The organism is Arthrobacter sp. Leaf69 (assembly GCF_001422645.1).
GTDB lineage: Bacteria > Actinomycetota > Actinomycetes > Actinomycetales > Micrococcaceae > Arthrobacter.
The window spans coordinates 229,607-287,277 of record NZ_LMLR01000013.1 but is presented as its reverse complement, the minus strand read 5'-3'; the positions used below and the strand labels follow the sequence as shown (position 1 = coordinate 287,277).

The 57,671-nt window shown below is 61.3% G+C and carries 49 protein-coding genes and 1 pseudogene (2 of these 50 running past the window's edge); 19 read left to right on the top strand and 31 right to left on the bottom strand.

Annotation, left to right across the window (positions count from 1 at the left end; genetic code table 11):
• Window positions 1-667, top strand: the 3' portion of a protein-coding gene (locus tag ASE96_RS14240) for a competence protein CoiA (protein ID WP_056431683.1). It extends 695 nt beyond the left edge of the window; only the last 667 of its 1,362 coding nucleotides appear in the window; its start codon lies beyond the left edge, outside the window; the stop codon is at window positions 665-667.
• Here ASE96_RS14240 and ASE96_RS14235 read toward each other — a convergent pair.
• The 3 genes from ASE96_RS14235 to ASE96_RS14225 form a co-directional block, all read right to left on the bottom strand.
• Entirely contained in the window at window positions 664-1,506 is an 843-nt protein-coding gene (locus ASE96_RS14235; RefSeq protein ID WP_056431680.1) for a GIY-YIG nuclease family protein, read from the bottom strand. The genes ASE96_RS14240 and ASE96_RS14235 overlap by 4 nt on opposite strands.
• A gap of 91 nt (window positions 1,507-1,597) precedes the next feature.
• Entirely contained in the window at window positions 1,598-1,867 is a 270-nt protein-coding gene (locus ASE96_RS19225) for a hypothetical protein (RefSeq protein ID WP_156367611.1), read from the bottom strand.
• A 368-nt stretch (window positions 1,868-2,235) separates the two neighbouring features.
• Window positions 2,236-6,534, bottom strand: coding sequence for a DEAD/DEAH box helicase (locus ASE96_RS14225; protein WP_162238831.1), 4,299 nt, complete (start codon window positions 6,532-6,534; stop codon window positions 2,236-2,238).
• 94 nt (window positions 6,535-6,628) lie between these two features.
• Here ASE96_RS14225 and ASE96_RS14220 point away from each other — a divergent pair, with 94 nt between their 5' ends.
• Window positions 6,629-10,066, top strand: coding sequence for a helicase-related protein (locus ASE96_RS14220; RefSeq protein ID WP_056431670.1), 3,438 nt, complete (start codon window positions 6,629-6,631; stop codon window positions 10,064-10,066).
• A gap of 214 nt (window positions 10,067-10,280) precedes the next feature.
• Here ASE96_RS14220 and ASE96_RS14215 read toward each other — a convergent pair whose 3' ends face one another.
• Complete coding sequence (locus tag ASE96_RS14215) at window positions 10,281-10,967, bottom strand: hypothetical protein (RefSeq protein ID WP_056431667.1); 687 nt, start codon at window positions 10,965-10,967, stop codon at window positions 10,281-10,283.
• A gap of 1,343 nt (window positions 10,968-12,310) precedes the next feature.
• On the opposite strand from ASE96_RS14215, the gene ASE96_RS14210 reads away from it, so the two are divergent.
• Window positions 12,311-13,039, top strand: a complete 729-nt coding sequence (locus ASE96_RS14210; RefSeq protein WP_200913061.1) for a hypothetical protein — start codon at window positions 12,311-12,313, stop codon at window positions 13,037-13,039.
• A 486-nt stretch (window positions 13,040-13,525) separates the two neighbouring features.
• Complete coding sequence (locus ASE96_RS19220; protein ID WP_056431663.1) at window positions 13,526-13,993, top strand: hypothetical protein; 468 nt, start codon at window positions 13,526-13,528, stop codon at window positions 13,991-13,993.
• Window positions 13,994-14,045: 52 nt separating this feature from the next.
• Here ASE96_RS19220 and ASE96_RS14200 read toward each other — a convergent pair whose 3' ends face one another.
• Both ASE96_RS14200 and ASE96_RS19720 read right to left on the bottom strand, forming a co-directional pair.
• Window positions 14,046-14,246 (bottom strand): hypothetical protein, encoded by a 201-nt coding sequence (locus ASE96_RS14200; protein WP_056431659.1) that lies wholly within the window; start codon window positions 14,244-14,246, stop codon window positions 14,046-14,048.
• A 164-nt stretch (window positions 14,247-14,410) separates the two neighbouring features.
• Window positions 14,411-14,536: a hypothetical protein gene (locus ASE96_RS19720; protein ID WP_268753761.1), complete on the bottom strand. Its 126-nt coding sequence runs from the start codon at window positions 14,534-14,536 to the stop codon at window positions 14,411-14,413.
• Window positions 14,537-14,943: 407 nt separating this feature from the next.
• Here ASE96_RS19720 and ASE96_RS14195 point away from each other — a divergent pair, with 407 nt between their 5' ends.
• Both ASE96_RS14195 and ASE96_RS14190 read left to right on the top strand, forming a co-directional pair.
• Entirely contained in the window at window positions 14,944-15,840 is an 897-nt protein-coding gene (locus tag ASE96_RS14195; protein WP_056431656.1) for a DNA/RNA non-specific endonuclease, read from the top strand.
• 508 nt (window positions 15,841-16,348) lie between these two features.
• Window positions 16,349-17,380, top strand: a complete 1,032-nt coding sequence (locus tag ASE96_RS14190; protein WP_056431653.1) for a DUF4192 domain-containing protein — start codon at window positions 16,349-16,351, stop codon at window positions 17,378-17,380.
• 38 nt (window positions 17,381-17,418) lie between these two features.
• Here ASE96_RS14190 and ASE96_RS14185 read toward each other — a convergent pair whose 3' ends face one another.
• Genes ASE96_RS14185 through ASE96_RS14170 form a run of 4 tightly spaced genes read right to left on the bottom strand, consistent with a single transcriptional unit; the run spans window position 17,419 to window position 20,561 of the window.
• The gene (locus ASE96_RS14185; RefSeq protein WP_082492747.1) at window positions 17,419-18,570 is read right to left on the bottom strand and encodes an alpha/beta hydrolase; all 1,152 of its coding nucleotides are present in this window, start codon (window positions 18,568-18,570) and stop codon (window positions 17,419-17,421) included.
• A gap of 31 nt (window positions 18,571-18,601) precedes the next feature.
• Entirely contained in the window at window positions 18,602-19,051 is a 450-nt protein-coding gene (locus ASE96_RS14180) for a hypothetical protein (RefSeq protein ID WP_056431647.1), read from the bottom strand.
• The gene (locus ASE96_RS14175) at window positions 19,048-20,076 is read right to left on the bottom strand and encodes a hypothetical protein (RefSeq protein ID WP_056431645.1); all 1,029 of its coding nucleotides are present in this window, start codon (window positions 20,074-20,076) and stop codon (window positions 19,048-19,050) included. Before ASE96_RS14175 ends, ASE96_RS14180 begins: the two co-directional genes overlap by 4 nt.
• Complete coding sequence (locus ASE96_RS14170; RefSeq protein WP_056431642.1) at window positions 20,073-20,561, bottom strand: hypothetical protein; 489 nt, start codon at window positions 20,559-20,561, stop codon at window positions 20,073-20,075. Before ASE96_RS14170 ends, ASE96_RS14175 begins: the two co-directional genes overlap by 4 nt.
• Window positions 20,562-20,981: 420 nt before the next feature.
• Between ASE96_RS14170 and ASE96_RS14165 the strand changes: the two genes are divergently transcribed.
• From ASE96_RS14165 to ASE96_RS14155, 4 genes are read left to right on the top strand one after another with little or no spacing between them, the layout of a single operon-like run.
• A complete protein-coding gene (locus ASE96_RS14165) occupies window positions 20,982-21,326 on the top strand; it encodes a hypothetical protein (protein ID WP_056431638.1) in 345 nt (114 codons plus the stop codon).
• A complete protein-coding gene (mobF, locus tag ASE96_RS14160) occupies window positions 21,323-24,892 on the top strand; it encodes a MobF family relaxase (protein WP_082492746.1) in 3,570 nt (1,189 codons plus the stop codon). The genes ASE96_RS14165 and mobF overlap by 4 nt, the downstream gene beginning before the upstream one ends.
• Window positions 24,893-24,913: 21 nt before the next feature.
• A complete protein-coding gene (locus ASE96_RS19215; RefSeq protein ID WP_156367609.1) occupies window positions 24,914-25,528 on the top strand; it encodes a hypothetical protein in 615 nt (204 codons plus the stop codon).
• A 57-nt stretch (window positions 25,529-25,585) separates the two neighbouring features.
• Window positions 25,586-26,008, top strand: a complete 423-nt coding sequence (locus ASE96_RS14155; RefSeq protein WP_056431633.1) for a hypothetical protein — start codon at window positions 25,586-25,588, stop codon at window positions 26,006-26,008.
• 98 nt (window positions 26,009-26,106) lie between these two features.
• On the opposite strand, the gene ASE96_RS14150 is transcribed toward ASE96_RS14155, so the two are convergent.
• From ASE96_RS14150 to ASE96_RS14080, 15 genes are all read right to left on the bottom strand, one after another.
• On the bottom strand, window positions 26,107-27,099 hold the full coding sequence (locus tag ASE96_RS14150) for an HNH endonuclease family protein (RefSeq protein WP_056431631.1): 993 nt from the start codon (window positions 27,097-27,099) through the stop codon (window positions 26,107-26,109).
• Between the two features lie 791 nt (window positions 27,100-27,890).
• Entirely contained in the window at window positions 27,891-28,634 is a 744-nt protein-coding gene (locus tag ASE96_RS14145; RefSeq protein ID WP_156367608.1) for a hypothetical protein, read from the bottom strand.
• Window positions 28,635-28,674: 40 nt separating this feature from the next.
• Entirely contained in the window at window positions 28,675-31,923 is a 3,249-nt protein-coding gene (locus tag ASE96_RS14140; RefSeq protein ID WP_442853900.1) for a DEAD/DEAH box helicase family protein, read from the bottom strand.
• Between the two features lie 296 nt (window positions 31,924-32,219).
• Entirely contained in the window at window positions 32,220-33,155 is a 936-nt protein-coding gene (locus ASE96_RS14135; protein WP_056431625.1) for a restriction endonuclease, read from the bottom strand.
• On the bottom strand, window positions 33,155-34,303 hold the full coding sequence (locus ASE96_RS14130) for a restriction endonuclease subunit S (protein ID WP_056431623.1): 1,149 nt from the start codon (window positions 34,301-34,303) through the stop codon (window positions 33,155-33,157). Before ASE96_RS14130 ends, ASE96_RS14135 begins: the two co-directional genes overlap by 1 nt.
• Window positions 34,296-35,795: a type I restriction-modification system subunit M gene (locus tag ASE96_RS14125; protein ID WP_056431620.1), complete on the bottom strand. Its 1,500-nt coding sequence runs from the start codon at window positions 35,793-35,795 to the stop codon at window positions 34,296-34,298. Before ASE96_RS14125 ends, ASE96_RS14130 begins: the two co-directional genes overlap by 8 nt.
• 167 nt (window positions 35,796-35,962) lie before the next feature.
• Window positions 35,963-37,609 carry a hypothetical protein gene (locus ASE96_RS14120; RefSeq protein WP_056431617.1) on the bottom strand — a complete coding sequence of 549 codons (1,647 nt, stop codon included), beginning with the start codon at window positions 37,607-37,609 and terminating at the stop codon, window positions 35,963-35,965.
• A gap of 819 nt (window positions 37,610-38,428) precedes the next feature.
• A complete protein-coding gene (locus tag ASE96_RS14115) occupies window positions 38,429-38,941 on the bottom strand; it encodes a single-stranded DNA-binding protein (RefSeq protein WP_056431614.1) in 513 nt (170 codons plus the stop codon).
• 62 nt (window positions 38,942-39,003) lie between these two features.
• On the bottom strand, window positions 39,004-40,086 hold the full coding sequence (locus tag ASE96_RS14110; protein WP_156367607.1) for an ArdC-like ssDNA-binding domain-containing protein: 1,083 nt from the start codon (window positions 40,084-40,086) through the stop codon (window positions 39,004-39,006).
• Window positions 40,087-40,256: 170 nt separating this feature from the next.
• Window positions 40,257-40,766 (bottom strand): hypothetical protein, encoded by a 510-nt coding sequence (locus tag ASE96_RS14105; protein WP_056431608.1) that lies wholly within the window; start codon window positions 40,764-40,766, stop codon window positions 40,257-40,259.
• A complete protein-coding gene (locus ASE96_RS14100; protein ID WP_056431606.1) occupies window positions 40,750-42,564 on the bottom strand; it encodes a type IV secretory system conjugative DNA transfer family protein in 1,815 nt (604 codons plus the stop codon). Before ASE96_RS14100 ends, ASE96_RS14105 begins: the two co-directional genes overlap by 17 nt.
• 8 nt (window positions 42,565-42,572) lie before the next feature.
• Complete coding sequence (locus tag ASE96_RS14095) at window positions 42,573-43,787, bottom strand: hypothetical protein (protein ID WP_056431601.1); 1,215 nt, start codon at window positions 43,785-43,787, stop codon at window positions 42,573-42,575.
• A gap of 242 nt (window positions 43,788-44,029) precedes the next feature.
• Window positions 44,030-45,550, bottom strand: a complete 1,521-nt coding sequence (locus tag ASE96_RS14090) for an SCO6880 family protein (protein ID WP_056431599.1) — start codon at window positions 45,548-45,550, stop codon at window positions 44,030-44,032.
• The gene (locus ASE96_RS18905; protein WP_082492744.1) at window positions 45,528-46,982 is read right to left on the bottom strand and encodes a type IV secretion system protein; all 1,455 of its coding nucleotides are present in this window, start codon (window positions 46,980-46,982) and stop codon (window positions 45,528-45,530) included. The genes ASE96_RS14090 and ASE96_RS18905 overlap by 23 nt, the downstream gene beginning before the upstream one ends.
• Window positions 46,983-46,994: 12 nt before the next feature.
• Window positions 46,995-47,282, bottom strand: a complete 288-nt coding sequence (locus tag ASE96_RS14080; RefSeq protein ID WP_056431595.1) for a hypothetical protein — start codon at window positions 47,280-47,282, stop codon at window positions 46,995-46,997.
• A 219-nt stretch (window positions 47,283-47,501) separates the two neighbouring features.
• Between ASE96_RS14080 and ASE96_RS14075 the strand changes: the two genes are divergently transcribed.
• The 5 genes from ASE96_RS14075 to ASE96_RS14055 all read left to right on the top strand — a co-directional run bounded on the left by ASE96_RS14075 (window position 47,502) and on the right by ASE96_RS14055 (window position 51,022).
• Window positions 47,502-47,933: a LexA family protein gene (locus ASE96_RS14075; RefSeq protein ID WP_056431592.1), complete on the top strand. Its 432-nt coding sequence runs from the start codon at window positions 47,502-47,504 to the stop codon at window positions 47,931-47,933.
• A gap of 47 nt (window positions 47,934-47,980) precedes the next feature.
• Entirely contained in the window at window positions 47,981-49,279 is a 1,299-nt protein-coding gene (locus tag ASE96_RS14070; RefSeq protein ID WP_200913060.1) for a Y-family DNA polymerase, read from the top strand.
• 38 nt (window positions 49,280-49,317) lie between these two features.
• Window positions 49,318-49,656, top strand: coding sequence for a hypothetical protein (locus ASE96_RS14065; RefSeq protein ID WP_056431589.1), 339 nt, complete (start codon window positions 49,318-49,320; stop codon window positions 49,654-49,656).
• Complete coding sequence (locus ASE96_RS14060; RefSeq protein WP_056431587.1) at window positions 49,653-50,027, top strand: hypothetical protein; 375 nt, start codon at window positions 49,653-49,655, stop codon at window positions 50,025-50,027. The genes ASE96_RS14065 and ASE96_RS14060 overlap by 4 nt, the downstream gene beginning before the upstream one ends.
• Window positions 50,028-50,413: 386 nt before the next feature.
• On the top strand, window positions 50,414-51,022 hold the full coding sequence (locus tag ASE96_RS14055; RefSeq protein ID WP_156367606.1) for a hypothetical protein: 609 nt from the start codon (window positions 50,414-50,416) through the stop codon (window positions 51,020-51,022).
• Window positions 51,023-51,176: 154 nt separating this feature from the next.
• Here the strand turns inward: ASE96_RS14055 and ASE96_RS19210 are convergent, their stop codons facing one another.
• Together ASE96_RS19210 and ASE96_RS14050 are read right to left on the bottom strand one after the other, a co-directional pair.
• On the bottom strand, window positions 51,177-51,779 hold the full coding sequence (locus ASE96_RS19210) for a hypothetical protein (protein WP_156367605.1): 603 nt from the start codon (window positions 51,777-51,779) through the stop codon (window positions 51,177-51,179).
• 179 nt (window positions 51,780-51,958) lie between these two features.
• A pseudogene (locus ASE96_RS14050) lies at window positions 51,959-52,774 on the bottom strand (ISL3 family transposase); the annotation flags it as partial.
• A gap of 160 nt (window positions 52,775-52,934) precedes the next feature.
• On the opposite strand from ASE96_RS14050, the gene ASE96_RS19835 reads away from it, so the two are divergent.
• Both ASE96_RS19835 and ASE96_RS19755 read left to right on the top strand, forming a co-directional pair.
• Window positions 52,935-53,066: a DUF7793 family protein gene (locus ASE96_RS19835; RefSeq protein WP_442853899.1), complete on the top strand. Its 132-nt coding sequence runs from the start codon at window positions 52,935-52,937 to the stop codon at window positions 53,064-53,066.
• Between the two features lie 152 nt (window positions 53,067-53,218).
• Window positions 53,219-53,686: a helix-turn-helix domain-containing protein gene (locus ASE96_RS19755; RefSeq protein ID WP_326952462.1), complete on the top strand. Its 468-nt coding sequence runs from the start codon at window positions 53,219-53,221 to the stop codon at window positions 53,684-53,686.
• Here the strand turns inward: ASE96_RS19755 and ASE96_RS19610 are convergent.
• The 3 genes from ASE96_RS19610 to ASE96_RS14035 form a co-directional block, all read right to left on the bottom strand.
• Complete coding sequence (locus ASE96_RS19610) at window positions 53,635-54,750, bottom strand: C40 family peptidase (RefSeq protein WP_056431580.1); 1,116 nt, start codon at window positions 54,748-54,750, stop codon at window positions 53,635-53,637. The genes ASE96_RS19755 and ASE96_RS19610 overlap by 52 nt on opposite strands.
• Window positions 54,750-55,259 (bottom strand): hypothetical protein, encoded by a 510-nt coding sequence (locus tag ASE96_RS19205; RefSeq protein ID WP_156367604.1) that lies wholly within the window; start codon window positions 55,257-55,259, stop codon window positions 54,750-54,752. The genes ASE96_RS19610 and ASE96_RS19205 overlap by 1 nt, the downstream gene beginning before the upstream one ends.
• Window positions 55,260-55,527: 268 nt before the next feature.
• Entirely contained in the window at window positions 55,528-56,442 is a 915-nt protein-coding gene (locus tag ASE96_RS14035) for a sigma factor (protein ID WP_056431574.1), read from the bottom strand.
• Window positions 56,443-56,624: 182 nt separating this feature from the next.
• Here ASE96_RS14035 and ASE96_RS19200 point away from each other — a divergent pair, with 182 nt between their 5' ends.
• Window positions 56,625-56,948, top strand: coding sequence for an ArsR/SmtB family transcription factor (locus tag ASE96_RS19200; protein WP_156367603.1), 324 nt, complete (start codon window positions 56,625-56,627; stop codon window positions 56,946-56,948).
• Here ASE96_RS19200 and ASE96_RS14030 read toward each other — a convergent pair.
• Window positions 56,902-57,375, bottom strand: coding sequence for a hypothetical protein (locus tag ASE96_RS14030; protein WP_200913059.1), 474 nt, complete (start codon window positions 57,373-57,375; stop codon window positions 56,902-56,904). The genes ASE96_RS19200 and ASE96_RS14030 overlap by 47 nt on opposite strands.
• Window positions 57,376-57,648: 273 nt before the next feature.
• Between ASE96_RS14030 and ASE96_RS14025 the strand changes: the two genes are divergently transcribed.
• Window positions 57,649-57,671, top strand: partial view of a helix-turn-helix domain-containing protein gene (locus ASE96_RS14025; protein ID WP_162238829.1) — the beginning only. 217 nt of this gene lie beyond the right edge of the window; 23 of the gene's 240 nt are visible here — the first part of the coding sequence; it begins with the start codon at window positions 57,649-57,651; its stop codon lies beyond the right edge, outside the window.

Below are 57,671 nucleotides of genomic sequence, written 5' to 3'. Positions count from 1 at the left end.
GGCGCGGGCTGAGGCCGAGCGTAAGAAACTTTTAGCAATCGAGCAGGCCATCGCGGAGATGAATGATCGCTCCGCCTCCCCTGAGGCGGCCTTCGGTCAGCATCTCATCAGGACGCCGACGGACACTTTCGTGTGGGGAAGCCTCACATCCTGCTGGAGTTGCGAACAGCCGATGCTGGTCTGGGATGCCCGCATCTGGGCCAGGGGTAAATACGCTGGGGCGCCCGGATTGCGGGTGAAGCCCGACGTAGGAGAGAAGCGGTGGGAGAACCACCCCGAGGTACACCGCGCCATCGACAAGTGGTTCCACGCTGCCAAGTCCGACATTCCCAAGGCAACTATCCAGAAGAGGCGCACCAAAGCCAGTGGCCGGCTCTACGGCGCATTTGTCTGCCCCGGCTGCGACAGCACCATGGGTCAGTTCTTCATCTCCTGCATTCGGCCCGAGAAATGGTCGCTCCTCAGCAGCCCCAACGCGGTGCCGTCGACGGAGCGATCAGCGGGCACGTCCTCGGCTGCGAGGATTGAAACAGAGGCAGGGGCCCATCCCGCAGTCCACACTGTCACTCCCCCACTCCCGGCCGCCGGGGCCGGCACGTCGTTACGGTGCCGCCTCCACTCGACGCCGAGGCAGGCATGCGACTATTGCCGGCGGGCGCAGGGCTAGTTCAGGTTCATGCCGAACTGCCGGGTCAGGAGTGCCCGTTTGAGATGGGCCTCGGCGGCATCGACCTGCGCCGCCGGCGCGCTCGGCGAAAAGACCTGCAGGATGCTGAACTGGAAGTGCTGCCGGTGCCGGGCGTCGGCGGCGGCCAGCTCCCGGAGCGCGACGTTGCCGCCGTGGCCGTTCTTGGCATACTCGCTCCAGCGGCCAAAGAAGCGCTCGGCTCCGTCGGCCTTCCCCACATACATCCTGCCGTTGCTGGTGTCGGCGATGAGGTAGATTCCCTGCACGGAGCTGAGGGCCGTCCGCCACTGCCCGTAGCGGTCATCGGTGATGACGGCCTGGAGCTCGTCGAAGCTGACAAGGAGCGAGTCAAATCCCGGGAACGGCACGCTGGACGGGTCGGAGATCTCGACAACCGTCATGGCGGTTGCCTGGTCACCCGTCTTGGCCCAGTTCACCGTGTCCTTCGTCCACTCGATCACCAGCCGGTCCGCCAGGGCTGCGAACACCGGGGCGGGCCGCAGGTCGAAGAAGCGGCGAATATCGGTACGCTCCGCCAGGACTTCGCCATGGTTTTCGTGCGCGGCGATGAACCGTGCCCGCCGGCCGGTCGTGGCGAGGAAGTTCAACCAGATCCTCGGAGGAGCCGCTGGCAGTTTGCTGTTGCGGATGCCCTGTTCGCGCACGTACGGCAGCAGGCCAGGCCCCATCGCGTCCGCCCGGGTTTTCAGCCCATCCGGCTTGAGCGTGTGCCGGATGACCTGCACATCCTCTGGTGCCAGTCCAGAAGCCTGAAAGAGATCTCCGAGGCTCAGTTCGCCTGAGTTGCCGTTATCCATGTCCTGCCTTCGCTTCGGTCATTTGCCCCCGGATCTCGGAACGCGTCTTCACAGTTCCGGAAACTCCGGAGAGCTTATCGCTCAGCGGATTCTAGCTTGCCCAGCCATGATGAGATTTCCTCCATGGCTTTCTGTGGCTGGGAGCAGCGGAGTACACGCGAATCTCAAGGTAACGGGTGCTGTTGATCTCCAGCGGCGGCAGGTCATCTTCTCTCAGCCGGACCACCAGGTAGCCGGCGGCCAGCAGGTCGGCAGTCTTCCGCACATCGGTCAGCACCTTGGCAGGCTCGCGGTGCCAATAGGCGCCGTCGTATTCCCCGATGAGTTGGCGGCCGCCGACTCTACTTCCCAGTAATGTCAAGGATCCCACTCATTGCGGGCGAGGAGCATGTGTCAGTCTTTCCTCGCGCCACCTCGGGCAGCGGGGAAGGGGGCCGTGAGCACCGCGACAACGGCCCCGAGGGTAGTCGCCCAGTATGGAGACGTATCCGGAAAATAGGTTTCCAGATGAACCAGGCGCCGGCGCCGACCGCAACGCCGCATACGAGGGCCGCGATGTACCTATCGATGAAGTACTGGTTCAATTTCCATTATTTGCGTGTGGTGACCGCGGGCTGGATGTGGGCCAGGAACCGCGAGACCAGCATCCCATGGTGGAAGAGTGTTCACGAACGCTTCCGAACCGAAAGATCCAGCGGCTCAGTGCCGGGACAGCTGTCATTCGAAATTTCACCTTGCCACAATAGATAGTCTTTCGCGCTCCGCTGCCACCACACGTCGTGCAAGCTCGACCTCAGATACATCAACCGCGTCGGGAGCCTGCTTCGCGATAAAACTGTCCCGAGCGAACTCGTCAAAGAGCTGCCTCTTGTCTTTCAGGATGTCGCGGATGCGCTCGTCGACGCTATCTTCCGTAAGCAGACGGTGCACTTGGACGGTGTCGGTCTGACCCATGCGGTGAGCTCTCGCGATCGCCTGTGACTCCATCGTGGGTTTGATCTGCGGCTCGCAGATCACAACGACCGATGCCGACTGGATGTTCAAGCCAACACCGCCCGCGGTTATCTGCGCAACGAGCACAGCGCCGTGCCCGGCCTGTGAGAAGCGGTCAACGAGCTTCTGTCGATCCGCTGCAGCGAGGGATCCAGTGAGGGGGCCGAAGACCTGTCCGGGTAGTAGTCGCGCGACCTGGTTCAGGACTTCTCGGAAGTATGAAAAGACGATAATCCGTCGTCCATTAGCTTCGGCTTCTCCTGCAATTTCTAGCAGTCGGCTGACCTTCATAGATTGTTCCGACATCATGGCGGCGCGTCGCATTAACATGAACTGGCCTTCCCTTACCGCTCGGCCGTAAGCCAGCTCATCAGAGTTTGACATCCCCATCCACTCGTCTATCTCGACCACTTCGGGAAGCTCTGTGAGCACATCCTCCTGGTTACGGCGTAGGTAGGCTGGCGCGACATGCTTGCGAAAAGCCTTGGCGAGATATTCAGGCGCTTCCTTCGCGAGGTCGGGGCGGATATAGCTGATCAGATTGCGGAACTCGGCGACACTGTTCTCCAATGGCGTGCCAGTCATCAAGATTGCGTACTTCGTGGAGTTGATGATCTCGGCCGCTGCGAGCGAGCGCTTCGCCCTGGGGTTCTTGATGTAGTGCGCCTCATCGAGAATGACGACCCCCAGATCGACTCCGCTCAGGTACTCCTTTGTCCATGGCAGGAGATCATATGTGGTGACGGCGACGCCGCCGTTCTTGGCCCACGCCTTTGCCGCGTGGTTTCGCTCCCATAGCGTGCCGTGGAGGCGTGAGGCCTTCAACTTGGTGTGCTTTGCTGTCTCGCGAGTCCAATTACTAACGACCGCGGCCGGACAGACAACGAGGAAATGCGATTGACCGCGCGCACGGAGGTGGGCGAGCACGGCAAGTGCTTCAACCGTCTTACCCAGCCCCATCTCGTCTCCGATGATCACCTTTTCTTGCACGAGGGCGAATCGTGCACCGAAGCTCTGATAGGCGCGAAGCGAGGCGGTGAGATAGTCCCGCTTCAGTTCCTTGGCACGCACTGCTTCAACAATCTCTTCCGGGAGATCGCCGTGCATGCTCTTCTCATCCTCGGTCATGAATCCGAGTTCACTGAGCATGCCGAAATAATCAGCCGGTCGGGAGAGGAAATCAGTCCAAATGCTTGCAGAACCGAGGGGAGAAACGATGCGGTTCAGCGCGTCATTCAACACATCTGAGGCGGCTGGGGGGCCTTCATGAACCTTGCCTTCCATGATCACCAGGACCCCGAGGGGCATAGTGCTGCTCTTCTTCTTGATGAGTCGAGATAGACCGCTTGCCAGCGCCACTTCGTCTTTGGTCGGGTTGAACTTCCGTGCGTTGTCCCAGCGCGCGAGCGACTCAAGTAGCGCGGTAGTTGCCTTTCCCTTCCGCTTTACGTCGATACGGACGGGGGTCTCCTCTCGTACAGCCTCGAAAAGACGCAGTGACGCCTGCGCGATAGGCCGCGCGGTCGCTTCGCCAAGACCGGGCAAGGACTCTAGTAAATAATCGTCTTGGAAGCGCAGAACGTCCCAAACGTTGTGCAGATCGTAGTCCTGCAACGGAGTTGTCCGAAGCTGCCCCTGTGGAGCTGCTTTGCGTAGGACTTCCAGATCCATCGCCTTCAGCGCATCGGCAACGTCTCCCGCTCGGACTTTATCGGCCGCTGCATGTGCCTCAGTCGCTGCCTCCTTCGCGGCGTTCTCTGCGTTGGTAATGAGCGGGAGCTTGGCCCACGCGTCCTTCAGTAATTTGATGGGGACGGTCTCGGCGATAGTGTAATTCGCGGGCAGGTAGGCTTTCAGCCCAAGGGAGGGAACGAGTAGCTGATTGGGGTCGGTCGGCATGTCCTGGAGGTTGAGAGTCAGTCGCTCCAGCTGCGCTTTGACGAAGTTGGCGGCCTCAAAGGCTTCCAGAATAACTTGGTGGGCACGCTCACATTTTCCTCCAGCCTCGCACTCCCAGTCGGAGTTGAAGCCGTCACCAACCACCGCGGCGACCCGGCTAGCCAGCGCTGCGGTTTCAGTCAGGAACTCGTTGTCTTTTTGAGTGAGCGCGGCGTCCCGAAGGACAGAGAGGCTGGCCACCAAGACGTCACTGCTCTCGCGCAGTGGGAGCAACCTCATGGCTGTGCGGCTGATCTTAATGGAGGCCGATTCGTCAGTCAGTTGCTGGACCGTGGCTTTTGCGTTGGCCAATGCATCCTCGCGAGTGGCGTGAATTTGTTGCACCAATTCCGGCCAACCTAGGACGTCCTGGTAGAGAACTGCGACCTTCTCTCGCTCGTCCTTAAGCAGATTCCCTACCCGATCACGGGCCGCTACGACTGCTTGCCCCTCGCCCGATGCCAACAGATCCGCATGAGCCTCACCTAGGAGAGACGCAGATTCATGGGCACCTTGGCAGCCGTCCGCATCGCATGAGCTCGGGTCGAGGAGGCGCCGAGCTTCAGGGCTATGCGCCTCGCTGAGGTTTTGGACCCTCGCCGCAGCAGTGCGCTCGATTTCTGAGAGAGCCCCGGTCCGTGTCAGAGGCAGATGTTCGGCCTCGATCAACGCGAGTGACGCTGCCATCCCCCACTCTTCAAGGTCATCTAAAGCGGTGCGCAGTCGCGCCCGCTCATCCTCCATCTGTTCTTGTATGCGGGCACCGGCCGCCACAACTGCCTGCCCGCCGCCCGATGTGAGCAAATCCAGATATGCCTCATTCAAGAGCGAGCCGGCTCGGTGAAGGCCACCACAATGCCCAGATTCACACGAGGCGGGGTCAAGTAGCTGCCGTACCTCAACGCTGTGTTCAGCTACGGTTTCTCGAATGGTGGCCGCCGCCGTTCGCTCTCCTTCGGTAAGTGCGTATGTCCTCGTTAGGGGCATATGTGCGGAGCAGCGCAAGACTAGTGAGGCTGACCGATCCCACTCCTCAAGGTCATCCAACGCCCCGCGAAGTCGCTCCCACCCCGCTGATCGCGCTGCCTGGAGCCGTTCGGCCACGCTAAGTATGGGGTGATTCGTTCCGTGCGCGGTGAGTGAGGCGTGCAAAGCTGCCAGTCGTGCTGTTGCTTCGTGGGTCTGCGAGCACAACTTGCTGCTGCAACTCATCTCCGCTGCAACAATGTTATATATACCAGCATCTGTATCGTAGGTTTGGATGAGAGTCTGAATGGCGTTCGATTCAGACTCCGACAGCACCCCTGCAGGATTGATTGGCATGTGCTCCGCGGCGAACTCGGCCCGCTGTGCGGCAGCTCTCCAGGTGGCCAAATCACTAAAGATCTGAGGCAGTCGGGAGCGCTCACGCGAAAGTTGAGCTGACACGCGGGTCGCGGCAGCACTTATTCGCTCTGCAGTCCCGACCTGGCGTCCGACAATCTGCGCTTCGTGCAGAATCCTGGTGGACCCGTGGGCCTTAGCGCAGGCGCCTGCCGCGCACCAGGACGGATCCAGAAGCTTCATCGACTCATCGTGGTGCTCATTAAGAAGGTCGATGAGTGCTAGGCCAGCACTACTTTCGTCATCTCCGAGAGCCCGGTCTCGGGTGATTGGCAGATGAGAGGCCTCATGGAGCATCTGTGACGCCTTGTTTCCCGTTGTGGTCAGGGAGCTCAGAACGTCGGCGAGGTCGTCGCGTTCAGCGACTCCGCGTGCGGCCAGTTCATTCTTGAGTTGCTCGAGACGTTGTGGGGCGTCGATCGAACAGTACCAATCCCGGAAGTGAGCAAGTCGGGCAGCGGCGTCATGCGCGGGTTGGAGTCTCTTGCCACTCGTGAGCCAGGTTGTCTGTGTCAGACGGTCGGCTTCGTAAGGATCGCCGGACTCAGCTGCCTCCTCAACCCTGACCAAGAGATTCCAGTCATCGTCCGCTAAGTTGGCTGAGCCTGAAAGCGGCAAGTGCGCAGCGAGTTGCCGGACTTCTTCGACTGTCTGGATCCAACCCCGCACTTGTTCGATAAGCACGCTTAACTGTTGGCGCTCGGCGCGCTTCATCGAGCCCCCTTGGCAGTATCCTTCATGATGGTTGAAGGTCCGACGCGAAGCGGGCCGGCTGGATAGCATCCTACGCGAAGCTGGAGGAAATCAATTGAAGCTAGAGGACTTGGCGCCGGGCCTGCAGATTACTGGCGTCGTGCCTCACGAGGTAGTGCAGGTGATTTTCGGTCAACCTCATGGTCAGGACGCAGTTGAGCTGACGTACAAGACATCCTCCGGTGCCTTGGGACAGCGCGTGATGTTCCGGCGTGACGAGGATGCGCTTGCGGTCTCAACTTCGGGAAGCCGTCCATTCGACGCTTCATCCATCGACTTCAAAACCGTCGCTGAGGCACAGAGAATTAAGCTCGCAGGCCTGTATGACCCAATGCTCGCCGTCGCGACAAGTAACGTTCAGCCGCTTCCTCACCAGATCCGCGCCGTATACGGCGAGTTGTTGCCGCGCACCCCCTTGCGATTCCTGTTGGCGGACGACCCAGGGGCCGGGAAAACGATCATGGCGGGGCTCTATATCAAGGAGCTGATCCTTCGTGAAGACGTGCAACGGTGTCTCATAGTCGCGCCAGGCGGTCTGGTTGAACAGTGGCAGGACGAGTTGTTCTTCAAGTTCGGTCTGTCATTCGAGATCCTCACAACGCCCATGATTGATACAAGTCTGGGCCACGACATCTTTGAGAATCATCATCTGCTTATCGCGCGCATGGACCAGCTCGCACGCAACGAGGACCTCCAGCAGCGGCTACGGAATAGTTACTGGGACTTAGCGATCGTAGACGAGGCGCATCGAATGGGTGCGCACTACTTCGGCAACAAGTTGGAAAAAACCAAACGGTTCCAACTCGGTGAGCTGATCGGCGAGGTATCTCGGCACCTCCTCCTCATGACCGCGACGCCACACTCAGGTAAAGAGGAAGACTTTCAACTCTTTCTTAGTTTGCTCGATAAGGACCGATTCGCCGGTAAGAACGGCGCCTCCGTCGACACCAGTGACGTCATGCGCCGAATGGTTAAGGAAGACCTTCTAACGTTCGAGGGTCGCAAGCTCTTTCCAGAAAGGATTGCCGAGTCTATCCCCTATGAGCTCACCGAGCTGGAGAATGAGCTCTACCAGCAGGTGACCGACTACGTTCGTAACGGCATGAATCGAGCAGCCAAGCTCGATGGCAAACGTCGTAACACCGTCGGTTTTGCATTGACCGTTTTGCAACGGAGGCTTGCTTCTAGCCCAGAGGCTATTCACCGTAGCCTGGTTCGTCGCGCGCAGCGACTGGAACTCACTAAGCGTGGCATTGAGAACGGCACCTATCGCGGGGATCGCGATGTCCTCAGACCCGAGCGCTACAAGTACATAACTTCGGACATCGATATCGTCGAGGTGTCCGCCGAAGATCTCGAGGAGTTCGAAGAGAACGTAGTTGACGCTGCGACTGCCGCAGAAACGATCGTCGAGCTGGAATCAGAAATCCTCGAGCTTGCGTCACTAGCGGAGGTCGCGAGGGAAGTACGCGACCGCGGGGATGACAAAAAGTGGTCAGAGCTTCGATTGATCCTTGAAGACAACGTCATGCCGCTGGATTCCAATGGGAAGCCACGCAAGCTCATTATCTTCACGGAGCACCGAGACACCCTGAACTACCTCATGGAGCGCATTACGCACCTTATTGGCCGCCCAAAGGCTGTCGTCGCGATCCACGGTGGCATTCGCAGAAACGATCGCCGTGCCATAACCGAGGAGTTCACTAAGAATCCGGATTGCCAGATAATGTTGGCAACGGACGCCGCGGGCGAGGGTTTGAATCTCCAAGCCGCACATCTGATGGTCAATTATGACTTGCCTTGGAATCCAAACCGCATCGAGCAGCGCTTCGGGCGTATTCATCGCATCGGGCAGACGGAGGTTTGCCGGCTATGGAACCTCGTCGCCGCTAATACGCGGGAGGGCGAAGTCTTCACAGCGCTGCTTAACAAGATCGAGGAGCAGCGGAGAGCCTACGGTGGCAATGTTTTCGATGTCCTAGGTTCGGCTTTTGCAGATACGCCCCTTCGGGAACTGCTGATTGAGGCGATTCGCTACGGCGAACTCCCTGAAACCAAGGCACGTATGCATCAGGTTATCGACCGAAGCGTGTCCGAGGGGTTGCAAGAACTGCTCAACGAACGCGCCTTAGCCAACGAGCACCTGTCCGATGCCGATCTTGCCAGCCTCCGAGCGTCGATGGATGAAGCTCGTGCTCGTCGTCTTCAGCCTCATTACATCGAACTGGCTTTTAAGGAGGCCTTCACTCGATTCGGCGGCAAAATAGTGAAGCGGGAGAAGGGCCGCTTCGAGGTCGGTCATGTGCCGTCCGCGCTTCGCAACGGCAAGTACGGCCCGGTCGCCACGAGATATGAACGCGTGACTTTCGATCTCAGCCTCGTACACGATGACGAGGGAACCAGCCCGGACTTACTGGCACCAGGTCACCCTCTCCATGATTCCGTGATGGACCATGCAGTTACCACCCTGGCCGGAGTCCTCAACCGGGGCACAGTGCTTGTCTCCGCAAGAATTGAGTCGCCCTGCCTACTCGTAGGGGTTGTCGAAGAAATCGTCGACTCGTTGGGCGCTTCGGTCGCGCGCAGATTCGGTTACGCCTATGTGAGTGAGGACGGCGCAGTCACCGACGCCGGTCCGGCTCCGTACCTTGACTGCATGTCGGCGCCTGACGTTGCCTCCGTTCGCCAGGCGAAGGCACTTCCGTGGCTACACAGTGCAGAATCAAATGCGGTGAGCTGGATTATCGAGAACGAATTGCCCAGCTACCTTACTGCTATCCAGCCTCGCCGATCGGCCGAACTCGACAAACAGCGCGGGTTGGTCGAGGCACGTCTCAAATATGAGATTGAACGACTTCTCTCGGAGGCGGTGGCCGCAGCCGAGCGGGAGAACCTTGGGGAGAAGCTGAAAGAGTCCTCGGAGAGCTTGAGCCGAAAGGCGACGGACCTCCAAAGGCGACTCGACCGTCGGCTCGAACTCATCGACCAACAGGGCAAAATGTCCACCAAATCGCCGCTAATCGTCACAGCGGCGCTTGTTCTTCCTGCTGCGATGCTTGATTCCGATGTTCCTATCGATGGCAGGCCGATGAGCGAGGCGCCATCAACGATCGTTCAGCGTCGCAGCATTGAGCTTGTGCTCGCACAGGAGTGCGCAATTGGCCGGGTCCCAGAACTGCACGCGAGCAACACTCATGGCTACGACATCTTGTCGACCGACCCTGTGTCCGGTCAGACCTACCGCATTAAGGTCGTCGCACACGTTGCTGAAGCGGCCGATTTCTGGGTCACACACAATGAGGTTGTTACGGGTAAGAATGCTAGACCGCACTATCGCCTTGCTCTCGTTCGGCTTGACTCAGGTCACCCCGAGGGCGGTGACGTCCGCTACCTTGACAACCCCTTCGCAAACGTTGAAATAAACGATTTTCAGGCCACAGGACATGCGGGGAACTGGCACCGTAGTTGGACGCGCGGGAAGGCGCCTTTCTGACACCTAGATATAGGCTCCTGCAACGGCCGCCCTGCTTCACACCGTGCCCTGATGCAGTGGTAGCGACAGGGTGGGTGTCCGAACCTCTGAGCTGAGAGGGGTTGGTGGATGACGTCGGGCGAGCCCTGCCGGACGGCCTGAGCGAATGATTCGCACGGAGTCAGGAGCGAGGCGCCCGTTAGCCGATCCGCATACGGACGATGGGGTGTGGCCGTTAGCTCCGGGTTATGAACTGGACCTGGATCCGTTTGAGCTCAGCTCGTGGAAGTACTGCGGTCACGACGCCGCCGCCTGCCAGATGGGCTCCGATGCCGTATACGAACGGGTCCGTATCGATCTCCGCCCCGGGCACGTCGACTCCGTTGATGACGGTCCTGGCCTGGCCGTCGACCATCCGGCCGGTTACTGCGGGTGCGTGCTGGTCCCACGGTTTGCCGCCCGGCCAGAGCTCCTGCCGGTACTGGTTCATGAGGATGTGGTTGACATGGTCAGCCAGGAGGCTTTGAACCGAAGAGCGCTCGGACGGCTCGCGGTGCCAGGTGGTTCGCACGGCCTCCCACAGCTGCGGATAGCGCATTCGTTCCACCTGCTCGATCAGCCAAGGGGGCCGGGGCCATGGCGGAACTTCCTCGATCGCCTTGCGTGTCTCCTCGTCGAGGTCCGCGAGGTTAACCGGGTCTGAGCGATCATCCGGGTTTCGCCAGAGCGTGTAGGTGATGCTCGCCGTCATTTCGCTGTACCCACGATCATCCAGGCCATAGCTCAGACCGACGGAGTCCGTGTCCTCCAGCGACGGTTGGGGCATAAGCCCCAGCACCGGAATAGGCATGAGTTTCAAGTTCTCGACCCATTCGGCACGGGGGTCGGGGGCGTCTTCGGGGAGAATGCCAGCCAATCTCATCCCTCGACTATGAATCAAACGAGGGTGCCTGTAAATGGGAATGAGTTTCAGGCTCCAAATGTCCCGGTGGGGGTTCCCCATACGGACACCCAATCGCAGTGCAGACGACTTCTGACATTCAGTGCAGACGACTCCTGAAAATGACACTCCATCAGCAACATAGCCCGTGCAGGGGTGTCCCACTTCCTTAGTGGTGGGACGTGTCCCAAAATGTCCATGGGAGATTCGTGCCGCTACTTACTGAAGGGCTTGTCACGTTACTGAAGGGCTTGTCACGCGGCCATACTGAAGTCATGAGCTTAGATTTTAGACGGCGGCTCGGGACGCCTGCACAGTGACAGCCGTACCCTCTGGTCTCATCGGCTATCAGGAACGAGTCGAGTGGATGGGCCACGAAGTCCTTACTCTGGCCGAGGTCTGGCCGGAGGATGTGCGTGCGGTGATAGTCGGAATCAATCCTTCACAGACGAGCGTCGACTCTGGTCACTACTTCCAAGGGCAGGGAGCTCGCGGGCAGGTCCTGAAACTTGTCAAGGCTGGGCTCATGACACCCAGCAAGGACGAGCGATTCTTTGAACGAGCGGCTCTCGAAGCCGGTGTTGGATTCGCAGACCTCGTAAGGCGGCCGACGCCGAACTCCAAATCGGTCCCGGCCGCTGAGAGGGCATACGGGCGAGCAATCTCCGAAGAAAAACTTGCAGCAAAAGACGTACCCTTGGTCATCGGAATTTATGCGCCACCCATCAACGAGCTAATGCGAGGCCCCACAACGCCTGGATTCCAAGAGCGGCCAACGTCTTGGGGCGCACGAATCTTCCGAATGCCTGGTCCAATGCACGAGCGGGAATCTGCCGCGGCGATTATGGCGACTTTAAACTTCGACTAAGCGGAACCGCGGCGTGGTTGTTGTCACTCGTCGGAACGTCGGTTCACAGGCTATGTCCGGGCTGCTTTAGTCCTACTCTAGCCGCGCGACTTCGTGCTGCTTGCTGAGGCAATTCGCGCTGTCCCACTTCGTTGGAAACTGGGACACCATTGCTTGTCCCGGCTTCCAATGGCGTCCTGTGAGAATCTGCTAGTGGGCTGGTAGTAGTTTGCCAAGAACTCACCGGAATCCAAGTAGCCTACTCACCATGACTTCCAGGCAACCCATTAGCCCTGAGCTTCGCGCTCGACTGGTCGAATTGTCGACCCTATTTCTGCACTGCCGTGAAGTGTTCGTCGAGGTGAACGATCGCTACCGGTGGTCCCCTGGACCAGAATCTGGCGCAGCCAAAGCTGCCGCGGATTTGCCGTCACCTGACACCCGGGTCCCTGACCCGACTGGGGAGACAGGTCACCGAATGATCGCGGAGGTCGTTCAGACCTTCCTTCTCACTGCCAGTGGTCATCTCGGTGCGCTAGCAAGCCTCTATGCAAGCGTTGAAGTGCATTTCTCGCCACCACTCCTGATCCGAGCGGTAATTGAGAACTGTGCTCACGCCCTTTGGGTTCTCGGGGATGATCCAGATGAGTCCTCGGAGAACCGGCTCGCGCGCGCCTACCTCGAAGAGCTGCTGAGCGCGGAAGAGGCGAAGAAGAACGCTGGTCGCATGCACACGAAATCTCACCCGAGCTATCTGCAAGCTGAACGAGCTTACAAGGCCCTCAAACGTCAAGTCTTGGCTAGATTCCCCGGCGCGAGCCGGGAGGACCTTGGGGAACGTCGCCTCAACGGACAAGTTTTTCCCGGCCTCGAATCCTCAGTGATGTGGATGTACGCGCTTACTGAAATGCACGGGGGCACGATCGGCAAGGACTCAGCATCGGGCATCTACGGCTTTCTTTCGAACAGGACCCATCCAACGCTCTATCCGGCGAGACAGCGGCGTCGATGGCACGACGAGGGAGACGGACGCCAGGTCGCGTACGTACATGTAGAGATCGTCGATCTTGAGAATGAGGCTCGAGCCGCTCTGGCGGCCTTCTACAATGCACTCAACTACACGGCCTCCTATTTTGGTTGGCCCACTGCGGAAATCAACCGCCTCGAGGCGCAGATCGAAGAGGCGATCCCAACGTTCTTCCGGTGAGTAATCAGTGATTGTGTTGTCAGCAACGATGAGTGCACGATGACCCGCTCCGGGCGGACGGCCCTTACGCGAACCAAATGTGGATACGAGCGTCGGGGGTGAAGTGAAGTAGTCAGTGTGTTCCATTTCCTTGGAACCAGGATGACCCCGGCGGGACACTCCCCCGCCGACCGCAAACGGTAGCCCGCCGCGTAACTTCGCCGTCCCATATGTTGTCCCACATCCCCCGCCACAATCATCGTCACAGGTGCAATCTTCGGTACGGTGCGGGCGGCACGGTCTTGCGCCGGCGCTGACGGGTCCCGGCTCGTCAGCCCACGCGGATGCCATGGTCAGCGAGGAACTCGCGGGCACGGCCCATCTGGCGGTCGGCGGAGAAGGCGTACCACTGTTCGCTAAGGTTCTCGCCGTGGACGAGGTCGCGGAACCGGAAGAAGGCACCTTGCCCTCGATCGCCCGCTCCAGCCGCTCTCGGAGAGTCTCATCGTGCTGCCGCTCGGCGAAGGACGCCTTGTCCCGCCAGCCGTTCCGCGAACCGGCGCGGTTGAGTCGAAGCCAACGCTCCGGCTCCTCCTCCACGTCGATGGCGGCGTCCTCACCGACCATCATCGGGTCAGTGGCGCTGTCGTCGTACACCTGCCCGGTGCGCAGGTCGAGGTAGCCACCGGTCGACAGCTCGGGATCCCCTTCCAGAACGGTGCTGAGCATCTCGAAGGCTACCGGCACCACTCGGCCAGTCAGCGGCACGCGGCGCAGACCGGCCAGCAGGTCCTCGGCCAGCAGCTGGTCACCAGCGCCTCCGCGCCGAGTCAGCCGGTTGATGACCGAAAGTGCCCCCGGCTCGGCTTCCTGGCGTCTCTGCTCCAGCGCCATCGGTATGCCCGCCCCCACGCCTACGAAGATGGGGGCCGAGAGCAAGAAGGCGCAGACGCCTCTTCCGAAGACGAAACCTAGGGCTCATGATCCTCGTCGGTGATTTCGCCGGATTCGATCTCCCAGGCAGTGCCTAGCGGAAGTCGTAGTCCTCGTCCATTCCGCTAGAAAGCCATATATCCTCGGCGTCCGACTCGCTGAGATAATTGCTCAGCGCGGTGTCGTCACCGCTGTTGTGATCCTCACCGATTGTGCAACGGCAGTCCTCGCCGTAGGAGATGCCCGGTTCGTCTTCTATGTCGGTAAACTTCTGATGCTTCGCCCCTGTGGGCATCGGATCCTCACCTTCGTGAATTCGTTCGATCTATGAACGCCGCGGAGAGCGTGGCGGCATGCTGGCGATTCGCGTATGAATAGAGGGCTTCTTCGAGGCCCTGACGGGTTTCCGCTAGTTTTGACCCACGCTGAGGCCCTGTTCCCGAATTGTTCCGGGCCGTCCTACTTCTTCTTCTCCTTCTTCAACGCGGCAAGCTTCTCGATATATTTAGCCTTCTCGTTGAGACGCTTCGCCTCTGCCCTGAGTTCTCTAGGGGTCTTATTCGTCGCGCCGGGTGGTCGTCCCACGACTGTCTCCATTCTGAATAAAAAAACGATATTTTTATCGTATCCAACAAGAATCTAGCACGTCAGGAAAGTGCTGACCCTGAATCCGGGCATGCCCGTCCCAAAGGAGTCCGGCCGGTGGAGCGTCGTCCTCATCGCGAGACGCACCTTAGTTGATCTGCCCTGGTTCTGGCATGATGGCCGGCGCCCGTTAGCCGGTCCTTCGCCGGCGAAAGCGCCACTCTGTATTTCCGGATCACGATCTCCGCGTTTCCTGGGTCGGTCGATTCCCGTAAGACCCGCCCGCAAGAATGCCCGGTTACGGGGGGTGAACGGTACATTCAACACCACGACTGGACTCCTCATCTGATACGCCCTCGTATCTATGCGTCCGTGCTCCTGTCGCCGGGCACTGATACGGTCGGCCGATGGATGAAGTAGTGCAAAGCGAGCACGGATTGAATATCGAGGATCTTTCCGAGCGTCCCGGTTTCGATGAACAGTTTCTGGGTGTTCGGGTTGACGTTCCCGCCCTGGAAGGCGTCGAGTCGGTTCTGCTCCCCTACACCCACTTTTCCGTCCTTCTGCGGTTGGACAAGCGCCTGGCAGCTGTCACTGCGCTCGGAATTGACGGCACCAAGTTAATCGATATCGACAGGTCAGGTATCCAGTGGCGATTGGATCCGCGACTGCGCGCGGACCAGCAGACGGGCGAGAAGGTTTATGCCGGCAACAACATCGACCGCGGCCACCTCGTCCGCAGGGCATCAGCAGTGTGGGGCGAGACACGGGAGGAAGCTACCCGGGCCAACGTGGACACGTTCCACTACACGAACGCAGCCCCACAGGCGGCCAAGTTTAACCAGGGGATGGAACTCTGGCTCGGCCTGGAGTCCTACCTGCAGGACAACGCAGCCGACAACGGCCGGCGACTCGTCGTTTTCACGGGCCCGATCTTCGGTGCCACCGACCCGGTCTACCGCGGCGTGCAGATCCCGCTGAAGTTCTTCAAAGTTGCCGCATTCATGCACCACGGCTCCCTCGCTGCCACCGGATACGTTCTGGACCAGACCCCTCAACTGGCGGACCTCCCGGATGTACCCCGCCCTGGAGCACTCGACGAAGCTCCCCCATTAGGTCCGTTCCGAACATTCCAGGTCCCCGTCAGAGATATCGCGGTACTGACCGGCCTCGATCTGAAACAACTAACCGCCGTGGACCGGATGCCCATTTCAGCAACCCTGCCCGCCGGCCCTGTCGCTTCTACTTGGCGACGTCTCAGAAGCCTCCAGGACCTTGATTTTGACTTCGAACCGAACGGCTAAGAACGGACCCCGCTAGGGCGCGCCAATCTCCCGCTCAAGTCTGATGCCGTCGTCGATAGCTGCTGTGGAATTGCCAGCCCAGGATTGGGCGCCTGAAAGTCCACGACCGCCCGTCGTCCAACACGCTTTGCTCGGTCCCGACAATCCCTCCAGCACTCGGCCCGACCCGACAGGCTCCGGGCCGGTGTTGGCACGAAACTCGCTGGCGTCATGCCGCCTAAGTCCCGCTCATCCATGAATGTCCAGAAGCATCTTGGCTGTTAGTCATTCTGATCCCCCATCATCGCTGGGCGGGCCCTCCGCGCAACCAGGGCGCCCTGCGCCGGTCGCGATCCAAAATTTCACTCGGCGCTCCTCCGTCGCTTATTTCCTCGCGAAGTTTTGGATCGTTCCCGGTTCCCCAAGTTGCACTCCGGCCCCTCATACCCAGCGGTGACTCCTCTATCAGAACGACGCCGAAATCTGACAAGCACGCCCGGTGCCCGCCAGTCGCTGAAGGAGAAGAATCATGGAAATGTTCACCATCAAAACGCCCGCCGACGTTCTCAGTTTCATCGGGCACACCTTGGGCTTTTGGCCCCGCGAGAGCCTCGTCTGCATCACCCTTGTCGACAATCATGTCGGGGCCACACTGCGCGTTGACCTGCCGCAGCCCGGAGCAGAAATGAGTTACGCACAAACCATCGCCGGATACTTAGCCCACGACGCTGAGGCCGCCAGCGTTGTCTTCGCCCTATACACGTCATTGCCCCCAGAGGCCGGCCGCTCGAGGCCGCACGCCGCAACCATTGCGGCACTAACAGGGGCCCTGGCCGTGCGGGGAATGACCATCCGCGACGGCCTCCTTGTAGGAGACGACACAGTTTCCCAATACGACGGCGACCCCATGGGCGGACCATCGCTGCCCCTTACGTCGACGCAGTCCAGCCAGATCAACGCCGAGTTCGTCTACCGCGGCAGCACCATCGCCCCTACTAACCGCATCACCTTGCCGGCCTCGACCAAAGAAACCCAGACGGCGGACGCCGTCGAAAGTTGCATGGAATCAATGCAGAGCCTGAACGTCCGAGATGTCATGGACCGGGCCCGGACGCTTTGGACGGAAATGCTGGACGCGAAATCGTACCCAAACGACGAGCAAATCATCAGCCTGATCGCGAACCTTCAGTTCCCCACCATTCGCGATCAACTCATGGCGGACATACCCGGAATCGACGAACCCATGGACCGTGTCCTCCTAGCCCAGACGAACAGCAAGCCGCACTGGTCCCGGGTCGAGTGGGCAGAGCAACTGCTGCTACATGCTTACACACGCAGCAGTACCAGACACTCCGCCCCCATCCTGACCGCCATCGCCTTCATCAATTGGTGGGAAGGCAGAGGCAGCAAGGCTCACCAGTTCCTGCAACTCGCCCTGGAGGCCGACCCCGGCTACTACCTGGCCAGGCTCAGCGACCAAATGATCGGTCGAGGAATAGTCGCTGGCTGGACCATGGATAGGAACACGGCGTATCGGAATCGCGGGCTTGAGGCATCCTGAACCCGTATAGAGAGATTGACCTTCCCGGGAACCGGCAGTCAGCCTGACTGCACACGGTTTCGGAGCCACGCAAACACCGCTCCGTCCCACCCCTCCGGATCAATGTTCCACTCCTGCGTGTGCTCCACAGAGGGAAACGTCACCAGTGTGGCTATATCAGGACGGCGGTCAACGAACCGGCGGGAAACCGCAAAGGGAGTCGACCGGTCCCTTTCACTGTGGATCACCAGGGCAGGAAGGCGGAGTTCGCCCGCTCGTTCCACCCCATCCAGGGCACCCAAATTCAAGGCTGTACCCAGCCCGGCGATCCAACACAGCCGAGGTGACTCAAGAATCCGCAGCCCCAGGGCCGCAATCCAGCGCGGAAGCTTGCTGGATCGGGCGTTGGCCATCAGCGTGCTCGTCCAGTCAATGACCGGCGCATCGAGAACGAGCCCGGCAATGCGGTCCCGGAACTCCGACTCCAGGGTCAACTGAAGTGCAATCGTGCCGCCGAGGGACCAACCGAACAGCACAATCTGGCTAGCGCCCTGATCCAGGGCATAAGACACAGCTCCGTCGACGTCGCGCCACTCGGACTGTCCCAGGTGGTAGCGGCCATCAGCTGACGCCGGCGCTTCCCCATCATTCCGGAATGAAACCACTAGAGAGGTGTACCCCAGCCGGCCTGCCACGGGTACACCGCGTAGTGCGCCGGATTTCTTGCCTCCCAGTCCATGGACATGGAGGGCCCAGGTCCCGGAATCTCCTGGCGAGGCGTCAGAGGGTGGGAACTGCCAGGCGGGCGCCATGCCGTTATCCACCGGAATTCCCACGTCTTTGTAGGGAAGGCCCAGCGGGTCCGGCGTTGGATAGACGTACCCGCTCCAGATCCCGGCCTTGGCGCTCAGCAGGTCCCCCGAGTCAACCCGTTCAACCAGTCGCGTCACCGTCCCGACGGCGGCGGGACATGCGCCGTCGTCGGTGGCCACGATCTTTCCGATACAGGCGTGGCCTGCGCCATTGGCAAACCAGATGCTGTAGCGGCCCGGAACCGTGGTCCGGGGCGACGCAGGCAGTTCAATCAGCAATGAAGCGGTGTTGTCGCGGAAAACCCGGAGAATCGGCAGATCCTCAACTCGCCGCGATGCGGGCACCACAATCTGACGCGCGAAATAGACAGCAGCAAGAAGCGCTGCGGCGCCAGTCATGGCACCTCCGATGACCACGCCTGCAGCCGCCTTACGCACCGCCGTCGTCCTCTGGTTCTTTCATGCGGTCGTCGATTACTTGGCGTAAACGCAGCAGGGTGGCGGGGGAAATCGCCTGCAGCTGACGGGCTGCAAAATTCCTGACGCGCTTTTCCCTTAGCGTCCGCAACAGCTGCAGTTGGGCATCGACCAAATCGGGAATCTCCCCTGCGTCGTCCAGGAGGTACAGGGAGTCGACGCCAAAGTAGTCGGCAAGGTTCCGTAGAAGTGCGGTGTCCGTCGCCATGGGACCGTCTCCGCTGCGCATGTAGGCCCACCGGGAGCGGGACAAGGGCGTTCCCCGCTCCTCCATGTGCCGGCTGATCTGCGGATAGGTCAACGGCGAAGACCCTTGGGCCTCAAAAAGATCCAGGAGGAGATTCAACTTTCGGGCGAGGCGTGCTTGCGGCGTTTCGGAGAGCCCGCGGTCGCTGTCTGTCATGACTTCAATTCCCCCTTGATTGACGTCCTGGCTCCCCAATGCCCGGGTGTGGAAAGCCGGGTTCCGAGATACTCCTCCGCTTCAGCCAGTACCTGAATATCACTCTGCCCTAGTGACTTGGCAAGTTCGGGGTCGACCAGGAGGGCGTCACGGATCTCAACCAGCATCCGGTGGAGTCGCTGCTTGGACGCATCCCGCGGGGCGCCGGCTACCGCCGGAACATTGAGCCGAACGCCGGCGCGAGCCGCGGTGGTTCGTTCCCAAGGCTCAGCCAAGCGGTCGAGGAGGACGGCGGCGGCCCGCGAATCGGACCTGCGCTCGAGGCCACGCGCGATGGGCGGCAGGGCAAGGCCCACACACAGAAACGCCATGGCTCCGAATACCGCGGCGTCGTACACATAGGAGAGCCGCATCATCGACTCGATCTCTCCCATCACGTGCAAGACATCCATGCCCAGCACCGCAAGAACGAGCATCACGGCCAAGGAACACCCTACGCCGATGAAAGTGAGTGCGAGCCGGAAATACGGCCTAGCCATCTCGCCACGGAACTTGAAGCACGTATAGCCGGTGACGGTCACCACCGCTCCGATGTAGAGGAACTGGATGCTTGAGTACGCGGCGGCTGCCCACTGGCCGCCATAGTCCTTCATAAAAGCGGTGGACGTCCGCGGGGCATCAACCAGGCTGAAACTCAGAATCAGTGCGACGACGACCAGTCCCAGAAGAACTAATCCGCCCCTGTTGCGCCGGTCCATCGTCTCGTCTGGATCGGCCGCCCGCAGTATCGCCCGGGACAAGAAGTAGATCCCGACGACCATGAAGATGTTGGCCACCAGGTCGAGGACATTGCGGCCTCCGAGAAGCCGGTCTCCCTCGAGGTAGATTGTGTCGACGTTCAGGGTGAGTGCGGTGGCAATAGTCACGGCAGCCACCATGATGCTGTGGTCGCTGCGCCGCTTCATGCTTGGAATTAGGCACAGGACTAAGCCCCAGATCACGGCGGCGGCAAAGACCTGGATCACCCCAAAATCCTTTCAAACGAGCGGGGCTCAATGCTGCTGTCCCGGATTGCAGCGGCGAAGAGATCCGCCAGGGTCTCGGCGGCGGCTTCGATGTGATCCAGGAAGTCACTGCGCCCCAGGATGCGCGAGACCTTCTCGCCTGAAAGATTAGGAAACAGGGTCTCGGCGTAGTTCGCGGACACCACCGCCTCATCGTGGCGGAGCACCATATGTCCGAGTTCGTGAAGGATAAATTGCTGGCGGTGAAGCGCCGACGGCGTCGGCGCGTGCAGGATGATCTCCCGAGTGTTCGTGGACAGCCACAGCCCACAGACCGTTCCGCTGTTCAAGGACTCACAAACGTCGATCTCAATCCGCCGTCCGCGGGCCCTTTCAATGATCGAGATCAGACGGTCCAAGGAAAGACGGCTTGGCAGGTTCAGCGCTCGGAAGCCCTCCGCAGCGCTGCACGCCGACGAATATTCAGAGTCCTCAAAATGTCCCATAGGAATCCCATCATCTGGACCGCTGGCTCGTATCGATGCCCGCTGTCCTTCGACGAATCAGCCCGCTCAAATGACCCGCCAAGACTCGCCTACCACCATTGAACGCCTGTGCTCTGGACATGTCCAGAGCACAAAAAACCACCACCCTCACACCTCTGGCATCCAAGGTTATCGCCGTGAGCGCGCACTCACGGCAAGTCATGTCGCAGGGCGCGTCGGCGTTGATGAACGACTGTGAGCGGAAAGATTTGCCGGGAATGCGGCGAGCGCTTCGAGCCGTCGCGCACGTCACAGCGGTTCTGCTCTACCCGCTGCGCCAACAGACAACGTGATCGTCGACGCCGGCAGACGGCGAAGGGGGCGCCACCGGCTCCCACCGCACTCGCTACGCCGGACCCACGCGCCAAAGCAACTGCCCCAGTGGCAGGCCAGCACGACGCCGAGGCCCGCTTTTCTGCAGCCCTCGCAAAGAGCAGCCAACTCCTCAATTTACTCCGTGTCCAGCTCCGGTCCCAAGCCGTGGACATCGACCACTTGGCAGCAGAGAACGCGGAAAAACGAGCCATCATCAAGAGCCTCCGCGCCGACATCGACCGTCACCAGACCGACCACAAATCTGACGCCCAAGACCTGGTCCACCTGGCAGGCAGGCTGCTGGCTCTATCCCAGGCCACCGGCCTCGAAATAGACGACACCACGAAAGCCGTATTCCGCCGACGAGGGTGGACATCCTCCAGCCGCCATCGGGAGGCGCAGAAGCAATGACCATGTCCATCGCCCGGCTATCCGCCCAGTCGGGCCTGAAGTACCTTTTCAAGACCACCATGTTGGACGATCTGACGGTCACGCCGGCAGATGCCACCACGTACTACATGAAAGCGGGCACGCCGCAGGGACGCTGGTTGGGTTCAGGCCTGGAAGGCGTCAGCCGGACCAGCGGAGACGTCGTCACGGAATCCGAGGCCAAAGCCCTCTTCGATCAGGCTGTCCACCCGGACACCGGCTCTCCCCTGGGCCGTCCGCACGGCCAACCCACCGTCGTCCAGGACAGTCAGGGGCGAACCGAAACGCGCCACGCCGTCGTCGGCTTTGACCTCACCTTCAGCGTTCCCAAATCCGTGTCTGTCCTCTGGGCTCTGAGCCCCCGCGCCCTACAGGACCAGATCCTCCAGACCCACCACGACGCCGTCAACGCCACCCTGCAGTGGCTCGAAGAGTCCGTCATCCACACGAGGGCCGGCCGCAACGGCGTCGCCCACCTCGGCACCCGCGGTGCCATTGCCGCCGCCTTCGACCATTGGGAGTCCCGTGCCGGGGATCCGCAGCTGCATACCCACCTGGTCATCGCCAACCGCGTCCAGCGCATCACCGACGATGCGTGGGTCACCTTGGATTCACGGACGCTCTACAAGGCAGCGGTCGCTGCCAGCGAGCACTACAACGGTCTCCTCTTCGACGCACTCCACCGGACTCTCGGCACCGACGCAGAGATCCGAGAGCCGGCCGCGGACACGCACAACCCCAGCCAGCAACTCACCGGCGTCGACCAGGTGCTGATCCGCGAATTCTCCAACCGCTCCCGGCTCATCGATCTGGAAACCGACCGCCTCGTCGCCGAATGGACCGCCAGGCACAGCACTCCCCCAACCGCTACAACCACCATCAAGCTCCGCCAGCAGGCAACCCTTTCCACCCGCAGCGCCAAACCGGAGTCCGCCGCGCCACTCCATCAGCTGTCCGCACAGTGGCGGGCCCGCGCAGCGGCCAAAGGATTCGAGCCCAGCCTCGTTCTCGCCAACACCGTGCGCCGCTCCCACGCAGCCCCGTACCGCACCGGTGACTTCACGGCCGACTGGATCGACGCTGTCGGCTCACTGACACGCGAGCGCGTTGCGGCGAAACGCGCCACCTGGAACCGGTGGAACCTCCTCGCGGAAGCCGAACGGGTCTGCGCCGACATCCGCTGCCACACGCCGGCGGACCGCAACACCATGATCGATACCGTCGCCACCGCCGCAGAAAATCAGTCCGTTCCACTCAACGAGTACCGTTACACCGTCCTCGCCAACGCACAGCCCGACCTCCGCTTCGCAAACCGCAGTATCTTCGACTTCCACGGCTCCCGGCTCTACACAGACACGGCGACCCTCGCCAATGAGGATGTCGTCATGGCGGCACGGAACGACGACGGCGGCCCGACCGTGAGCGCGGCGGTCACCATGGAATCGCTCGCCGGCTACAAACACCGCGGTCGGATTGAGCTCCACAGTGACCAGCGCGCGGCGGCGGCCGAGGTGCTGCTCAGCGGCAACCGGCTTGATGCCGTCGTCGGTCCCGCCGGTACTGGCAAGACCACCACTCTCGGTGCGGTCAAGGCTGCCTGGGAAGCTGAATTCGGGGCCGGTACCGTCGTCGGGCTGGCGCCGGCCGCGGCGAGCGCCGAGGTCCTCGGGCGGGAGCTGGCGCTGACTACTGAAAACGTCGCGAAATGGCTCTACGAGTCGGTCGGCCAGGGAGCCGGCCATCGGGCTGCACGGTTCTTCGACACGGAGCAACAGCTCACCGTCGGCGCTACCCCCGGTCCGTTGACCCTTCGGCTCGCTCAGAAGTCCGCCCGGCTCGCCGCAGAACAGGACAGGTGGCGTTTCCATCCCAACCAGCTGGTCCTCGTCGATGAGGCCTCCATGGTCTCCACCTTTCAGCTGTCCGCGCTCGTCCAGCAAGCCCGGGACGCCGGGGCCAAGGTGCTGCTGGTGGGCGACCCCGGGCAATTGGACGCCATTGACGCCGGCGGTACGCTCGGGTGGCTCGACCGGCAAGGCAAGACAGTACGGCTGAGCACCATTTGGCGGTTCGAACAAATGTGGGAGCAGGACGCATCGCTCAAGCTCCGTTCCGGTGACTTCGCGGCCGTCGCTGACTATGACCGGCACCAACGTATCCAACACGGTTCGTACGTCGATATGGTCGACGAAGCCTATCTGAGCTGGCAATCGGACCTCCAGGAAGGCAAGTCGTCCATTCTCATTGCGGCCGACAATGACACGGTCAGCATGCTCAACCAGCGCGCCCAGGCCGACCGCGTCATCCAGGGTTCCGTGGATGCGGAACACACGGTGCCGCTGAGCGACGGGTCGCGGGCCGGCGCTGGCGACACCGTCATTGCCCGCCACAATGACCGCAGCTTCACCGACAGCAGCGGTGACTTCATCCGGAACGGAACAGTGCTCGACGTCGTCCGTACAGGCAGGCGCGACGGCTCGCTGACCGCGGTTCGCCGGGACACCGGCGCAACGATCATTCTTGGCCGGGAATACGTTGAGGCCTCAATTGAGCTGGGATACGCGACGACGGCCCACCGCTCGCAGGGAATCACCGTGGACACCGGACACACCGTAGTCACCCAGGGCCGGCTCACCCGTGAACTGCTGTACGTGAGCATGACCCGCGGACGAGCCGGAAACCACGCATACGTCAGCGAAAACGACCCTTCGGCCGACGAGCCTCTGGATCCCGTGTTGCCGTCCTCGTGGCGCCAGATCCTTGGTGAGGTCCTTGCCGCCGAGGGAGCAGAACGCACGGCCCACGAAGTCCGCGAGGCCGAGCAGTCGCAGGCGGACACCCTGGAGCGCCTCAGTGCTGAATACGGCTACCTCGCACAAATCGCAGCCGCCGAGGACCTGGCGGGGTTCCTTGATGCCCACTCGCCCGGCAGGTCCTCCGAAATTCAGCAGTCTTCTTCGTGGGGCGCGACTGTCGCAGCGTGGCGCCAGGCCACTGGCGTTAGCCGTCCAAGCACGCAACGTGTTGTCATCGCTGCTCTGCGAACAGAAGCGTCTGCTCGAGATATGGCAGCGGTGGTCCAGTCCCGACTCCGTCAGTTTCTGACCGGGATGCCCACGAATGGAAATGATCCCTTGGCTGAAACTGTCCGCACCTCTCGTCCCGATCTGGCCGACATGATCAACCAGGTTCGGGACCGGATCCAGCAGCGGATGACCCGTGTAGCCCGCGACGCCATGATGGGTGACACCGAATGGAAACGGGTGCTCGGGGCGACCTTGGGTCCGAATACGCTTCCGGAGCATGCGACGGACGTCATTCGCCGAGCCGCCATCCACAGGGACAGATGGGGTATCGATGACTCGCCCCTCCCCCTGGGACCAGTTCCTGGCTCATACGACTGGGAACAACAGGAGCAGCGTGCAAGGATCGCCCGTCTTGTTGACCAATCCGCGCTGTCGTATGCCAGTTTCCGGCAGGCTTCGACGTTGCCTGATGATGCGATTATTTGGGAAGTCCGGCTTATCAATGTCGGCTGGCAAATCTAGACTGGTCGAGACGGTAGTCCAATGGATGCAAACCCAGTCCTGAAGCCGAAGCTTGCGACACCTGCGTTGGTTCTGACCAGCGTGGCCCTCTCGATTTGTGTCACATACCTTATGGGAACCATGGTCGCCAGCTGGCCGCCTACCTTGCTGCTGCAGGCGACAGCGCTTGCAGCCCTCCTGGCCACCACTATTGCCGGCGCCGTCTGGTTGGCGCGCCTGCGCCGGCTTCGTTTTTGGACAGCGGCCGCAAACGAAAAGTGGAATCGCTTCGACGAGGCAAAGCTGGCGCACCGCACCACAGCAGAGGTGACAGTTCTGAGCGTCGATTCCCTCGAACCCACCGGATCCTGGATAACGATCAGGTGGAACCGCTTCGACCACGTCCAGCGCGCATGGATCGAAGCGCTTCCCGATCCACTCTGGCCCGGCTCAGTTTTGCTAATTTCCCCGGATCCAGCCCAAGTCAGGCCGGGCGCCCCTTGGCCAAGCACCTACTACATTCAAGGTCCAGCTTGCCTTGCCTGGGCCCCATCAGAGGCCCACAAACTGGCATCGCGCAATGGCTTTCGAGGCTGCGAGAGGCGCCTTTCCGCATTTTTCAGCAGCAAACGCTGGCTCGGTGTGCGTGAAGACTAAATGTCGCCCTTGCCCGGTATCGTGCCCAACGACACTTCATCAACTATTGGGGGAACCATGAAAAAACTCGCCATTCCCGGCGCCGCGCTCCTGTCCATCACTATTCTGACTGGATGTAGCGGCGCCGCCGTCAGCGCGGATCCAGCCACACCAACCACCGCCAGCTCCACCGCCGTAGCGACGGTGACACAGACCGTGACGATTACGCCTAAGCCCACGCCGTCCACCGTCCCGACTACAGGCTCCTACAAGGCAGACCTCGCGGCCCTCGGCGTCGTGCCCGACAACGTGGAGAGCTTCGCCGACTTCATGAAGCAGCAAGTCTGCGAGAAGACCGGCACTAGCCTCGGCGTTTCAGTGCGCTCCGTCGGCGGCAACTCCACGGGCGGAGGTGTGAGCGGCGTGCGCCTGACCGTCGCCTACTTCTGCCCGAACAAGTCTCAAGAAGTCGAGTCCTTTTTGAACTATTTCAAAAAATAGCAGGAAGGGCCCCGCCGAGCCCGGGAATTATCCCGGGCTGCGTGGGGCCCGTCCTCTACGTGTGGGGTCCACCATGCTAGGTGTGCGCGCCTGTCCGCTCAAATCGCCCAGATCTTGGAGTATGCCAACTCGGCCATCGCGTCGGTGTGTGCCAAGATCGCAGCTTCGTCCCATTCCGGGCGGGACCGTATAAACTCGGGAACACTACAGCTGTTGGCCTCCAACAGCGCCAATTTGTCGACAAATGGCCTGTTGCTTAGTTTGCCGTTCATTTTGGGATCCAGGAAGAAAAGGTTGCCCAATTGACCTATTGTCTCTTCATTCCATGCATCAGTCCCGATTAGGTCTTGGGGAGCCAAGTGCTCGATAGTCAGGTCCTCAAAATCAACCGAGAATCGGTATGTGCCCTCCTCGGCGAACTTCCGAAGGATGTAGCGGACCAGGTTTCTTTGTTTAGAATTAGCACTCGTATATAGAATCTGCTTGAATCCGACTTTGAATTCATCAAGAGGAGGGCGGCGTGACCGCAGCTTGTCAATGAAGAGTCTTATTTCGATGGCTGCGGCATTCGCATCGTCGCCGCACTCAAACAGCTTGCGCCCGAATGACGAGTACATTCCCGAGATACCGCCTGAGGAACGGGATGACGTCACGGCCGTAAAGGCGAAGTGAAAATTCTCGATAGCTTCGAGGGCTTCGGCCGTTTTTCCAAGCTTGATATTCTTGTCTTTGAAGGCTCTTACGAGTGAGAGCACAGCGGGCGTAGGCTGCACCAATCGGAAGAGCTGGATGGCCGCAAGTGCCCGCGCCGCCCTTACCTCACCTTTTTCCCACATAAAGGACGGTTCGTGGATCGCACGGTAGTAACCGGCGTCATGTTCCAATGCCGTAAGGTACGTCGGCGCTTCCTTGGAAGTTATTCTCTTCTTCATTACAGGATACAGCTTCTTCAAAGGCACTGCCTCGTACCTCGAAAGCCAGAAGTGGTGGATGAACGCATCGGAGGTTATGTCGGCTGAAGAATCATGAATCGTCTTGAGAATTGATCCCCACTTGAGCTTGACGGCGTCTACCGAGCTCTTTGCCTTCATGTGCTTGCTGAAATGATTCTTGATCAAGTCAGTTACGGCAAGGTCCTTGCCGCGAGTGTGAAGTACCGCCCCGAAAGGAGGCTCTCTATGTCAATGTCTTCGGATTCAATCTTCATGGACTACACGATACTTTGCACCACCACGCATCCCACCGAACGCCGCAAATCCAACTCATTTGTCTTTTACTGGACACCGGCTGGCCGATGTCCAGCCTCCACGTCGGTCCTTCAGAACGAACGGGCTCGGCCTAGTCCACCTAGTCATCGTTGCGAGTCCTACCTCGAAGCGTCGCCGATGCCCGAGGGCCACAGAGGCCGTGTAAACGGGCAATGCATGTAATTTGCCTTTCCGTTGCAACTCTCCGTACGGTGCACGGATTGTGACGGTTAACCAGGGATAGCGGTTAAATCGCAGCCCGAATAGGCGGTTCTTCCGTTCCGTTTACGGGAACGCTGAGCGGCACTTTTGAGTGCGGCGCTCGGTGGTGGGCCATTCTCGTTGCGGAATGCCGCATGGCCTCACCGGTTATGAGTGGCCACCGTTATTGAAGAGGTCCGTCCACCGTTTCCGTCGCGGCTGCGTGTGGGCACGGGTCAACTCACGCATCGCCTTGTAGCGGAGTTGGTCCGTGAAGACGCCGAACGGAGGCCGCCGTATGCCCGTGGCGATCATCTCGCCAGCTACCGAACGTACGTCGAGCTCAGCCGTCCCCCGGGATAGATATTGCCCCCGCTGTGGGCATGCATGTACCCAAGTCATTGAAGGCAGTCTCGTAATGCTCCTGACTCCGGCTACGCATGCCAGGCAATCGACGAACCTACGGAATTTGCGAGGCGCTGGACGGAAGCGTCCACAGACGGGTCCGCCGTAACGAATCCCGCAGCCTGACTGCCAATCACGGCCGAGAGTTCCGACCAGGTAATCCAGCAGAAGACATCATGGATCCGTTCGACCAGCCCTTCCATCGCCAGCTGCTCGTTGTTGGCGCGTAACAGAACGGACTCAAGTTCGGAGGAGATGGCGTCTTCGATGCTCATCCGGCCACGGCCTCGAACCAGAACTGGAGGTTCCGCACCCAGCAGCAGGATCAGAGGAGTTCGATTGTCTGCATGCGCCATCGTTGCCACGTATTCCCTCGCCAGCTGCTCTGGCTGGAACGAACTCGCTCGGACACGCTTGGCCTCGACCAAGACGAAAGAGTTCGGAGACGTGATGAGAGCATCTGGCTGCACCACCAGGTGGTCTTTTCCTGACCGGTTCGGTGCGAGCGTCATATCTCCTGGCAGGAATCGAAGTTCGGCTTCTTCGATCTCATTGATCAGGACATTCCTGGCGCGGTCGGCCCCGGTCGCTGCACGAATTGCGGCACCGAGGAAGCGATCACGGGGAAGGAAGTCCAGGGCCATCATGACTTCTGCGCTCAGTACGTTCTCCCGTCCCCGGCCGCCTTGACGGTAACTGGTGGCGTGTTCCCACGAGACTTCCTCAAGCAGCTTTCCGACCATCGACATGGCAGGACCCGGCACAGCTTCCACAGACACTTCCCTCCCAATCAGACCAAACCAAGGCGCGCCTTTATCCCACCATCGCCGAAACGCGCACCCGGTTCAGCGCCTCAGCCAGCAAATCCACATCCGCCTCCGGGAACAAGCTCTCCGGCCCGGCAGGGGCCGCGTCGCTATAGGGTGACTCATACAGCGCGCCGACATCCACGACGCCGTTCTCGGTGAGCTGCTGGACGATCATGTCAACGAAATGCAGCTGATTGGCGCTGAGAGTCTTGTCGCCCACGAACTCGGACAAGGAGTCCAACGCCGCTTGCCGGTCCATGCCTACCAGTGACCGGACAAAAAGCCCTAGACCCTGTGCCTGCTTAGTGGCTGCTTCAAGTTCTTCGGGTGAACCCGCGCCGCTCTCAATTAGCATGCGCTGGAGTTCAGCAAGGTCGGTCTCGGTCAGGGGCAGCCCGCGGCGGAGTCTATGGATGGCCATGTGGTCCAGAAAGCCCTGAAGGTACAGTCGGGCCTTCTCGCGGTACCGGGCCAGATCAACCGAACCGGTCACGATCCCCTTCAGCTCACCTTCCACGATCTCGCCGAGGGTGTCTTCGAAGTCCATGTAGACCACCCTGCGACGCTTCTTCTCAATCAGGTGCACCAGCCCCCGGAGCCGCACTCTGATCAGCTCAAGCCACTGCGGCGAGACCTGGCCCCATTCCTCGCCTTCCAGAATCGACTGGATCAGGACCATCTGGGCCGCGATGGCAGGAATGTTCGGCTGGTCCTGCAGGGCGGACGCAATCTCAACAATCTTCTTGCGGTAAGGCTCGACGGCCGCCGCGGAGGTCAGCGAGGCCAGCTGCGCCTGGTACATCAGCAGGTCGAAGCGTTTGGCTTCCTCCGTATCGGCGGCGGAAGCCATTGTCGCCAAGGGGGCCAGCTTGGTTTGCAGGTCTGTCAGATCCTGCGTGGTAAGGGTTCCCCACGAAGCGGGCTTCGAGAATTTCTCCACCCACTCCAACTGCGGGCGCACCAGGAAGTTCTGCCGGGGCAGCCCCGCAACCTGCCCCACAAGGCCGGATTGAAGTGCCGGCACGAAGTCGCCGTCGAGCCCGGCGGTGCGGACTTCGGCCAGCAGCTGGGTCCGGACGGCGAAGCTGCGGTGCGCCAGGGATTGGCCCAGGGATCCTTCGGAACCGGGCAGTTCGGCGTTGAAGTATTCAATGTTCTGGCAGACGTCGAAGATGAAGAAGTCCTGCTTGTCCTCACCGGGGCCGTACAGTTCCGGCCTGAGCCGGGTGCCGCGGCCCACCATCTGCCAGAACTTTGTCTTGGAGCGCACCACCTTGAAAAAGAGCAGATTGACCACTTCGGGCACGTCGATCCCGGTGTCCAGCATGTCCACGGACACGGCAATGTGCGGACTGTCCTCAGCACGGGCGAAGCCATCGATCAGGGTGGAGACGTAGTTGACGCTGTGCGTGATGATCTTCGCGAAGGTGCCCCCGTACTGCGGGTAGTTGATGTTGAACCGCTGGGCGATGAATTCGGCATGCTTCTGGTTCTTGGCGAAAACGATCGTCTTCCCGATCCGGTCTCCCCCGGCGACCTTGTGCCCGCGGGTCATCAGCACTTCGAGTGCCTTGTCCACGGTGTTGGCGTTGAACAGCCAGGTGTTCAGGATGGCCGGATCCACGGCATCCGGGATCTCCCCGTCCTCATCCCATTCAGCGGAGTCCCAGTCCTCCTTTTCCTCCTCGGATAGTTCCTCGTAGCGGATTCCTTCGACTGGGAACTTCAGCGGAATGGAAACGGTCCGGGGCGGCACGAGGTAACCGTCGGAGATTGCCTGCGTCAGCTCGTAAGCGAACGTGGGGACGTGGTCCTCGATGTCGAACAGGGAGTATGTGTTGCGGTCCACCTCAGACTGCGGGGTGGCCGTGAGGCCAACGAGAAAGGCATCAAAATAATCGAAGATGGCCCGGTACTTCTGGTACACGGAGCGGTGGGCCTCATCGATGATGATCAGGTCGTAGTGGCCGATACCGAATCGTTGCGTCAGGACCGTGCCGTCGTCGGTCCGTTCGTTGATCAGGTTCATCATCGTCGGGTACGTGGCGATGTGGATGCGGCTGTCCGCCTCCACGCCGCGGCCCAGAATTACGGGCGATGATCCGGGAAGATAGGTTTTGAAGGCGCGGGCGGCCTGGTCCACCAGTGCGACCCGGTCGGCCAGGAACAGGACACGTTTGGCCCAGTTTGCCTGCATCAGCAGGCTGGACAGTGCGACGACGGTACGGGTCTTGCCGGAGCCCGTCGCCATAACGAGCAGCGCCTTGCGTTCCTTGTCCGTTTCCAGGGCGTCGGTGACGGCCCGGATGGCGGCCTGCTGGTAGCTGCGGCCGGCGATCTCGGTATTGATGGCCGCCGTAGCAAGAGGTTTCCGGGTGCTACGGCGGTCCACCATGAGCTGGAGCTGGTTCCGGGTGTGGAAGCCTTGGACCGGCCGGGGAGGATAGCCGGAGGCGTCGTCCCAGATCCAATGCTCGTAACCGTTGCTGTAGTAAATGACCGGGCGCTGGCCCTTCTCCGTCTCCAGTGCGTCGGCGTAGAGCTTGGCCTGCTGCTGCCCGTCGTAGGGTGACTTGGCTGAGCGTTTGGCTTCGACGACGGCGAGTGGCTTGCCGTCCGATCCCCACAGGACGTAGTCCACGAACCCGGTTCCCGTGGTGGGGCCGGCGTGGGTGGGCATGTGGTGAACTTCGAACTCTCGATCCTCGGCGTTGTCCAGCGCCCATCCTGATTCGCCCAAATAGAGGTCGATGTAGACCCTGGTTTCGACTTCTGAGTAGTCATGGCTGTCCGGGAGCTTCTTGTTTTCTTCCTTTGCCCGGGCGATCTCGGCACGCAGGGCCACAAGCTGGGCCTGAAGCTGCTCGTTGTCCTGCTTTTGAGCGGCCAGCGCCGCGTCCTTGGTGGCCAATTCTTCGGCGAGTTTGGCCGTCTGACCCGCGGTGCGGGGCTTCTCGGCGGGCACCGTAACGCCCGGCTTCGGCGTCGGGCTGAGGAACTGTCCGTTGAATGCAACAGTTGAGGCTGGGCGGTTGGCTGGATCCCGGGTGTAGCGAAGCGCAAGCCAGATGCAGACGTGGAAGAGTTCCCGAATGGTCTGCTCAGAATGCTGGACTGTGATGGCAGCGTTGGTGTGGATGGCGCTGTTCGCGACCTTGCGAATGAGGTGGAACTTGCCCACGATCGTCTCGCCCGCGAGCCGCTTGAACGTCGGGTCCGACATCAAGCCGTTGAGATCACTTTTGTAGGGCATCGTGAGAGAGCCATCAGCTTCGTAGAGCCAATCCAACAGCGCCTCAATTGACCTGCGAGCGTAGAGCAGCGAAGACCGTGGGTCCTTCCGCGCGTATAGCTCGGCGAGCCGCGCTTCCTTCGCAATACCCGGCCACTCAGCCTGCAGTACAGCAAAGTTGCTGTTCACATCCCCCAATGCCACTCCTCTGTTGATCTTCTCTCTGGAGCCTAGATGATGCTGCCCGGCATAGGGCCGGGCAACACCGGTTTCAACTCAGACCTGTGGCAATGCGACATTCCGTTCCGGGGATGTAACTACTCAAAGAAGTCCTCGTCAAGCTCGACAATGTCGTAGCTCTGCTTCACCTGGACTCCCACCCGGTACTTGATCATCAGCCCCACAAGCCGGGCACCGTCGATAAGAATGACCCGCGAAGGAACAGCCTTCACGTAATCCCGTGCCCCGGAGGTGAAGGCGCTCGTTGTGATGAAAACGCCGCGGGAAGCGCCGACGCCGTGCAGTGCGCCGACGAAGGCCTGAATGGCTTCCCGGCCGACCGTATTGCCATTGGCGTACCGTTTGGCCTGCACGTAGATGCGGTCCAGACCCAGCGCGTCCTGGTCGATGACCCCGTCGACACCGCCGTCATTGCTGCCACCGATGCGCTTTCCCCTCTGCTCGGCCCCGCCGTAGCCCATCTTGAGGAGTAGATCGACAACCGCCTGCTCAAAGAAGTCGGGGTGGTTCTCCCGGAGACGTGTTAGGAGCGCGTCGCCGACGTCGGAGTGGATGCGGTTGATCCCGGATTCGATCTGTTCGATCGGGTCAATATCCTCCACGAGTGTCTCATCGACGTCGGACAGCGTCGGTTTCCGGGCATCCGACTGCGGCCAGTAGGGTGCAAACAGCATCCGCGCCGTGGAAAAGTCACTGATACCTTCCGGGTGGCTGGAATACCACTCCCGCCCCGCTTCGGTGATGCGGTAGTTGGCCCGGACCGGCCGCTCGATCCATCCGGCTTTGAGGAGGTTGCTGATGGCCCAACCGAGCCGTTGCTCGGAGCGGAGGCCACCGGTGTTCAGCGTCTCCAACCGCGCCGCCTCCGACAGTCCCGCAGCGTATATGGCACGGCTCACGATGTCCCGGCGGTGCAGCGTCTCGCCGGCGGCGAGTACCCCGAGTACGTGGGCCACGAACATCGGCCAGATCGGCACCTCAGAGTCCGTCGTGGCGGAAACCCTCTCGCTCATTAGAGCTCCGCCTTGAAGGCCTGGTTCTGGAGCGACGCGAAGAGGGCGTCCAGTTCGTCAAGCTGCTCGCGGTGGTGGTCCTTGAGACGCTCTATTGCGGAAACCCTCTCGGCAAACAGATCTTGTTGATCCTCTGGTGGAACGATCACAAGTGTGTCTCCCAATTGCTTGATGTTTAGCGTTGGCTGGCTAACGGTCCGCAGCTCTTTGGTGAAATATCGCTTTACGCGCGCTGTTCGCAGGTATTCGGCAACGTAGAAGCGGAGACTCGGGCGATCAATGGGAACTCGGGCAACAGCCCGTGCAATGTTGAAGCCGATCACATCAGAATTCGTCGTGGCAATTTCGCCGATGGTTCCCACACAACTGACAAGGATCTCTGTCCCTTTCAGCCGTGAGCGCCTATATTGTGCCTCGATTTCGGGTGCGATCGCCTTGAGGTGAGTCAACCGCACGCCACCCAGGGCTAAGTCGCTGACTCGAATGAGCGGTTTGCCACCGGCAACATCTGCGCCGGGCTGTATAACCCCGTAATTGATGCCGTCGCCTTGGGGTACCAGCGAACTGAGCGGCTGTCCGTCCTTTTCGGGATCCGGATCACCAAACATGGAGTGGAAGAGGGACTGGGCGAGGGTTTCGAGATGGGCGAGAGCCTTTCGGCGTTTGATGCGAAGCTCTTCGGCCTTGTCCAGGATGGCTGCAATCCGCAGCTGCTCATCAAGCGGCGGGAGCGGTACGACCATATTTCCCAAAGCCGTTGGACTGAGCCGCGGAAGGTTTGCACCTGTGGCCCACGAGTTGGCCAACTGCACCTTGTTCGGCTGGCGAAGGAAATGAACTAGGAATCGCCTGTCCAACTTGGAGCCGGGCAGCACCGGCACGATGTCCGTACTACAGATCCCGTCGAACTCCGGAAGCGCGATCTTCGCCAAGTAGGGCCGTAGCTTCCCATAGAGAACGTGCTCACTCGTGAACTCGAACTTCGAACTAGCTAAGTCACCGCTGGAGACGGTTCCCACGTTTATGAGTCGACCGCCAGATTCAATGTTTTCAAGGCCCACGTACTTCGAACCAGACTCAATATTTTCCGGGGCGACGGATTTTCGATCAATTTTCGCCACGTCACGGAGCAAAACAGCCTCAACCACGGACTAACGCTTTCAGCTCTGCCAGGCTCTGGGCGATCTCAGATTCAAGAACTTCCAGATCGGCTATGATCTCGGCTGGCTCCTTATGCTCAATCTCTTCGTGCTCAACTTCCTTGTACCTGTTGAGCGAAAGGTCGTAGCCGTTCTCGGCAATCTCCGCTTTGGGGACGAGGAATGACTGCTCGGTGCGCGCCCGGCTTGCCTCCGTCGTCATCCTCTGCTGCCAGCGAGACAGGACGTCGCCAAGGTCGGACGTTTCCAGCGGTGTGCGCTTGTCGTCGAGGCTGAACCCGTCGGAGGTGACGTCGTAAAACCAGACGTTGTCGGTGCCGCCGGAGTTCGTCTTGGTGAAGAACAGTATCGCCGTCGAAACCCCGGCATACGGTTTGAAGACACCGGAGGGGAGCTTCACAACGCCGTCAAGCTTGTGGTCCTCAACTAACATCTTCCGCAGGGCCTTGTGGGCCGTGGAAGAGCCGAACATTACGCCGTCAGGCACGATCACGGCGGCCCGGCCGCCGGGCTTGAGCAGCCTCAGGAACAGGGCTAGGAAGAGCAACTCCGTCTTTTTGGTCTTGACCAGGGAAAGCAGGTCCTTGGCGACGTTCTCGTAGTCTAGGCTCCCGGCGAAGGGCGGGTTGGCGAGGATGACGTCGTACTTTTCTTCTTCGGAGCCGTGCAGGTCGGCCAGGGAGTCCCGGTAGGTGATTTCCGGGTTCTCGACGCCGTGCAGGAGCATGTTCATGGAACCGATGCGCAGCATGGTGCTGTCGAAGTCGTAGCCGTGGAACTGGTTTTGGTGGAAAAACCGGCTCTGCTCAGGGCTGGTCAGCAGGTTGGCGTTCTGCTGCCTCAAGTACTCTCCTGCCTGGACAAGGAACCCGGCGGTGCCGGCGGCTGGGTCACAGATTGCCTCCATCGGCTGCGGCGCCGTCATCTTCACCATCAGGTCAATGATGTGGCGCGGCGTGCGGAACTGGCCGTTCGCGCCGGCCGAGGCGATCTTCCCGAGCATGTATTCGTAGAGGTCGCCCTTGGTGTCGCGCTCGTCCATGGGAATTTCATCTATGATGTCGACGACTTTCTCAAGCAGCCCGGCGTTGGGGATGGTGAAGCGGGCGTCCTTCATGTGATGGGCGTAGGAGGATTCCTCGCCGTTGGCCAGCTGGACCAGCCCGGTGCGCAGGAAAGGGAAGATGTGCTCGGCGAAGACGGTGTACATCTCGTCGCGGGAGAAGTTCCTGAATTTACTCCAGCGGAAGTCCTGGTAGGAGCGGCCCTTTGCATCAAGGCCGCTGGGGAAGACCGGGTTCTCGACCGGAGTGCCGGTGCGGTTGGCCTTGTTCTCCGCCCGCGTCTGGTTCTCGTCCAGACGTTTCAGGAAGAGTAGATACGTGATCTGTTCGATCACTTCCAAGGGGTTGGAGATGCCGCCGGTCCAGAACGCGTTCCAGACCTTGTCTACCTGAGATTTGATTTCACCGTTTATCACCGGCCCATCCTATAGACCCGTCGACGATCGATCCGGTCACACGGTAGTCAAGCTGAGCGATCTCTGAGGGTTGCCCGAGGCAGTGACATTGCGAATCCCTCGTCGGAGAAGGCCAGGCCAGTTCACCATGGGAATCACTGACCCATGCCCTTTGGAGTGGCAGTCCGCTAGGCTTCCTGGTTGGCCGTGAACGTCCCGGAGAGCTGCGTCCATCTGTCCAGCATGAGGGTCGACTTACTATGGAGGTCCCTGATGAGTTCCTTCTTCGACTTACCCGCAAGTTTCCCGGCGATGTATTTGTCATAGTCCGAACCTTTGGTGTGTGCTGCGACCCTTGAACGGAGCTCCTGAACGTCCTTGAGCAACGCAAGGTCCTCACCGGCATGGTCGTAGCCGACCTTCTCGAAGAAGCGTTGAAGTTTGCCCAAGCTTCTTTCGTTGTCAGGCCCCTTACCGACAACCCTGCCAATCGCTTTGTCGTTTAGGAAATCCACAAGAAGTTTGGCCAGGATCAGCAACTGGTCCTCAAACTCAGTCTGGGTTTCGTTCAGAGGCACGTGCAGCCTTTCCAGTATCCCTTGGTCGATCTTATGGGGCTTCCGATGCGGCTGCCATCCGTGATCATGGAGCCAGCGGGACTGAACGTCCCTGTAGGCCCGCTTGAACTGATGGTCCGGCTGCTCCGCATCAACCCACTGCCCCAGGAATGAACGGCGAACATACGTGCTACTCATGGAACCGGCAGGAGCGACATTGAACCCTCGCCAGTATTGGCGTTCGGACTCCGGCAGGTCACGCCCCAGATCTCCCAGGAAGACCGCAACGTGGTCGCCGTGGTCATTGTCCATCCGCAAGTGCCAGCGGCCCTTGCAAGAAATGGAACCATCGGTCACGGTGTATAGCTCAGGATTGCCGTAGTACTTCTGCAATACATCACTGCGAAAGAAGACCGGCGTTAAGTAGTGGGGAGCTTCGGGATTCTTACCGTAATAGTTGGCCAGTTTGTCTTCTTCGCATGTAAATCTGATAGTTTGCCCGACCTCATCCTCGCCGATGATGAAGTCTTCGTATCGTTCGTTCTTGGCCTCGTATTCCCAGAGGTTGCAGTATTCAATTGGCGCAGGGCCGAGAAACTTCTTAGCCCTAAAGAGTGCCGTCGGGTAGCCGAGCCTTACGCCCACGTGATTGAGTCCGGATGAGTCGGTGTCCTTCCACCTGGTGTTGAACGGTTCGAAGTCATAGTTCGTGCTTACATCGCGGAAATGACTGTGCGTCTCGGTGTATAGCCACAGGTCAAGTTGTTTGAGTGCCCGAAACCGCGCCAGATAGGAAGACCGTACCCGGACCTTGTGCCGCGACATTTCCGCCACCAGCACTTCGCTGCCATCGTCGGCAACGCTGAAGTAGTTGCCGCTGTCCTTGTCCTCAAAAAGGTTAAAGACCAAGCGAAACTCCTGGTTCAGGAGGACTTGGCCATCTCTGGTGCCCGCTCCGTCGGTGACGATGACGAGAGGCTCCCAGCCTTCGTCATTGCCGAACTGTACGTAGGATGTGGTTCGAGTTTGTCCAAAGGTTGTGATGGTCCCGGGCAGCCCATGACCTACGCGCACATCCCAGCTGTCGTCGTCCAGAAATTCCGGGCGCAAGCCAGGAGGCGCGAGAACGGAATAACTGACCGTCGATATCGGTTTGGCAGCTGATCCCTCAAAGTCATATAGAACCGTCCAGGGTTCCGCACCTGCACGCCTGAAATCATCCATCAAGTTCTCGCCGCGCAAGACGTGTCGCTGCGCGTCGGTGAATCCATGTGCCAAAGGAGCGTCCTTTCCGTGGGCTCTCATTCTATGGATCCATAGTTCCCGCCTTGCAAAAAAGGGACGACTCGACATCATCGGCATGCTGCGAAGGACGGTCGGCGCCTCCGGGCCACCGCCAGCCGGGGCCGCACCGTGCTCAATTGGGACCCGATCACAAGCACCCTTGTTGAGGGCCCCTCGCCGGCTACACCGACGACTCGACCTCGGTTACAGCAATCACCACGGTCCGCGACCACCTCACCGTCCACACCACCGGAGTGAACTCGGTGACCTCGGGCGCAACGCCCGACGGCCGGCCCTTGCTGGCCTCCGGTGACCGGGGTGGCACCGTGCGGCCGTGGGACCTAGCCACCGGCACCCGCCGGCGCTTCCCCTCACCGGTCACACCGGTTCCGTCTTTTAGGTTGCTTTCGGCACGAGCCGGGACTGGTACCTCATTTCGGCCTCAACGGGGTGGGGGACAGTACCGTGCGGCTCTGGGACCCCATAGCCGGCATCCTCTTGAGAACCCTTCAGCGGCGGACCCGGCCATCGCAATAAGCCAATCCCCGTCCAAACCCAGCGAAAGTTTTACGTCCTGCCAGTCCACCCGGGTCTGTGTGGTTCAAGTAAAAGCCGTAGTGAATGTCTCATCATTTGTTACGCATTGCACCATCTGCGGGGACCCAACACGGCAAGCAAAGTCTTCGCGGCCTTCGGCTCACTCACCAGCCATTGAGCTCCACCGCCTTCTTTGCAACGTCCATGACGACTTCAGTCATCGTGACGGGACTGGCAAGGTCTGCTAGCACCCTGTCCGTCCGCCATTGGCGTACCTCAAAAGCTCATCTCATTCCCCGCCGCTGCCCCGAAAGGGTGTGCCACCACCGGCCCCTTGCTGGTCAGGGTGTAAGCAGCCGCATCAGTCTCTGCTACCCTGGGCGCTTCAGGGCCCGAGTGCACCTCACCTTCAGGCCCAACGACTGCCACGTGAGACGCACGCTGGTACACCGCAGTGCCGAAACGAAGGTCTGGCCCAATCGTGTCGGCGACGATACGCCGGGCCTCGCGACGTTCGCCGTCCTTCTCGTACGAGCGGAATTCCAGCTCCCCCGCGACAGTCACCGGGTCGCCCTTCTTCAGTGAGATCGCGGCATTTTCTGCCAACGCGCGGAAGGCGGAGACATTGTGGAAGACGGGTTCTCCGTCATGCCATGTGCCGTCTGCCCCCTGGATTCGATGGTTGACGGCGACACGAAGCTTAGCGTGGGCCACGCCGCTCTCGCCGATGCTCAGTTCGGGATCAGCGACGAGATTTCCCGCGATGCTCACTGGGATCCTGGTGCTCATTGTTCTTGTCCTTTCAGATGCCGGCGGGGCTCTCCCGCCGGACAGATTCGGTACAGCCGTCGCTACGGCCCGGCCATTACTGGCCCGTCCACAGATCGCCCGGGCCGTTCCACACCCATGTAGGACGCTGCGGGGTTCACGCGAGGGTCAGCGGTGACGGCGGAGATCTTGCCGCCGAGTCCTGGCGGATGGGTGATTTCGAGAATTCCCTTGCTGGCAGCGGTGACGCGGCCCAGCACGGACTTGGCAATGTCCGCACGGGATTCTGATAGCTTGCGGCCGGCGTCGCGGGCAAGCGCATCGTTCTCCGCCTCAATGACGGCGTCAGCCCATCCGGCCAGGTAGGTGGCGGCTTGCGGGCCGCGGTCGATCCCGTGGGCTTTGAGCACCGTATAGGCGACGGATTCAGCCTCGACTTCGGCCAGACCCCGGTGGTCTGCGCTGCTGCCGTAGAACCGGCCGATCTCGTCGTCCGGTCCGTGGAGCAGCACGTGCCCAAGCTCGTGGGCCAGGACCGCTATGCGCTCTTCCGGACCCAACCACGCGCCAACCTGGACCCGGTGTCCGGCGAAGTCCGTAAAGCCGCTTGTCAGCCCATACTGGGCGGACGTCACATCGACGTCGAACCCGTGCCTGCCGGCGACGGCCGCAAGGGAACGCCACAGCTCACTTGCATCCCCGCCAGCGGCGGCACCCCCGCGGGGCACCAACAGCGGAGCCCCCTGCGTCTGCGAGACGTCAAAGACGGCCTGCCCGTGCCAACCAGTGATGACGGTTTTCTTTCCATCGTCGACGGCGCCGCGCGGCAACTGATTACCCGCCGGGATGCGCTGCCGGGTACCGTCAGGAAGTGTCACGTGCTGGACTCGGGCCGTGCGGGGCGCGATCACCCAGAGTGCATGCTCACCCCGCGACACGGTGCGGCCGTGGCGAGCCCATTCCTTGTAGCCGGCCACCAGAGTGGGTTCGTCGGTGCCGCGCTGGGCCATCTGCATCATGAGCAGGGCAACGTTGCCGCCCGAGTATCGCCACAATGTTGCCGAGCCGTCCAGCAGCACCTGCCAGTGCGACGGAGATTCAACGGCCTGTTCCAGGATCTTGCGGAGACCACCCGTTAAGGCAGCGATGCGTTCTTCCGGTGTCACGCGCGCATTGCCGCGGTCGCTAGCGTTGAACGCGGCATTTGCCGCCACATCGCTGGATGCGTGATCAGTTTCAGGGGCCACGACAGCCGCCCTCCATACTTCTTGGGATCCCGCCGGGACTACCCTGCGGATACCTTATTCATGTCCTGAGAGACGCAAACAGCATGACTTCAGAACTCGTCACCGACCTGGTGGGAAGCCGCCTGCCACTCAACGAAGCCCGGCGCGTCCAACCGCAGGATTCTCAACGCAGGCTCCTTGTGCGCTTGAAGGCCTACACAGCCGGCTGTCCGGGTGTGGGTCCGTAGACGCTCGACAGCATGTGGCAGCCGCTCGTGAAAAGCGAGCGGCCCGAAACCGGAATCATCGCTGGCATAGGAGGCCAGTTCCGCCCGATGCAGAGCGTATAGCTCGGCAACGATCTCGGTGTGGCGCCACCAGCAATCCGGAATCACCGACGTCGTCAACTGGTACGTGGAGACAAGCCATCTCACCCACACCGCCAGGTCGCCCCACACGCTCCCGGCCTGCGCAGCCGTCATTTCCCGCCAATGGTAGGTCACGCCGGTCACCCTCCCTGGCGGCCGGAATGCGGACCTGAAAAGCTCAGCTGTCAGGTCGTCGTCCTCCCCTCCCATTGAGGGGATCTCAAAGCGTTCAGTGTCATCCTGGCTCGCCATCGCTCACCTCCACGCTTGTTTGCTGCCGCAGGCGGTGCCCGTCCGCTAGTGCTTGTTCAAGCTCCAGCTTCGACCGGCCAAGTTCGGCCGCGTCCTTGCGCTTGTGCCATTCGCGCAGGTCCAACAGGATGGGACGGGTTCGCCGCCCCAGCATGAGGGCCGTGCCGGTCGGCAGACGCCTGATCTCATGCAGCGCCAGGACCGGGCTCTCCCTGATCTGCTCGCCGTCCTGGCGGCCCTGCGCGGACCAGGAACGGGTGTTCAGGATCAGACTCCGCTCCCCCAGCAGCCCGGCGAGCGAACGAAGGTCACGCTCGTCAGAGCCGCCGCCGAAGATCACCTTGATGATGGCCGAGTCCCAAATGGTTGCAGCCTCATCGATAGACCAGCCCGTCCGCGCCTGGGACAGGGACTGCAGGACCACAAGAGTGGAAATGCCGATGCCGCCGCCGTCAGAGAGGGCGATCGGCAAGCCCGGCCACGGTGCCAGGTTCGCAATCTCGTCCAGGATCAGGGACAGCGGGGGATCCAGCCTGCCACCAGGGGCGATGAAGGCCATCTCGCGGGCAGCATTGTCGATGTCGTCGATCAAGGCCGAAAGGTACGGACCAGCCGCGGCGGATCCGGCGCGGGTCCCGATCAGATATAAGGTGCCGCAGTCACGGATGAATGTCTTTGGATCGAATTCCTCGGATTCGTCCAACGGGTCCAGTGCGGCCAGTACTTTCGGCGATGACAGCGGCGCAACTGCGGCCGAGACACCGATCCAGGAGTTGGACGTGTTCCTGGGGTCATCCTCAAGGATGCCCATGAGATCGGCCTGCCATCCCAGCGCCGCTTCGGGCCTGCTGAGTACCTCCAACGCCTCACGCGCCAGGACAGGGCTCGAGGACCAGCGGCGAAACGCGCGGACGCCTTCCCCGGACAGTGCCGCAGCGTGCAGGAGGCATTGCAGGATGATCAGCGAGCGCTTTTGCCAGGCCGCGTTTTCGCCTTTCATCTCGGTGTCGGCGGTGATGACGAGCGCGCGACGGGTGGCGATGTCCGGATCTTCGCAGCCACGGACGGGAGACCAGCGAAGCGTTGAAGACAGCCCGGACATGCCCTGCGGATCGAACACTGTTACCGGTCTGCTCCCCGTGGCGCGGGCCTTCATAGTCACCACCAGGTTGTCGGCGCGGGTGGACGTGGTGACCACGGCGCCCGGCGCGTCGAGGATCGCATTGATGACCACGTAGAGGCCCTTGCCGGAGCGCGGCGCTCCTTGGATGACCATGGATTCCTCGGTGGAGACGTGGATCGTGACGCCGCGGGATCGGCCCAGCGTCCAAGCCACGTCCTCGATCCGGGGTTTGGCCAAGCCTGGCCGTGTGAATTTTCCTCGCCTTCGGACGGCTCTGGCCCCGAAGTCGTGACGGATCTCGGAGCGCCGGGCGATACCCTCGCGGTTCAGGATGTCCTGGCGCAGCCACGCACCTGATTGCTTCCACCGCCGCCATGCCAGGACGGTCCCGACGGCGAGCGCCGCCACCAGGAGTAGCACCGGGCCGACCACCCACCAGACGGCGCCGGCGCCGACGTCGCATCCTTGTGGTTGCCGGACGATCCAATCGATCCGGCCGAGGAGGAGTCCGACGGCGGCGGCCGGGTTGAATTGCGGTGGTGGACTGCCGCCGCAGCGCCAGAGCATCTGAAGCTGGCCTGCGCCTTGGATGAGGACGCAAAGGCCAACGTAGCAGGCTGTTGTGATAAGCCCGGCCGTGACGAGTGGAGTGCTGTCTCCTGCGCGCCGGTTCATGGTGGCTTTCAGACCATCCGGTCGTCGGTGCCGAAGACTGACAGTTCATCGGTGGTGACCCGGTTGGCGACGATGAAAGAACGGTTCCCGACTTTCCAGAGCCCGACGCCCTTAGGGAGGTTCTCCACATGCTCGCATTCCGCCTCTGAAAGCCCCAACGCTTCCTTGGTCAGGCGCATGGCATCATGCTTTTGCCGGTAGATGATCCGGGTATCGGCTTCGGTGAGCAGGCCGAGTGCCTTCTGGCGGTGCCCGCTGGTGCTGTCTCCGATTTCGTTGAGATCAGCAACCTTGTGCATGATGAGCAGGTTCGCGATGCCGTAGGTACGGGCCAGCCGCCATTGTTCGCTCATTTTGGCGAGCATGTAGGGGTCCGCCAGCATGCGCCAGCCTTCGTCGTAGACCACCAGCCGTTTGCCGCCGTCGGGATTTGTCACGGCGGCTTCCAGCCAGGTGGCGCCGCACGCCGCGGCGAGGGACAGTGCCTGCTCCGAGGCGCCGATCAGCGCGGACGTGTCCATCACCATCATGGGCGCATCAGCATCGAAGGAGACGGTGGAGGGCGCATCAAACATGCCCTCCAAGTCGCCGGATACGGTGCGCCGCAGCGAGTGGCTGACGGCCTGTCCTCCGTCCTTGCCGACCAGCCCGATGGTTTCCCTTGACGGGTTCAGCAGGTGGTCCAGGACCATCGGCAGCGTGGGATTCGAGTTCTGGGCCACGGTTTCCATGAGCGCCATGTCCAGGGCTGTGTGTTCCACCGGATGCAGCGGCATCCCCTGCCGCATGAGCGACACCAGCGCCACCAGCAGGTAGCGTCGCCGTTGACGGACCACGGCCTGCCACTGCGCCTCGCTGAGCGCACTGGACCGCGGACCGGCGTCGAGCGGATTGACCCGGGCAGCGCGGCCGGGACCCACAGAAATGACCTTCCCGCCGACGGCGTTCGCCACGGCGACCCACTCCCCCTTGGGGTCGGAGGCGACGGCGGCCTTCCGACCCAGCGTGATCGATCTGGCCACCAGGGACTTTCCGCACATGGACTTCCCTGTCCCCACGGTGCCGATAACGACGATCGACGGGCCGCTGATCACGCCTTTGTCATAGAGAATCCACGGATCGTAGGAGAACGCACCGGAGCCGAACACGTCGGTGCCGATGTATGTTCCCTCGTGGCCCAGCCCTGATTCGGTGATAAACGGGTACGCAGCGGCAAAGGTCATGGTGGACGCCCGGTGCGGCGCCGGGCGCAGGCGGTGCGGGCCGCGCAGGGAATTCGCTTCACGGCTCCCCCAGTCGCCGCCGTGCTCTCTTCTGTCGAGCCCGGCGCCGACCGCCTCTCCTAAGCGTCGGAGTGCGGACTCCCACGGTCGGCTGTGAGTGTAGTTCTCCTGTCGGCGCAGTTCCTTCCGCTCCTGGCGGTTCCCACCCGCCGGCACATAGTGAACCGATTGGCCTGCCCTCTTCACCGCAGTCCCCGCCCAAACGGGAGCGCGCCGGCGACGAAGGCCGCCCACTGCTGCCCGGCCAAAAGACGCAGTTCGACAAAGGCTCCCGCCGCCGCAGACTCGAGCTCCTGCCTGTGCCGAGCTAAGTCTTTGAGGGTGCCCGCCGTGATGGTCACGTACGCGGCCGGCCGCACGTCTCCGTGACCGGCGACGATTTCTTCCTCCCGCTGGGTTACTTCTTCTTCCTCCGCCCGTTGCTCCCGGGTGAGCGGCCTGTCGAAGCGTGTGTTGATCCGCCGACGCGTTTCGTGGGCTTCCTGAGCTGAGCGAATGTCCCGAAGCGCTTCTGTTGTTGGCACGACCCGGATCACCTCGGTCACCGTATGGCGGAAATCGCCGACATAGATCAAGGGGTGGAGGAAGCCCGGAAATACCTTCTGCCGCGGCCATTCGGCGACCCAAAACGTTTGATGAAAACCGGAGTCAGTGCGCACATAGGTCCAGTGCTCGTCGACCGCCATCGGCCCGGCCGTGACGCAGGGCGCCTTGGATTCAGTATCGTTCTGGAGCTCCGTCGCCGCCGTGCTGACTGCGGACTGCCGGACCGGGGCTGCTGGGGCGGCCGGATCGAAGGCACCGCGGACGACGTCGAGGAGGCCCGTCTCCGGAAGCCATTCCTCGACCCTGACATTGTGAGTGACCAGCGCGGTGGTCATGGCTTCGACTTCCAACCGCAGGACCTGTTCGACGCCGGCCAGTCCCCCGCCGGACTCCTTGATTCGGCGTCGCGATTTGCCGGTGTCCACCACGAGTGCGAGCAAGAGGTCGTGGCTCATCGCCGATCCGGCAGCAGCGATCAGGTCCTCATAGGCGCGTTGACCCCCGGTGAGTCCTTCAAGGGTGCTTGCATGCTGTGGGGCAGTGCGTTCGTAGAAGTCGCGCAAGGCCGACGAAGGATACGGGACGGTGTAATCCTGGACGGCGATTCTGGCGACGCTGCTGCGCTGGGCCATGCCTGCCTGCACGCGGGACCAGGCCTGAACCGCCCAGGCCTTGTCGTCAGAGTCCAGGAGCGCGAATGATCGGGTGCTGCAGCGCAGCACGGCGATCGCCTCCCTGCCTCGGGTATCCACGATGAACGACTCACCGGTTGAGGTCCGACGCAATTCCAGGTTCCGCAATCCGCCCGGCAGCGCCAGGCGCCCCGCCAAGGCCGGGCGCTCCGGCCTGACCAGGAAGCGGGTTTGCTTGGCGGCCAACCGGAAGAAGAACAGGGCTGCATGCCCGGCCCATACCGGGTAGGGAATCCTCGAATACTGGAGCAACCCGAGCAGGATGAGCAACAGCCATATTGGTCCCGATGCGAAGAGGCCAACTGGTCCGCGAAGTGCCGATGCCGTGCTGGCTACAAGGACCCCGGCCGCCAGAAGCAGCAGCTGGTACCACTTCAGACCCATAAACAAGCCGCGACGCTCGTACCGGGGGAACTTGACGGCCTCGAGGGCGCGCGAATTTTCAGACATGAGAATCACCGTCATTCGGGTGCTGGACGACTGGTTGCTGTCGGATGGGCGGGCGACCCGGTGTTGCCATAGGAGGCCGCGGTGGCGAGGTCGGCGGCGGGGAGGATGGCGAGGAGGCCTGGGGCGGCGCCGTTGTAGAGGCCTCCGGATCAGCCGGCTGTCTCGGTGGAGATGGCGTCTCGTCAATTGCACGCGTACCCGGGCCCTCGAGCGATGCGCCCGGAGTCGCATTCGGCCCACGCCGACCTCCACGCGCCCGGGGTGACGGTCGCTCGGAAGCCTTGGTGCTGGCGTCGAGCATCAAGGCAGTGCCATTACCCCCGGGGGTCTGGGGCGACGTCGTGCCGGTCTGCGATGGCGGCAGTGGTGCCCGGGGTGGAAGTGCGCGGGTGGGAAACTGCGGTCGGCTCGACTGGATCGGACGGGTCGCAGATGAGTGCGATGCCAGGCCCGCGAGCGAGAAACGGCCGCCGGTCTGTCGGCTGATTTGCCGGGCGGCAAAGCCAGAGCTTCGGGAAAGAACGTGACCGCCGCCCGCAGTTTGCGCGGCTCCTGCAAGCTCACCACCGGCGAAACTAACCAGACGTAACGCCATCAGCGGAGCACCACAAGCCAAGGCCATGCCGACTACGCCGGCTGCCAGTCCGGCGAACGACTTCGACTCGGCAAAGAGCTTGATGGCCACCGCGAGCACGGTTGCGGCCAACGGCTTGGCGAGAAGCAACGCGACGACTATCTCGCACCACCGTCGGGCCCACGTTTGCGTCTTCTCCCACGGCATGAGCATGAGAGCGACCGGGGCGACTGCAGCGAGCACGATGAGCGCAAAAGATCGAAAGATCATCGAACACATCAGGATGAACGCCAGAACCCAGACAACGATGACTGCCATGGCGGTGACGACAACCGCCCCGGCCGCGCCTCCACTGGACCCGGGAGCCAAAGAGATGACGTTCCAGTCTCTGCCGGCGCCGGCCGGAGCCTTTTCGAAGCCGAAGAGCCTCATGAACAGCACGTATGGATCTGTTCCCAGGGAGCCAAGAAGCGCCGCGGACGCCGAATCACTCACTTTGGTGAGCTGGCGGACCAGGTACACCGCACCCGCCACCATGGGGACAGCGGCAGCCCCGCCTACCAGGGCCCGCACAAGACGGCGGGGTTGTTGGCTGATCAAACCCGACAGCAGCTGGAGGATCATGGCAACAACAAGGGGTGTCATCATGACGACAACCCACCAGCTCGTGAGCCCTTCGACGGCGGTCCACTGCGAATCATCCACGTCTGAGAAGCTGAACGCGCCAGTGATGAAAGACCAGATCCAGGAGGCGATATTTTGGAGAATATTCGCGAAAAGCGATGTGATTGAACCCTGGATGCCGTCGTTCGTTTGGGAGACAAGACCGCACCCGGGCGGCCACCATCCGTTGAGATCACAATCAACCGGCATGATGAATCGGACCTAGAATCCGAGATTGAACGCCGACTGGGACCAAAGAATGTAGCCGTTAATGCCACCCAGGATTGCTGCCACCGGGCCAGTCCAGAGCAGGATCATGCCCCCACCGGATGCCAGGCGCGACGATTGGCTCAACTTGCCTGCCAACAGCATCGCGGCGCCCATGATCGCGACAATGGCAATCACGATAAAGGCACCGACGAGGATGCCGCCGCCGATCTGCTTCAGCGATTCGAGAAAGGGAAAGTTTGCGTTGGGGGTGATTCCGGGATCCACAGCTGCCAGCAACATCGGGCGCTCCATCTGTCGTCTTCGAATGTAAAGAGGGTTTTGGGCTCACGACTTCATGGAGGTTGCCGGGCGGGGCGACATGACTGTTGTTGATTTTCGAGACGGGTTCGTACCTCCCCGGGCATCCTGCATCGGATGCAACATGATGGAGAATGCTCAATGTCAGCACCCGGGGCTACACTGAATGTATCGAACATATATTCGAATAAAGGGTGTGTTGTGGGCGTTGTCGTTGGTCCCCGTGTGATAGATGCGGGTATGTCGTTGCTGTCGGTTCTGATCTCTCCGGTCCCCGTCGCGGCCGGGTATCCCTCGCCCGCGCAGGACTACTTTGATGGCCGAATCGACCTGAACGAGCACCTGATCAAAGACATCACCAGTACCTATGTCGTGCGGGTGTCCGGGGAATCGATGGAACGCGCCGGCATCAGCGACGGCGATGAGCTGATCGTCAACCGTGCCCTGGAACCGGTGGACGGGTCCGTGGTGGTTGCTGTCCTGGACGGGGAGCTGACCATCAAACGGCTGCGGATCACCGGAACCGGGGTGGTGCTGCAGGCGGAGAACCCGGCCTACCCGGACATCCGAGTACCTTCGCTGTCGGACCTGATCATCTGGGGCGTCGCCACCCGGTGCCTCCACCATGTTTAAGGTGCGCTATTGCGTTAAACGGGAGCCGTGCCGGCCCGGGGCACGCTATGTCTAAGCCGGCGGTGATGCGGCACATGCCGCAGATCGCGCATGTGGATGTGAACTGCTTCTACGCCTCGGCCGAGCGGGCGTTCGACCCGTCACTGGAGGGCAGGCCCGTCATCGTCCTCTCCAACAACGATGGCTGCGCCGTCACCCGCTCCCCGGAAGCTAAGGCCCTGGGCATCCCCATGGGTGAACCGTGGTTCAAACTCGCCCCGCGCGCCAAGGAATGGGGCCTCGTTGCCCTCTCCAGCAACTACGAGCTCTACGGCGACATCAGCGCCCGCGTCATGGAACTCCTCGGCCGCTACTCCGCGTGGCTGGAGGTCTACAGCATCGACGAAGCGTTCCTCGGAGTCAAAGGCACCCCGGAGGAGCTCCGGGCCCTGGGCCGAGACATGAAAGCCACCTTGCGGCGCAACGTCGGCGTTCCGGTCTGCGTCGGAATCGCGCCCACGAAAACCCTGGCGAAACTGGCGAATAAATGGGCCAAGAACAACCCGGCCTTCGACGGGGTCTGCCACTGGGACTCCGTGCCCGCCGCCGACAGGGAATCACTGATGCGCCGCCTGTCCGTGATCGAGATCTGGGGTGTCGCCACCCGGCTGACCAAACGCCTCAACGCCCTGGGCATTCTTTCCATCCTTGACTTGTTTCGGGCCGACCCGGTGATGATCCGGAACCGCTTCTCCGTGGTCATGATGCGCACCGTACTGGAACTGCAGGGCACCCCCTGCATCCCCATGGAAGAAGAACGGATCGGCCGGGACCAGCTCATCTTCTCCCGCTCCTTCGCCACCCCGATCTCCACCGCGGCCGGGATCCGGCAGGTCATGAGCGTCTACGGCCAGCAGGCCTCGGCGCGGCTGGCCAAACACGGGCTCCAGGCCAAAGTCCTCACCGCGTTCGCCGGCACCTCACACTTCAACCCGAAAGACACCTCCTACCCCTCCGTGTGCGTGCCGCTGCCGATGCCCACCGCCGACCCCGTGATCCTGACCAAGGCCGCCTACGCCCTCCTCCCCCGTATCTGCGAGGGCATCAGGTACGCCAGGGCCGGCATCATGGTCACCGACCTCCGGCCCACCGGCAACCAGGCACCCCTGGCCCTGTTCGAAAACCCGCACGAGGAACGCCACGTCGGCACCCTCCTCGAAGACATCACCCGCCGCTACGGACGCGGCTCCATCGGCCTGGGCCACGGCGGCATCCGCGGCGGACCGGACTGGACCATGAAACGGGACATGCTCTCCCCCCGCTACACCACCCACTGGGACGAACTCCCCCTCGTCAAAGCCGCCTAAACCACCCGCACGACCGCACCACGAAAGAACGCACCCCCATGACCAGCACCATCGAAGCCCCCACACGCAGCACTGACCTTCAGGTCCGGACCGACCCTGCCGGCAAACCGCTCGCCATCCGGCACGACGGACGGATCTGGCTTGTCGATCCCCACACGGATTCCCAGCACTGGTTCGGAAGAGACGCCTGGTGGGACACCCGGCGCACGGCAGCCGTCGGAAGCGGCGACCTGGTCAGCATCGAATTCTGGCGGCTCCAGGTCCGTCCCGGCACCCATTCCGCCCTCAGGACCGTCACGCTCCGCCGGGAACCGCTCTCCACCCGGTGGCTGCTGGACAGCATCAGCGACGCCGGCCAAACAACGGAAGAAGAGTGAACGGCCAATCCATCAGTGATCAGACGTGGGCAGGGGTCCGGGCGGAGTTCACGCTGCCCTCCCTGGAGCTGGTCCGCCGTCGGCTCTCCGAGCTCATGGAAGACCCCGAACCCGTGATCCGGCAGCTCGTCCGCGTCTTCATCGACGACGGGACCTTCTGCCCGGGATTCCAGTTCCTCTCCGGCGGACAGCTCCACCCGACGGTCACAGGCCTCTTTCGGAGAGCCATGGAACTGGACATCCCGCACAACTACTTCACCACCTGGATGGTTACGCCCTCTAGGGACCTGGCCGGATCCCGCCCCGTGGACCGGCTGAAGACTAACCCCGCTCCCCTGCACCGGGCGCTGGAATCCTTCCGCTGGCGCTAGCGCCGGCCCTTGACGAGCACAGGCAGTACAAGAACATGCAGGTGTGGAACTGGTTCCACAAAAGCTGCTCCAGAGGGGAACGCCGCTCGAAAACCTCGCTGCGGCGAAGCTATACGTCGGAGTAACTCGTGATGAGCAGACTCTCGCGTTCGTGCTGCATAAGGCCGGAGACAGCCATCACCCGGATTGGCGGCGAGTCTCGTAACCCTAGGGTTTCGAGGCGCAGAGGTTTCGAGACACGTTGAGTCGGGCCACATGCAGGCGCAATCGACATGTGCCCGTTAGCCGGTCCTTTTCTGCAGCACCCCCCCCACTGAACGCCTCGGCGGGATTTGGCAGAGCCTGCCCTCCACACCCACGCCTTGCACTTGTTAGACAATGAGCGCATGACTTTAGGAGTATCGGAATGGTTAGCCATTGGTGGCATCATCGTGGGGCTAGGCGCCATCATAGGCGCGCGCCGCTGGGGTAATAGGCGGAACAAACTGCTTTTCACATGGGAAGTGTTGCAGTTGGTATCTCAAGGCTCTCGTGCTCGCGGCCTGGTGGTCAGCTACAACGACGAAAAAGTAAGCGATCCACGCCTTGTTCAGGTCACCCTGAAGAACCTAGGACCCTCGGACATCAAGTCGGAAGACTTTGATTCCATGAACGACCTTGAGGTTTTCGTCGAGACCATATCCTCAGACCCCACGGAACTCTTCGTTCCGGTTCGTGAGGGTGGAGACATCATCGACGTACTCGATATGCGCACTCAGGACGGGGAAGCTGTGGGGCGAATCGAGGCCTTCAAAGTGAATGCATACTCCGCAATGGTGGCGCCCAGGCTCATTCGCCGCGGGGCAAGCGTCACCATTGATTTTCTCGTAGACGGGCCTGTAGAAGTCTCTTTGGAGTCTCCACTCATTAACACAGATGTCGTCTATCAAGAAAACGCTAAGCGCTTCGGGCTTTTGGGATTGAAATTGCCACAAGTAGGAGTGCGCAGCCGTTGACAAACCGCAGGAAGGCCGTGGCTTATTTATCCGAGGGATGAACTGAAGATCTCTGGAGCAGTATGTCACAGCCTACTTCGGGTGAAGGCTACTGCCGCGTGGACCTGTCAGCATGGGTCCTTTATGGAGACGAGCGACTTGTCCGAGGCTTCTATCAGGAGGTCCAAATATTATAGCCATAATTCAGCCGCAGGAACTCGTGCGTTGATCCGTCGGTCAATGCGAGAACAGAGAGGGGCTCGGGATCGTTCGTTAGCCAATAGGGGGCTTCTCCGATCTCGGGAATCGCACCGTACAGACTTGTGGCATAGCCGTGAATTCGCCGCCAGTCGATACCACTGAAGTGGTAGGTGTGGAGAAGACCATCCATCGCGATTGCATGCTTGAGTCCAAAAGGTCGAACTCCCATCATAATCGCGCTTGGGAGAAGAAGGTTCCCCAAGGTTAGGGGATTGCGATTGTACATAATCGCTTGCTCGATAGCAGCCACGTACCATTCAGAAAGCGTTCTTGCGCGCCGTCCGCCCGTGTCCGGAACAGTCGGTCGAAACTTAGGGAAGAGGCCCCGATTTGACCGGTAGATTTCTTCGACGTCTTCCCTTGCGAGGAGTGAAACAGCTCCGCCCGTCGTCGGAAAAAGACCTGCAGAGAGGTTTCGCTCAATTTCAGTAAGTGCACTCATCGCTTCTTTGGAAGAAACAGTGCCGGTGTTTCCGAGAAATTGACGAACCCAATAGTCCATCTTGTTGCTTCTCACCTGATCGCCTTTCTTTCGCTAATCGCTGACCCATCCGTCGTCTCGGAAATGAGTTCATCCGAGGTTCCTGGGTGGCCGCGGTGGGGCGAGGGGATATGTTCCGGACTGCGCACCAAGACTAAAATGTCTTCCCATTCTGGGAGTATCCGCATAAGACTGTCAAAGAGGCTTGTATCTCTTCACAATCCGGGGTGTAGCCGGGGGCTGAATCCGCCTGCTTCGAGCAACGAGCGGGCGATGTAGTTGGTGAGGTTCCGGAAGCCCAGGGCCGAGCCGCGGAGGTGTTCGAGCCGGCCATTGATCGCCTCCGTGGGACCGTTGGAGGTTCCGGGGCGGTCGAAGTAGGCCAGGATATCGGCGGCGCGTTTCTACAACGTGTGTCCCAGCACGGCGATTTCCCGCAGCGCGGAGGGGACGCCCTGGCTGACCGAGGAGATCAGCTTGGTCATCAGGTCCTTGCCCTTCGTGCGGTCGGTTTCGCGGTAGGCGGAGACCATACGCTGGTAGACGCTCCAGGTCGTGTGGACCTCGACGTGCTCGTCGGCCGCGAACAGGGTCTCCAGCCGGTCCTGCTGCTTCTCGGTGAGCAGGTCCAGACCGGTGTGCAGGGTCCGCCGCGCAGCATAGAGCGGGTCATGCGTACGGCCCGGTGGCCGTGGAGTTGCTGCTGGACCCGCCGCTGGCACCGGTCGAGCGCGTCGCCGGCCAGGCGGGCCACGTGGAAGGGACCCATGACGGCCACCGCACCGGGGAGCTCCTCGGCGGTGGCGGTCTTGAAGCCGCTGAACCCGTCCATCGCGACGACCTCGAGCCCGTCCCGCCACGTCTGGGGGCGTTCGGCGAGCCAGGACTTGAACACGGCCTTGGAGCGGCCCTGCGCCATGTCCAGCAGCCGGGCCGGCCCGGGCCGGGGTCAGGTCGATGATCACGGTGACATACCTGTCCCCGCGCCGCGTATGCCTCCACACGTGCTCATCAACCCGTGCGGTGGACACCCGGAGCAGTGGTCACTGAAACCGAAGCGAACGCTCTAAAAAGCCGCGCCGCTGAGCTAAGTTCAGGGCGCAGCCTTCCATTGCTGGTCGAAATGGCCAGTATGAAGTCGATCAGTCGCAGCGCCACGGAGATTTTCTCTGAACGTGGCCGCTCGCGCGGATGGCCCTCGTCGCCGCCTGCCCCGTAGACGAAGTCATAGCCAGCTTTTACGCCTCCCGGCACAACCATTCCTGCCCCACCCAGTTCTTCCCATCAACGGACGAAGCAATGATCTGGCTCAAAGAGGGCTAAACAGTAGACGCTGGGCCAAGCATCGAGGTGTGACATTGCTGGGTTCAGCAACTAATTCCGCCTGCCCGGCGTCTCGTATCCCTTGGGATACGAGGCGACTCGTCGAACCGGCGACCGGTGCGTCGGCAATGCTTTAGCTTCCGCGGGATGGTGTGGGTTCGTCCGCGGCCGTCGATTCTCGTAACTATGTCTCGAAACCTTTTCAGGGAATCGGCGTATCCCCGTTAGTTACGAGACACATCGGAGCAGCCAACGACGAACCTGGTGGGGCTCCACACACGTTTCTACGCGACAGAAGTCCGCCGACCGAGATTCGAAGCGCTGACCGCTTGGTCGAAGGCGGTGAACCCGTTGCGCAGCTTGCCCGCGACTTCGGAATTTCCCGAACAACGATTGCTGGCATGACTGCCCGCTCCCTCTCGTTTGCGCCCTATCAACCTCCTCAGCAGCTCGAAGCGCCGGCCACGGCTCCCAGCGCAACCCATCCTTGGCAAGCGCTGCATGCGCTCGCCCGGTCTCGGAGCCCCAAGATATACCTTTGGATTTCTAAGGTCGGCGTAACGACAGGTCACAGCAATAGATCAAAATACTCCGTGTCGGAATTCCAAGCTACGGGATGAAGCAAAGTACCCACCGCAGGGTTCAACGCGCTGTACATCATCCCGTCCCCCGCATAAATGCCAACGTGTCCCCAGTCGGCCGGCCCTTGTGCGTTCTGGACCACCAGGTCCCCCGGCTGCGGATTGTCGGTCCGCGTCCCGACCCTCCATTGATCCACTCTCGGCAGATTGACTCCGGCCTGCCTGTAGATCCATTGGACGTATCCGGAACAGTCCCACGCCTTGTACGCCGTGCCGCCCCATACGTAGGCGCCGCCGACTCCTTCCTGGGTAAACCGCAGGATGTCCTTTCGGATCTGGCTTAGATCTGTGGGCACGACCGTGTGCGTCGAGGAAGGCAACGTATCGGAGCACCTGGCCGGTGACATCCCGCCGTCGAGCGCCTCAACAATGGCCGTCGCTTCGGCCTCCCACCGCGCATACAGCTCCGGAAACGCCGACACCTGAACGGCCTGCGCAGCTTGGCCTTTGTTCATGGATTGCCAACCTCGGATATCCAACAACCCCGGCGGGCTGCCACGGTTGGGGCCAGAAGGTCCGCCGTAAAAGGCTCGCACGTTGTACTTGGGATCCATCAACTGCTCAACGGTCCCCCAGCCAGCCGCGGGACGTTGCTGGGCGGTGCCGAGGGAATCGTGGTCGCTGCCGAGGCCGTCATGCGGGTACTGCAGCGAGGCAGGTACGTTCACGTTGGCGAGGACTCTGAGGCTGGATTCCTGCAGCGCCATCATGATTGCGATGATTTGGCCATCCCGGGGGATCCCCAATTGCTGGCCAATGGAAACGTAGTCCCCCGCAACGGCCATTTGCCTGGCGGTCACACTGGCCGGGGCCCGGCTGCTTGTGCGAATGCTCAGGGCACCGGATTCGCTGGCGCCGGGCTGGCCAGCAGCGCCACTCTGCGAGCAGACGGACGGGGTGTCGGCCGCGCTCGCGCCGAGCACCACCACGGCTGCGCTAAACGCAATGGAACCCACAAGGATCAAGATTGAGGCCGCGGCCAGCGAAACCCGCAGAACGGCCCGGCGCTTGACCAGCCCAGCAAACACCATGGCGGCCGGCATCAATAGACGATCCTGCTCGGAGTGGCGTAAAAGCCGACCATGACGCAATGATCCGTCGGGGCCGTAACAGCCGGCGGACAGTTCACCATGATGCTGACAGGTGCCGTGTAGGTGTTGCGAGCAGAAATTGATTGATCCAGAACGCTGACGGAGACTGTGCACACATGCAGTCCCTCCCATGGCGCCGGCCGCTCCCGAACCTTGGCCAGCTCGCTGTCGCAGTGCAGGGATTCAACCGCGGCCGAACGGTACGCCTGCTGATCAGCCAAAGTCGCGTAGCTTCCCGCGTTGACCCCGGTCGCTTCGAACTCCTGCACCAGGACTGCTAAGGGATTGGCCCCGTCCGGCAACACGTCCCACCAGCCACGGAGCCGTGAGTAGACTTCTGAGTAGGAAGACGTACGCGTGTCCCAGGTGTAGATCGCCGTCGCCGTCGCGGCTGCGAGCTTGCGGAAGTCATCAGTGCGAGGTGCGCCCTCCGCATCGGCAATCACAACGTCAGGAGCCACCGTGGGAGTTTGTGCCTGCGTACCGGTGGAACCGTTTGCCGGACTCTGAGGGGTAGGCGTCGTCGACGGCGGAGCGACCGGAGCCCTTGCGGGCGTGGGCGTCGACCACGTGAGAGCGATGAGCGCTGTGACCACAATCAAGAGCGCGATTGCTGCGATCCATAATCGACGCCGGGTGTTTGAACCAGGCAGCGAGCTTCTCCGCAATAGGGACATCCGGGCCTCCTCGTCGCCTGCTCATGGCGAGTGGGCGGACCCACAACATGACTCAGTAGGCAGTCCGCGTCCCGGCCTGGAGAATCCGCCACGCGGTTTGATACAACCGGCGCGCGAAGCCGATCTGGACAGCCAGATAGCGCTCGGTGACGCCCAATTGGGCCGCCAATGCTTCCAGAGCCCTCTTCCGTTCGGGTCCTCGTAGGCCGGGGCGAACGATACTTTCAGCTGTCCTGCGGAGTACCGGTGTGGGCAGGCACTCTGCTGCGTGCTTGCACACGTCTCCGATGTTGCGGAGGGCCGCCTGATCAACGTCCAGTGCACTCTGAATGGTTTTCGCCGTCTGTCGCACTACGGTCACCGAGTGCCAGCGCCGGCGGTCCTGCGGCGACGGCGGACCATAGTGTCGCGGCCCGGTGAGACTGTCGACGGCGAGATCCCAAACTCCGGCCGGCACGCTGGCCCGAGTCAGCTCAATGATCATTCGTGCCCATTGCTGGTCAATAATCTTCTCGGCAATTTGACCTCCGCTCCGGTCCATGCCCAGCAACGCCAGAGGAACAAAGGACGTCGGCCCGTCGGCATTCCCTGGTTCCACGATCAGCGGGAGCGTCTGATGACTCAGTTCCCGACGGACGTGTGCGGCGCAAACGTTCGCGCACACGCCCTGAACCCAAGCACCGAACGGAATACCGGGGAGCCGGCGGTAATGCTCCCGGGTCACCCCATCCCACACCGCGACCCGGATGTCCTGCATAACGTCGTCCACGTCGCAGGCCCGGCCGATCCGCGAGAGATGCGAAACCACATACCGCTGAACGCCGTCGACGGCGATCATGATTTGATCTACCGGAACGGCAACCGCGGCGGGCTCCGGCGCACCGCGCAGGGAGATGTCGATACTTCCAGCAATTGCCTGATCTTGTGGGGCTTGATTCGACTTGGCTTCGACTCGCATGGTCTTCACCGCTTCAACTTAACGATTCCAATAAGTCCAGCGCCGGCACGACCGGCGCCCTAAGAGTGGCGGCGACAGCCAAGGCTGACCTCTACGACAGGAAAGCTATACAAACTATTTTCAAAGATAATTAAAGTATCGTCAAGACTGCGGGTCTTACTTTTCGCGGATCGTTCGGTGAGAATGGTTCCATGCCCAGGATCACGCAGCCTCACGACGAAGCCTGGTCGAACGACGTCGAGGCCGCTGTCGCGACATTTGGCAACAGATCACGGAATGAGATCCTCCGCTACCTTTCCGCTCACGGTCCGGCGACCCGCGGTGACATCGTGGCGGCAGTGAGCGCCGGCGAGCCGAGCGTAGCCAAGCACCTACTTGCACTTGAGGAGACCGGCGCCATCGCGGTGGACCTTGAGCCGGGCCGGCGGCATGGCCGCTCTCCCCGCTATTCAGCCAACCCCGCGCGGATTAAGGAGTTGCTGGCGGCTCATCTTCAGTATCTTCTGAAGGATTAGCTGCAGCTTCTTCCGCTCCGGGATGGCGTTCAATGTCCTTGTTGAGGTATTCAGAGATGGCCCTCAGCGTCTCCGGAGAAACGTCGCCCAACGTCCGCGCCGCGAAGGTCTTCACCCTGGCCGCACGGAGCGACTTCACAAACTCGAGTTGCGAATCGATCCGTTCGGGCAAGTTGGCGTTGTCACCGATCAGGTACGAGGGGTCAACGTTGAAGATGTTGCACAGCTCCGCCAATAGCACCGGATCGCTGACCAGACGACCAGTCCCCTCTTTCATATAGAACCAGCGCGCGCGGGACAACTTGATGCCCCTAGCCTCGAGATCGGCCTGGACCTCGCGGAACGTTACGGCCTTCCCACGTTCGGCAACCACGACGTCGAGCAGCAGATTCAGGCGACGAGCCAGTTGGGCCTGGGGAGACAACATGTCACCGCGACCTGCCACGTCCATCAGCGCTGCCCACCCCTCGATCTGATGCGGGGGCCGACAGCCTGGTCAGGCGAAACGACCCCCTTTCGCCCCAGTATTGCCTGAGTCGTCCGGGCGCGGCAATCAACTGCTGAAACCAGTTGAGGATTCATTCACGCACCCTGGTCTTTCCAACATGACCTCAACCGGAGTAGCCTGCTTCTGTAGACCCGTCTACAGCAGCAGTCCTTCACCATTCCCCGGGTTGTGGTCCCCATGTCGAGCATTCTGATGAACCGAACGCGAAGCCGAAT

Excerpts from the sequence above, each read along its gene's own strand:
- ASE96_RS14235 (WP_056431680.1), bottom strand. The coding sequence starts at position 1,506 with ATGGATAACGGCAACTCAGGCGAACTGAGCCTCGGAGATCTCTTTCAG.
- ASE96_RS14225 (WP_162238831.1), bottom strand. The coding sequence starts at position 6,534 with ATGAAGCGCGCCGAGCGCCAACAGTTAAGCGTGCTTATCGAACAAGTG.
- ASE96_RS14215 (WP_056431667.1), bottom strand. The coding sequence starts at position 10,967 with ATGAGATTGGCTGGCATTCTCCCCGAAGACGCCCCCGACCCCCGTGCC.
- ASE96_RS14210 (WP_200913061.1), top strand. The coding sequence starts at position 12,311 with ATGATCGCGGAGGTCGTTCAGACCTTCCTTCTCACTGCCAGTGGTCAT.
- ASE96_RS14200 (WP_056431659.1), bottom strand. The coding sequence starts at position 14,246 with ATGCCCACAGGGGCGAAGCATCAGAAGTTTACCGACATAGAAGACGAA.
- ASE96_RS14195 (WP_056431656.1), top strand. The coding sequence starts at position 14,944 with ATGGATGAAGTAGTGCAAAGCGAGCACGGATTGAATATCGAGGATCTT.
- ASE96_RS14190 (WP_056431653.1), top strand. The coding sequence starts at position 16,349 with ATGGAAATGTTCACCATCAAAACGCCCGCCGACGTTCTCAGTTTCATC.
- ASE96_RS14185 (WP_082492747.1), bottom strand. The coding sequence starts at position 18,570 with ATGACTGGCGCCGCAGCGCTTCTTGCTGCTGTCTATTTCGCGCGTCAG.
- ASE96_RS14180 (WP_056431647.1), bottom strand. The coding sequence starts at position 19,051 with ATGACAGACAGCGACCGCGGGCTCTCCGAAACGCCGCAAGCACGCCTC.
- ASE96_RS14170 (WP_056431642.1), bottom strand. The coding sequence starts at position 20,561 with ATGGGACATTTTGAGGACTCTGAATATTCGTCGGCGTGCAGCGCTGCG.
- mobF (WP_082492746.1), top strand. The coding sequence starts at position 21,323 with ATGACCATGTCCATCGCCCGGCTATCCGCCCAGTCGGGCCTGAAGTAC.
- ASE96_RS19215 (WP_156367609.1), top strand. The coding sequence starts at position 24,914 with ATGGATGCAAACCCAGTCCTGAAGCCGAAGCTTGCGACACCTGCGTTG.
- ASE96_RS14155 (WP_056431633.1), top strand. The coding sequence starts at position 25,586 with ATGAAAAAACTCGCCATTCCCGGCGCCGCGCTCCTGTCCATCACTATT.
- ASE96_RS14150 (WP_056431631.1), bottom strand. The coding sequence starts at position 27,099 with ATGAAGGCAAAGAGCTCGGTAGACGCCGTCAAGCTCAAGTGGGGATCA.
- ASE96_RS14140 (WP_442853900.1), bottom strand. The coding sequence starts at position 31,923 with ATGCCCTACAAAAGTGATCTCAACGGCTTGATGTCGGACCCGACGTTC.
- ASE96_RS14135 (WP_056431625.1), bottom strand. The coding sequence starts at position 33,155 with ATGAGCGAGAGGGTTTCCGCCACGACGGACTCTGAGGTGCCGATCTGG.
- ASE96_RS14115 (WP_056431614.1), bottom strand. The coding sequence starts at position 38,941 with ATGAGCACCAGGATCCCAGTGAGCATCGCGGGAAATCTCGTCGCTGAT.
- ASE96_RS14105 (WP_056431608.1), bottom strand. The coding sequence starts at position 40,766 with ATGGCGAGCCAGGATGACACTGAACGCTTTGAGATCCCCTCAATGGGA.
- ASE96_RS14100 (WP_056431606.1), bottom strand. The coding sequence starts at position 42,564 with ATGAACCGGCGCGCAGGAGACAGCACTCCACTCGTCACGGCCGGGCTT.
- ASE96_RS14095 (WP_056431601.1), bottom strand. The coding sequence starts at position 43,787 with ATGACCTTTGCCGCTGCGTACCCGTTTATCACCGAATCAGGGCTGGGC.
- ASE96_RS14090 (WP_056431599.1), bottom strand. The coding sequence starts at position 45,550 with ATGACGGTGATTCTCATGTCTGAAAATTCGCGCGCCCTCGAGGCCGTC.
- ASE96_RS18905 (WP_082492744.1), bottom strand. The coding sequence starts at position 46,982 with ATGCCGGTTGATTGTGATCTCAACGGATGGTGGCCGCCCGGGTGCGGT.
- ASE96_RS14080 (WP_056431595.1), bottom strand. The coding sequence starts at position 47,282 with ATGTTGCTGGCAGCTGTGGATCCCGGAATCACCCCCAACGCAAACTTT.
- ASE96_RS14070 (WP_200913060.1), top strand. The coding sequence starts at position 47,981 with ATGTCTAAGCCGGCGGTGATGCGGCACATGCCGCAGATCGCGCATGTG.
- ASE96_RS14065 (WP_056431589.1), top strand. The coding sequence starts at position 49,318 with ATGACCAGCACCATCGAAGCCCCCACACGCAGCACTGACCTTCAGGTC.
- ASE96_RS14055 (WP_156367606.1), top strand. The coding sequence starts at position 50,414 with ATGACTTTAGGAGTATCGGAATGGTTAGCCATTGGTGGCATCATCGTG.
- ASE96_RS19835 (WP_442853899.1), top strand. The coding sequence starts at position 52,935 with ATGGCCCTCGTCGCCGCCTGCCCCGTAGACGAAGTCATAGCCAGCTTT.
- ASE96_RS19610 (WP_056431580.1), bottom strand. The coding sequence starts at position 54,750 with ATGCCGGCCGCCATGGTGTTTGCTGGGCTGGTCAAGCGCCGGGCCGTT.
- ASE96_RS19200 (WP_156367603.1), top strand. The coding sequence starts at position 56,625 with ATGCCCAGGATCACGCAGCCTCACGACGAAGCCTGGTCGAACGACGTC.
- ASE96_RS14030 (WP_200913059.1), bottom strand. The coding sequence starts at position 57,375 with ATGTTGTCTCCCCAGGCCCAACTGGCTCGTCGCCTGAATCTGCTGCTC.